The sequence below is a fragment of the Mogibacterium kristiansenii genome (assembly GCF_029224645.1).
Lineage (GTDB): Bacteria > Bacillota > Clostridia > Peptostreptococcales > Anaerovoracaceae > Mogibacterium_A > Mogibacterium_A kristiansenii.
The window spans coordinates 1-57,671 of sequence record NZ_JAQXUZ010000021.1 but is presented as its reverse complement, the minus strand read 5'-3'; the positions used below and the strand labels follow the sequence as shown (position 1 = coordinate 57,671).

General features: G+C 49.9%; 49 protein-coding genes, 2 tRNA genes and 2 other RNA genes (2 of these 53 only partly in view). 2 read left to right on the top strand and 51 right to left on the bottom strand.

All coding sequences use genetic code 11. The features are described 5' to 3' along the window. Positions 1 to 4: the beginning of a polyprenyl synthetase family protein gene (locus PUE40_RS06185; RefSeq protein WP_277672219.1), read on the bottom strand. Its footprint begins 887 nt before the window's first position; the window shows 4 of its 891 coding nt (coding positions 1-4); it begins with the start codon at positions 2 to 4; its stop codon lies off the left edge, out of view. Continuing rightward, positions 1 to 200, bottom strand: partial view of an exodeoxyribonuclease VII small subunit gene (xseB, locus tag PUE40_RS06180; protein ID WP_277672218.1) — the 5' portion only. 4 nt of this gene lie to the left of the window's left edge; only the first 200 of its 204 coding nucleotides appear in the window; the start codon lies at positions 198 to 200; the stop codon falls past the left edge of the window. The genes PUE40_RS06185 and xseB overlap by 8 nt, the downstream gene beginning before the upstream one ends. Continuing rightward, positions 193 to 1,347 carry an exodeoxyribonuclease VII large subunit gene (gene xseA / locus PUE40_RS06175; protein ID WP_154553576.1) on the bottom strand — a complete coding sequence of 385 codons (1,155 nt, stop codon included), beginning with the start codon at positions 1,345 to 1,347 and terminating at the stop codon, positions 193 to 195. Before xseA ends, xseB begins: the two co-directional genes overlap by 8 nt. Continuing rightward, positions 1,344 to 2,291 carry a tRNA (adenosine(37)-N6)-threonylcarbamoyltransferase complex transferase subunit TsaD gene (locus PUE40_RS06170; protein WP_277672217.1) on the bottom strand — a complete coding sequence of 316 codons (948 nt, stop codon included), beginning with the start codon at positions 2,289 to 2,291 and terminating at the stop codon, positions 1,344 to 1,346. Before PUE40_RS06170 ends, xseA begins: the two co-directional genes overlap by 4 nt. A gap of 1 nt (position 2,292) precedes the next feature. Beyond that, positions 2,293 to 2,685 (bottom strand): transcription antitermination factor NusB, encoded by a 393-nt coding sequence (nusB, locus tag PUE40_RS06165; protein WP_277672216.1) that lies wholly within the window; start codon positions 2,683 to 2,685, stop codon positions 2,293 to 2,295. A gap of 8 nt (positions 2,686 to 2,693) precedes the next feature. Beyond that, positions 2,694 to 3,047 (bottom strand): Asp23/Gls24 family envelope stress response protein, encoded by a 354-nt coding sequence (locus tag PUE40_RS06160; RefSeq protein ID WP_277672215.1) that lies wholly within the window; start codon positions 3,045 to 3,047, stop codon positions 2,694 to 2,696. 9 nt (positions 3,048 to 3,056) lie between these two features. Further along, entirely contained in the window at positions 3,057 to 4,367 is a 1,311-nt protein-coding gene (locus PUE40_RS06155; RefSeq protein ID WP_277672214.1) for a hemolysin family protein, read from the bottom strand. 4 nt (positions 4,368 to 4,371) lie between these two features. After that, positions 4,372 to 5,595 carry a peptidase U32 family protein gene (locus tag PUE40_RS06150; protein ID WP_277672213.1) on the bottom strand — a complete coding sequence of 408 codons (1,224 nt, stop codon included), beginning with the start codon at positions 5,593 to 5,595 and terminating at the stop codon, positions 4,372 to 4,374. A 5-nt stretch (positions 5,596 to 5,600) separates the two neighbouring features. Further along, positions 5,601 to 6,272 (bottom strand): O-methyltransferase, encoded by a 672-nt coding sequence (locus PUE40_RS06145; protein ID WP_277672212.1) that lies wholly within the window; start codon positions 6,270 to 6,272, stop codon positions 5,601 to 5,603. Positions 6,273 to 6,290: 18 nt separating this feature from the next. Continuing rightward, positions 6,291 to 7,337: an endolytic transglycosylase MltG gene (gene mltG / locus PUE40_RS06140; protein WP_277672211.1), complete on the bottom strand. Its 1,047-nt coding sequence runs from the start codon at positions 7,335 to 7,337 to the stop codon at positions 6,291 to 6,293. A gap of 40 nt (positions 7,338 to 7,377) precedes the next feature. Beyond that, positions 7,378 to 7,938 carry an elongation factor P gene (gene efp, locus PUE40_RS06135; RefSeq protein WP_154553568.1) on the bottom strand — a complete coding sequence of 187 codons (561 nt, stop codon included), beginning with the start codon at positions 7,936 to 7,938 and terminating at the stop codon, positions 7,378 to 7,380. Positions 7,939 to 7,977: 39 nt separating this feature from the next. Continuing rightward, complete coding sequence (locus PUE40_RS06130) at positions 7,978 to 8,316, bottom strand: YlbF/YmcA family competence regulator (RefSeq protein WP_277672210.1); 339 nt, start codon at positions 8,314 to 8,316, stop codon at positions 7,978 to 7,980. A 12-nt stretch (positions 8,317 to 8,328) separates the two neighbouring features. Continuing rightward, entirely contained in the window at positions 8,329 to 10,263 is a 1,935-nt protein-coding gene (locus PUE40_RS06125) for a ribonuclease J (protein WP_277672209.1), read from the bottom strand. An 8-nt stretch (positions 10,264 to 10,271) separates the two neighbouring features. Then, positions 10,272 to 12,749, bottom strand: coding sequence for a leucine--tRNA ligase (leuS, locus tag PUE40_RS06120; RefSeq protein WP_154553565.1), 2,478 nt, complete (start codon positions 12,747 to 12,749; stop codon positions 10,272 to 10,274). A gap of 5 nt (positions 12,750 to 12,754) precedes the next feature. Beyond that, a complete protein-coding gene (gene rsfS / locus PUE40_RS06115) occupies positions 12,755 to 13,099 on the bottom strand; it encodes a ribosome silencing factor (RefSeq protein ID WP_154553564.1) in 345 nt (114 codons plus the stop codon). Next, complete coding sequence (gene yqeK, locus PUE40_RS06110) at positions 13,100 to 13,657, bottom strand: bis(5'-nucleosyl)-tetraphosphatase (symmetrical) YqeK (RefSeq protein WP_277672208.1); 558 nt, start codon at positions 13,655 to 13,657, stop codon at positions 13,100 to 13,102. After that, positions 13,650 to 14,267: a nicotinate (nicotinamide) nucleotide adenylyltransferase gene (gene nadD / locus PUE40_RS06105; protein ID WP_277672207.1), complete on the bottom strand. Its 618-nt coding sequence runs from the start codon at positions 14,265 to 14,267 to the stop codon at positions 13,650 to 13,652. Before nadD ends, yqeK begins: the two co-directional genes overlap by 8 nt. After that, a complete protein-coding gene (gene aspS, locus PUE40_RS06100; RefSeq protein ID WP_277672206.1) occupies positions 14,260 to 16,035 on the bottom strand; it encodes an aspartate--tRNA ligase in 1,776 nt (591 codons plus the stop codon). Before aspS ends, nadD begins: the two co-directional genes overlap by 8 nt. Further along, positions 16,035 to 17,291, bottom strand: coding sequence for a histidine--tRNA ligase (gene hisS, locus PUE40_RS06095; RefSeq protein WP_277672205.1), 1,257 nt, complete (start codon positions 17,289 to 17,291; stop codon positions 16,035 to 16,037). Before hisS ends, aspS begins: the two co-directional genes overlap by 1 nt. Then, on the bottom strand, positions 17,281 to 18,675 hold the full coding sequence (hemZ, locus tag PUE40_RS06090; RefSeq protein ID WP_277672204.1) for a coproporphyrinogen dehydrogenase HemZ: 1,395 nt from the start codon (positions 18,673 to 18,675) through the stop codon (positions 17,281 to 17,283). Before hemZ ends, hisS begins: the two co-directional genes overlap by 11 nt. Continuing rightward, the gene (locus tag PUE40_RS06085; protein ID WP_154553558.1) at positions 18,668 to 19,285 is read right to left on the bottom strand and encodes an MBL fold metallo-hydrolase; all 618 of its coding nucleotides are present in this window, start codon (positions 19,283 to 19,285) and stop codon (positions 18,668 to 18,670) included. Before PUE40_RS06085 ends, hemZ begins: the two co-directional genes overlap by 8 nt. Beyond that, positions 19,282 to 21,462 (bottom strand): RelA/SpoT family protein, encoded by a 2,181-nt coding sequence (locus tag PUE40_RS06080; protein WP_154553557.1) that lies wholly within the window; start codon positions 21,460 to 21,462, stop codon positions 19,282 to 19,284. The genes PUE40_RS06085 and PUE40_RS06080 overlap by 4 nt, the downstream gene beginning before the upstream one ends. A 43-nt stretch (positions 21,463 to 21,505) precedes the next feature. Beyond that, complete coding sequence (gene secF, locus PUE40_RS06075; RefSeq protein ID WP_277672203.1) at positions 21,506 to 23,752, bottom strand: protein translocase subunit SecF; 2,247 nt, start codon at positions 23,750 to 23,752, stop codon at positions 21,506 to 21,508. A 172-nt stretch (positions 23,753 to 23,924) separates the two neighbouring features. Then, the gene (yajC, locus tag PUE40_RS06070; protein WP_235898156.1) at positions 23,925 to 24,341 is read right to left on the bottom strand and encodes a preprotein translocase subunit YajC; all 417 of its coding nucleotides are present in this window, start codon (positions 24,339 to 24,341) and stop codon (positions 23,925 to 23,927) included. Positions 24,342 to 24,367: 26 nt separating this feature from the next. After that, positions 24,368 to 24,454: transfer RNA gene (locus PUE40_RS06065), tRNA-Leu, on the bottom strand. A gap of 101 nt (positions 24,455 to 24,555) precedes the next feature. Further along, positions 24,556 to 24,637 (bottom strand) — tRNA-Leu (locus PUE40_RS06060). A 46-nt stretch (positions 24,638 to 24,683) separates the two neighbouring features. Next, entirely contained in the window at positions 24,684 to 25,286 is a 603-nt protein-coding gene (coaE, locus tag PUE40_RS06055) for a dephospho-CoA kinase (RefSeq protein ID WP_277672202.1), read from the bottom strand. Positions 25,287 to 25,314: 28 nt separating this feature from the next. Next, on the bottom strand, positions 25,315 to 27,906 hold the full coding sequence (gene polA / locus PUE40_RS06050; protein ID WP_277672201.1) for a DNA polymerase I: 2,592 nt from the start codon (positions 27,904 to 27,906) through the stop codon (positions 25,315 to 25,317). 26 nt (positions 27,907 to 27,932) lie between these two features. Next, positions 27,933 to 29,027, bottom strand: coding sequence for a P1 family peptidase (locus PUE40_RS06045; RefSeq protein WP_277672200.1), 1,095 nt, complete (start codon positions 29,025 to 29,027; stop codon positions 27,933 to 27,935). Between the two features lie 139 nt (positions 29,028 to 29,166). Beyond that, a non-coding RNA gene (gene ssrS / locus PUE40_RS06040) (6S RNA) lies at positions 29,167 to 29,346 on the bottom strand. Positions 29,347 to 29,354: 8 nt separating this feature from the next. After that, complete coding sequence (locus PUE40_RS06035; protein WP_154553552.1) at positions 29,355 to 30,074, bottom strand: YebC/PmpR family DNA-binding transcriptional regulator; 720 nt, start codon at positions 30,072 to 30,074, stop codon at positions 29,355 to 29,357. Positions 30,075 to 30,172: 98 nt separating this feature from the next. Next, positions 30,173 to 34,495, bottom strand: coding sequence for a 2-hydroxyacyl-CoA dehydratase (locus tag PUE40_RS06030; RefSeq protein WP_277672199.1), 4,323 nt, complete (start codon positions 34,493 to 34,495; stop codon positions 30,173 to 30,175). Between the two features lie 63 nt (positions 34,496 to 34,558). Next, an RNA gene (gene rnpB / locus PUE40_RS06025) (RNase P RNA component class A) lies at positions 34,559 to 34,903 on the bottom strand. A 32-nt stretch (positions 34,904 to 34,935) separates the two neighbouring features. After that, complete coding sequence (locus PUE40_RS06020; RefSeq protein WP_277672198.1) at positions 34,936 to 36,003, bottom strand: YkvI family membrane protein; 1,068 nt, start codon at positions 36,001 to 36,003, stop codon at positions 34,936 to 34,938. Beyond that, positions 35,978 to 36,730, bottom strand: a complete 753-nt coding sequence (locus PUE40_RS06015) for a tRNA (adenine(22)-N(1))-methyltransferase (protein WP_154553549.1) — start codon at positions 36,728 to 36,730, stop codon at positions 35,978 to 35,980. The genes PUE40_RS06020 and PUE40_RS06015 overlap by 26 nt, the downstream gene beginning before the upstream one ends. A 3-nt stretch (positions 36,731 to 36,733) precedes the next feature. Further along, positions 36,734 to 37,858, bottom strand: coding sequence for an RNA polymerase sigma factor RpoD (rpoD, locus tag PUE40_RS06010; protein WP_277672197.1), 1,125 nt, complete (start codon positions 37,856 to 37,858; stop codon positions 36,734 to 36,736). Further along, the gene (dnaG, locus tag PUE40_RS06005; protein ID WP_277672196.1) at positions 37,858 to 39,630 is read right to left on the bottom strand and encodes a DNA primase; all 1,773 of its coding nucleotides are present in this window, start codon (positions 39,628 to 39,630) and stop codon (positions 37,858 to 37,860) included. Before dnaG ends, rpoD begins: the two co-directional genes overlap by 1 nt. Positions 39,631 to 39,652: 22 nt before the next feature. Beyond that, the gene (locus PUE40_RS06000) at positions 39,653 to 40,675 is read right to left on the bottom strand and encodes a deoxyguanosinetriphosphate triphosphohydrolase (protein ID WP_154553546.1); all 1,023 of its coding nucleotides are present in this window, start codon (positions 40,673 to 40,675) and stop codon (positions 39,653 to 39,655) included. Between the two features lie 7 nt (positions 40,676 to 40,682). After that, the gene (dut, locus tag PUE40_RS05995) at positions 40,683 to 41,117 is read right to left on the bottom strand and encodes a dUTP diphosphatase (protein ID WP_154553545.1); all 435 of its coding nucleotides are present in this window, start codon (positions 41,115 to 41,117) and stop codon (positions 40,683 to 40,685) included. Between the two features lie 14 nt (positions 41,118 to 41,131). After that, positions 41,132 to 41,632, bottom strand: coding sequence for a hypothetical protein (locus PUE40_RS05990; protein ID WP_277672195.1), 501 nt, complete (start codon positions 41,630 to 41,632; stop codon positions 41,132 to 41,134). 167 nt (positions 41,633 to 41,799) lie between these two features. Further along, positions 41,800 to 43,125, bottom strand: a complete 1,326-nt coding sequence (locus PUE40_RS05985; RefSeq protein ID WP_277672194.1) for a uracil-xanthine permease family protein — start codon at positions 43,123 to 43,125, stop codon at positions 41,800 to 41,802. A 90-nt stretch (positions 43,126 to 43,215) separates the two neighbouring features. Continuing rightward, positions 43,216 to 44,232, bottom strand: a complete 1,017-nt coding sequence (locus PUE40_RS05980) for a serine O-acetyltransferase (protein ID WP_235898155.1) — start codon at positions 44,230 to 44,232, stop codon at positions 43,216 to 43,218. Between the two features lie 168 nt (positions 44,233 to 44,400). Continuing rightward, a complete protein-coding gene (locus PUE40_RS05975) occupies positions 44,401 to 46,170 on the bottom strand; it encodes a Na/Pi cotransporter family protein (RefSeq protein ID WP_277672193.1) in 1,770 nt (589 codons plus the stop codon). 166 nt (positions 46,171 to 46,336) lie between these two features. Here PUE40_RS05975 and PUE40_RS05970 point away from each other — a divergent pair, with 166 nt between their 5' ends. Next, positions 46,337 to 46,888, top strand: coding sequence for a transcription repressor NadR (locus tag PUE40_RS05970; RefSeq protein WP_154553541.1), 552 nt, complete (start codon positions 46,337 to 46,339; stop codon positions 46,886 to 46,888). 81 nt (positions 46,889 to 46,969) lie between these two features. Here PUE40_RS05970 and PUE40_RS05965 read toward each other — a convergent pair whose 3' ends face one another. From PUE40_RS05965 to thiC, 7 genes are all read right to left on the bottom strand, one after another. Beyond that, complete coding sequence (locus tag PUE40_RS05965) at positions 46,970 to 48,925, bottom strand: RyR domain-containing protein (RefSeq protein WP_277672192.1); 1,956 nt, start codon at positions 48,923 to 48,925, stop codon at positions 46,970 to 46,972. Between the two features lie 5 nt (positions 48,926 to 48,930). Beyond that, positions 48,931 to 49,692 carry a HesA/MoeB/ThiF family protein gene (locus PUE40_RS05960; protein ID WP_277672191.1) on the bottom strand — a complete coding sequence of 254 codons (762 nt, stop codon included), beginning with the start codon at positions 49,690 to 49,692 and terminating at the stop codon, positions 48,931 to 48,933. Positions 49,693 to 49,724: 32 nt separating this feature from the next. After that, positions 49,725 to 50,372, bottom strand: a complete 648-nt coding sequence (locus PUE40_RS05955) for a thiamine phosphate synthase (protein WP_277672190.1) — start codon at positions 50,370 to 50,372, stop codon at positions 49,725 to 49,727. Then, on the bottom strand, positions 50,356 to 51,609 hold the full coding sequence (thiH, locus tag PUE40_RS05950) for a 2-iminoacetate synthase ThiH (RefSeq protein ID WP_154553537.1): 1,254 nt from the start codon (positions 51,607 to 51,609) through the stop codon (positions 50,356 to 50,358). Before thiH ends, PUE40_RS05955 begins: the two co-directional genes overlap by 17 nt. Before the next feature lie 10 nt (positions 51,610 to 51,619). Then, positions 51,620 to 52,390, bottom strand: coding sequence for a thiazole synthase (locus tag PUE40_RS05945; protein WP_154553536.1), 771 nt, complete (start codon positions 52,388 to 52,390; stop codon positions 51,620 to 51,622). A gap of 109 nt (positions 52,391 to 52,499) precedes the next feature. Further along, entirely contained in the window at positions 52,500 to 52,694 is a 195-nt protein-coding gene (gene thiS / locus PUE40_RS05940) for a sulfur carrier protein ThiS (protein ID WP_154553535.1), read from the bottom strand. A gap of 142 nt (positions 52,695 to 52,836) precedes the next feature. Beyond that, the gene (gene thiC / locus PUE40_RS05935; protein ID WP_334298697.1) at positions 52,837 to 54,126 is read right to left on the bottom strand and encodes a phosphomethylpyrimidine synthase ThiC; all 1,290 of its coding nucleotides are present in this window, start codon (positions 54,124 to 54,126) and stop codon (positions 52,837 to 52,839) included. A gap of 420 nt (positions 54,127 to 54,546) precedes the next feature. On the opposite strand from thiC, the gene PUE40_RS05930 reads away from it, so the two are divergent. Further along, the gene (locus PUE40_RS05930; RefSeq protein WP_277672188.1) at positions 54,547 to 55,911 is read left to right on the top strand and encodes a YjiH family protein; all 1,365 of its coding nucleotides are present in this window, start codon (positions 54,547 to 54,549) and stop codon (positions 55,909 to 55,911) included. Positions 55,912 to 56,242: 331 nt separating this feature from the next. Here the strand turns inward: PUE40_RS05930 and PUE40_RS05925 are convergent, their stop codons facing one another. Continuing rightward, positions 56,243 to 57,535 (bottom strand): IS30 family transposase, encoded by a 1,293-nt coding sequence (locus tag PUE40_RS05925; RefSeq protein ID WP_277672187.1) that lies wholly within the window; start codon positions 57,533 to 57,535, stop codon positions 56,243 to 56,245. Positions 57,536 to 57,671 lie beyond the last annotated feature (136 nt).

The following is a 57,671-nucleotide window of genomic DNA, read 5'->3' as shown; positions in this document are numbered from 1 at the left end:
TCATGGGAAGAACCCTCCTGCTCATCAAAGATTTCGATTTTCTGTTCGGCTTTTTCCAGCACGGAATTCAGATATTCCGACTCCTTCATTCCGGCATCAAACAGTGCCAGAGCTTCTTCCAACGAAGTAGCCGGTCCGCCGATTCGATCTGCGGCACTCCGGAGATTTTTCATGGATTCGGAAAAACTCTTATCACTCATCGTGTCCCTCCTTGTTCTTACCGGTAACCTGCGCCTTGAAGCGGCCGTTTCGCAGGAGTACCGTATACTCTTCGCCCTCCGATACATTATCGATATCGGAGACGATAGTTCCCGCTTCATTCAGAACTGCGGCGAACCCCCTCTCCAGCACTCGTTTCGGATTTCCCTCCCGAAGCTTAATCAATGCCTGCTCCATCTCATTTCGGGCCTTTTGTACCCGGTTTCTCATATTGGAACAAAGCAGTTGGGTTAGTGATTCAACCATTCTCTTTTCGTTCAGCAATTTAAAACGCAAAGATTCGCTCAGCGCACTGCGGCACTCAGCGATGCGCTTCTGAATTTCATGAACATCCGGCACCGCCATATCCGCCGCCTCGCTGGGCGTTGCCCCCCGGGCATCCGCCACATAATCGGAAATGGATACATCCGGTTCATGACCCACGGCGGAAATAATCGGAATATCCGATTGAAAAATGGCTCTGGCAACGGATTCCTCGTTAAAGGCCGCCAGATCCTCCGGGGATCCGCCCCCTCGCCCTACAATCAATAGGTCAATATGGCGCTTTCCCGATTCGTTCACCCGATTTGCCAAATGAATTCCCTGACAGATGCTGGCCGGCGCATTCACGCCTTGCACATAAGTCGGAAAAATCAAAAGGTTCACGTAATTGTTTTTCTTTAAAATAATTTTCTGTATATCCCGAAGGGCATCTCCCTCCGTGGAGGTGACGACCCCCACGCATTCCGGGAATTCCGGAAGTGGCTTCTTGTATTCCGGTCGGAACAGTCCTTCCGCTTCCAGTTTCTTTTTCAAGGCTTCAAAAGCCGTCTTCGCTTTTCCAACCCCGGCATCTTCCATATAGTGAATTTGGAAAGAATAGGTGCCGCCTTTTGCATACAGCCGAACGGATCCCACCGCAACCACGTTGCGTCCGTCTTCCAGAAGTTCCGGATTAATCTTTGGAAGCTGACTTTTCCAGACCACACTGCGGATGACGCATTGTTCATCCTTCAAGGAGAAATACGCATGTCCTTTCCGAGTTAATCCGGAGATTTCCCCTTCAATGGCCACATTTCGGAGATTGAAATCGCTGTCAATTTTGTTGGCCAGATATTCATTTACCTGTGTCACGCTAACCGGCTTCATTCTTGACTCCTCCGTCCTCCCAGCAGGGAAATTCCTACGGCATTATCTCCGGAAAGCACCGGGTCTCCGAACAGAATGCGGCAGCCATCCCGCTGTTCCTGCCAGAGGACCGCATATTTCCGAAGTGTCTCGCTGGCGGAAACGCCTCCGGCCATTACCACCGTATCCACTTTGTACTTTTGGCTCAGCTGTACTGCGGTGTCGTGAAGCAGCTGCTGAATCCGGTAGAAGATTCCCGGGACAATTTCATCGCCCTTCTCTTCAATGCTCTTCATCACCTGAGTCTCCGTTCCGGACAAGTTAAAGAACCCCTCCTGAATCCGAATTTTCCCCGGAAAGACTGTATACGACCGGCCCATGGCAATTCGGTCTAAATATTTTCCCGCCGGGAAATCGTAACCCAACTGCACACCGGTCCGATCCAAAAGCTGACCCACGCTGATGTCCTTAGTTCCGCCCACAATTTCAACCGCATATCCTTCCCAGGTCCGTTCGCACAGAAGGCACTCCGTCGTTCCTCCGCTGAGATGGAACAGCAGAAAGGGTTTCTGCGGTATTGGCGGCAGCGTGGACAGGATGGCTTCAATATGCCCTTCCTGATGAGAAAAACAGTTCATCGGAACCTGCAGTGCAGAAGAAATCACCGTTCCGGTCTGAACGCCGGATAGGAATACCGGCATATAGGATCCCTCCACATTCCGTGGGCGAGACGATACCGCCACCGATATGATTTCCTTTGGATCTACCGTCTGAAAAGCTTCCTCAATAAAGGAAGGTAGAACCTGGCAATGGTGAAAAAAGGCAACGGATTGCCTCAGACCTCTTTTTCCTTGTTCTACCTTTAGAAATTCGGAGCGCTGATATCGGATGTTTCCATTCTCATCCGTCAGCGCTACCGACGTCTTATAATTAGATGTATCGATTCCCAATACTACTTTAGCCATACTATTTATCCTTGGCAATCTTCCCTAAAACAGAATTGATAAATGCATACGAACGGTCTTCCCCGTATTTTTTCGCCATCTTCACCGCTTCGTCAATGGAAACGCTGTCCGGAATGGCATCCATATAGCAAATTTCTGCAACGGCAATACGGAAAATTGCCAAATCCGTCTTTCCCATTCGGTTCGTTTTCCAACGATCGGAATGAGAATCAATCATCTCATCAATTTCATCCCGGTGATCGCGGATAACGTCCAGGGTCTGAAGAGCCTGCTTTTCTTTCTGAATATGCTCATTCTCGGTAATCAAGGAGATGTTCCGGTAGTCGAAATCGCCCATCACATCCATCTGATATACCACTTGCATCGTCATTTCTCTAATTTCTTCTCTTTTCATAGTACTCGTTACCTGCTCTTTTCAACTCCCTCAATACAGATATTAACTGCTTCGACGGAAATTCCCGTCTCCTTCTCGATGATTTTCTTCACCCGGTTCTGGATGTCGTACGAAAGCTGTGGTATGTTCACCCCATACGCTGCGATGATGTGAATATCCACAGTAACCTTTCCATCCTCATCGTTTACGTGAACACCTTGTGTTTCCGTAATCCTGCCCAGAATGTTCCGGGAGAAGCTTTCCGCAATTCCGGGCGCCATTCGGATAACTCCGGGCAGCTTCATGGTTTCCTGTGCAGCATACCCGGCAATCACGGAATCCTCAATTGTATTCTTTTCTTTGAATTCTTTTGATTTACTCATGAGTTATTTTTATGCATCCTCTGTCGGTTCTTCCGGCAGAATTTCAATTTTCATCTTCTCGATTCGACGATCCTTCACTTCCAGAATGGTGAAGGAGAGGTTTCCGTATTGAATCGGTTTGTATTTCACTTCTTCCTTCGGAATTTCTCCCATCAAATCGATGATAAAACCGCCTACGGTCTCGCTGTTCTCCGATTCCAAATCCACATGAAGTTCATCCGTCAAATCGTCCAAATACACATTGCCATCAACGATAAACTCTGAATCGCTGATTTTCTCGATGACCCGGTCGTCCTCGTCGAACTCATCCGCAATATCGCCCACAATCTGCTCAATAATATCCTCGATGGAAACGATACCGCTGAATCCACCGTACTCATCAATCAGAATGGCCACGTGGTTGGTGCTTTTCTGAAGTTCGATGAACAGTGCATCGATGTTCTTCGTTTCGGGAACGAAATACGGCTCTCGAAGGATTTCCTCAAAATTAACGTTATCGAATCCGTGCTGACTGGCTTGGAACAGATAGTCCTTAATATGCAGGATTCCGATGATGTTGTCCGGATCGTCCCGATAAACCGGAATTCTGGAATAACGCAGTTCCATCAGTTCATCGAAGTACTCTTCTCGGTCGTCGTCAATATCAATCATGAACACATCTGTTCGAGGCGTCATAATCTCATATGCCAGCAAGTCGTCGAATTCGAAAATGCTGTCAATCATCCGATGGGCTTCCTCCTTGATATCTCCGGATTCCTGTCCTCGGTCCAGCATGGACATAACCTTATCTTCCGAGAAGTAGATGTTGTCCACATCCGTGTTCTTCCGAAGTATCAACAGAAATACGTTGGCCAAACACACACATATCTTTACAAACGGCCAGGTGATGTAATACACCAACCGCTGAAAGCCCGCAAATCCAATTCCTGAAGCATTCTGAGACTGAGATGCCAGCTTTTTGGGCAGGATGTCCGCCACGCCGATAAAAGCCACAAAATACAGAATATCCCACAAAATCATCCAATGGTTATCCCCCATTTCCCGTTTCATCAGCGAATGGAAGAGGAAAAAGGACATAATCAGCGTCAGGTAACTCAGAAACAAGTCCGCATAATGGTATTCCGATGGTTTCTGAATGAAACGCATCACCGCCTGAACTCTGCTGTCCTCCGGATCCGATTCGCTCAATTCTTTAATGGTGTTTCGGTCCGTATTATCCAATGAACGTTTTGCCGCTGCCACCAATGCATACACGATGCACAGCAAAGCAATGGTTATAATATATGCATATATAGGTATTTCACTCGTGTCAGATGTCATATCTCTACTTCCTTTTTCTTAAGATCGAATACTTTGCGGGAACTTTCCGGAACGGGATTCTCACTTCCTGCTTCGGATGCGGTGCGCTTTCTATCGCATTCCCGTCTTCATCCTTCATGGAAGGAACCGCTTCCGTATAGAATGGTTCTCCCGGACTCATAATTTCAATCTCATCTCCAACGCAGAACTTGTTCCGCTGCTGTACGATGGTCTCGCCGGTCGCCTCATCTACGCCCAACACCACGCCGATAAAACTGTACTCCCGAACGTAATCGCTGGTAAGGTAATTCTGATCCCGGTTGCTTGGCTTCTGATAAAAGAAGCCGTGGGTGAATTCCCGGTGGCTGGCCTTGCACAGTTCATCGTACCATTCCTGTTTGAACTCGTAATTCTCCGGATCCTTCATATAGCTGTCCAATGCTGCCCGGTATGCGGAAACCACCGTTGCTACATAGTAAGCCGATTTCATCCGTCCTTCAATTTTCAGAGACGTAACGCCGGCATTAATCATATCCGGTAAGCAATCCAGCATGCAAAGGTCCCGGGAGTTCATAATATAACTTCCCCGATCATCCTCTTCAATCGGGAAATATTCTCCCGGTCTTTTTTCTTCCATCAAGTGGTATTTCCACCGGCACGGATGAGTGCACTGTCCCCGGTTCGCATCCCTGCCCACCATATAATTGCTCAGCAGGCATCGGCCGGAGTACGAGATGCACATAGCACCGTGAAGAAAAGCTTCGATTTCGATATCCTCCGGGAGGTGTTCCCGCATCTCTCGGATTTCTTTCAGGCTCATTTCCCGAGCCGCAACGATTCTCTTCACTCCCTGAGATACCCAAAAATTCGCACTCAAGTAGTTTGTGGTATTGGCCTGAGTACTGAGATGAATCTCGGCATTCGGGATTCCATCCTTCACCAGCTGCATGACCCCCGGATCGGATACCAGGAACGCATCGATGGGAATATCCCGTATCTGCTGAATATATTCTTGAAGCGGCAGAATATCCTCGTTGTGAGGATAGATGTTGATGGTCAGATACCCCTTCGCCCCGTGAGTGTGAAGAAATTCCATGGCGTCCTTCATTTCGTCCACAGTCAGGTTTCCGGCCCCGGCACGAAGGCTGAACACCTCTCCGCCGAAGTACACCGCATCGGCTCCGTACCGTACCGCTGTTTTTAACTTTTCCATATCTCCCGCAGGAGCTAACAATTCAATTTTCTGCATAAATTCTATTTTTTATTCTCTTTAATAAGCAACAATCCATCACCACAGCTCAGCAAGGATACCTCTAAATCCTTCCGGCTGTGAACGTATTCCAAAAACTCATTCATTCTTTTTACGCTGGTTCGATGACGGCGCTTTCGGTCTAAAGACAAGTCCACCAGAAAAGCCTTCATCAAAATATTGTCGCAGACAATCAGTGCATTCTTGCTGCACAGCTTCTCTGCTTTTTTGAAGAATTCCATATAATGACTCTTCGCTGCGTCGATAAAAATAAGATCGAAGGGTTCCGTATTTCCGGCTTCGGCATTTTGAATCAGTTCGTCCAGCACAACCGAGCCATCGCCGTGAATCACCTGAATTCGATCGGTCAGCCCCTGCTCCCATATATTATCCACCGCCACTTGATAATTAGTATCCGAAAGCTCCACCGTGGTGATATGGCTCTCCGGAAGGAGGTGTGCAAAAAATATGGAAGAATACCCATACGCGGTGCCGATTTCCAGCACTCGATGGGCGGGCCTCAGGGGTAAAAGCGTGCGAAACAACATCTCCGTTTCTTTTAGAATCAATGGAATCTGATCTGCTTCGCTTTGCTCCCGCAACTTCCCCATCGTGTCATTCCACGGTTGGTAGAATGACACGATGTAGTCTGTCACTTTCTCATTGGTAATGTTCATATGAAAATTCGGCTCCTTCTATTTCTTGTTTTTCTTTGCCAGAGCCTTCTCATATGCCCGGGTATCTTTCTCGAATTTCGAGTAGGATTTGCTGAAATTATGGGAACCGTCCAACTTTTCGCTTACCACGAAATACATGTAGTCTGTTTTTGCCGGGTATAGAGCCGCCTTAATAGATGCCTCCCCCGGAGAACAAATCGGTCCCTTCGGCAAGCCGGAGTGAATATAAGTGTTGTACGGAGAATCAATCTTCGTGTCCGCCACGGACAGAACCGGTTTCGCTTTTCCCAGAATATACTGCACCGTGGAGCACATCTGCAGATTCATGCTGTCGTCTAATCGATTGTAGATGACGCTGGCAATCTTCGGGCGATCCTCATCCACCTGCGCTTCCTTTTCAATGATGGAAGCGATAATGATAATCTGATTCTCGGTATACCCCAGCTTTTTTGCCCTGGCTTTGTATTCGTCTGTAAAAACAGTATCGAATTGATTCAGCATAGTTGTAATAATCTGCTCTTCATCCGCTTTTGGTGCAACCTGATAGGTACTTGGGAAAAGATATCCTTCCAGATGATTCTTCCCCTTCTGGGCATCTTTCAAGAAACCAAAATCACTGTAGGCGTCGGAATTCTGCGCAGCCTCCAGGAACTTCTTTTTATCTACCAGTCCATCTTTGGCCAGAGTCTCCGCCACCGTCTCGATAGTGGATCCCTCCGGAACTGTAAAGGAATTGGTGGTTTCTTTTCCGGATACGATGACCTTTGCAATATCGCTGCACGTCATGCTCGGCGAAACGGAATATACCCCTGCCTTGTAGTTGGAATCGTAGTGCCAGATTTTGGAGCAAATCTTATATCTGGTAGTACTGCGAATGACACCTGCGTCTTTCAGTGCGTTGGCGATATCATCGGTCGTCGCACCTTCTTCAACTGTGACGTCAATCAGCGTTGCGTTGCTTCGGTCCAGCGGCTTGTTCAATGTGGACAAGAGCACGCTGGATCCGATAATCAGCGCAAATATAATCGCCAGTATTACCATTGCTTTTTTGATTGCTTTTTTCATAACAGCCCTTTGCTAATACCCGATATTTGGAAAAAATAAACTATTTGGAACGTCCCAGATAATCACCGGTTCTGGTGTCAATCTGAATCTTTTCTCCTTCGTTGATGAAGATCGGAACCTGGATTACGGCACCGGTTTCAACGGTTGCAGCCTTTGTAACGTTGGTTGCGGTATCACCCTTCACGCCCGGCTCGGTTTCGGTTACTTCCAGGTCAACGAAGTTCGGAGCTTCTACGGTGAATGCGTTGTCTTTGTAAAACTTAACGGTAGCGGTATCGTTCTCACGGATGTATTTGATGGCATCCTCTACCAGGTCGTAGGTCAGCGGAATCTGATCGTAGGTTTCCTGATCCATGAAGTAGTACAGTTCACCGTCATTGTACAGATACTGCATCTGCTTCGTCTCAATGTGAGCCTTCGGGAACTTGTCGTTCGGGTTGAACGCTTCTTCTCTGGTCGCTCCGGTCAGAATGTTCTTATACTTTGTACGAACAAATGCGGCACCCTTTCCCGGCTTAACGTGCTGGAAATCCACTACAACATGTGGTTCGCCATTCATTTCAAAAGTAACACCTTTTCTGAATTCACCTGCGCTGATCATAATTGTTTCTCTCTTTCTTTAAAAATCTTTAAAAATAACTTATAACATTGACTTAATATTGATGGCATCTGCCAGGATTTCACTCACATCCTTCATCATGATGGAGAATCTCGCTTCCGCCTGCAGATACTGTGCTGCCTGAGGCTTTGCCGTAAGCATGGTGACCATAGACTGAATCTGTCCCATCAGTTCCGAATCCAGTTTTCCTTCTGCCATCTGCTTCGTCTGCAGTTGAATTTGTTTCATCTGCAAATCCTTCAGCATCGCGCTGAGCTGCGGATCTTGGTCCACTTCCTTCTTTAAACGGTCGAATTCCTTGAATTCGTTGCTTTCCTTAATTGCCTGGGCAAGATCGTGGGCTTCTTCGTAAACGTTCATCGAAACTCCTTTCTACACGTATAGGATGACCGGAAGAATCACCGGACTCCGCCGCGTCTTTCTATAAATGTAACCCCGAAGGTCGTCACGAATCGCCGACTTCAATGAACTCAAGTCCATAGAGTCCCGATTGCGGCAACGCTCGATGGTTTCATAGACCACCTCGGTGGCATCGTTGATTAACGGACCGTTCTCCTTGACGTAGATAAAACCACGTGTAATCAGTTCCGGGTTTGCCGCCAGCTGCTTGGAATAGGTATCGATGGCCACCGATACCACAATCAATCCCGCTTCCGACAGTTGCTTTCGATCCCGGAGTACCACGTTTCCAACATCTCCGACGCCGTAGCCATCCACCAGAACATCGTCCGCCGTGGCGTATCCATTCTCCTGTTTTGCACGACCGCCCTTGACCACCAGCGAATCACCATTGGTCATGACAAAGATATTGCTACGGCTCATTCCCAGGCTCTCTGCCAATTTTGCGTGCTCGTTCAAGTGACGGTATTCGCCGTGAGCCGGAATGAAATATCTCGGCCGCACCAGGGTGTGAATCAATTTCAGCTCTTCCTGGCAGGCGTGACCGGATACGTGGATGTCCACGAAATCCGACAGGTACACCCGAACTTTCTTCTCATACAGCTTATTGACCACATTGGTGATGGTCTTCTCGTTTCCCGGAATCGGCGAGGAGGAGAAGACGACGACATCGCCCTTCTTCAGCTTCACCGCCCGGTGATTATCGTTGGCCATTCGAGTCAATGCGGACATCGGTTCGCCCTGGCTTCCCGTTGTAACGATGGTCAGGTTGCTGTCCGGGATATTATTGATATTCCGGATGTCCACAAAAGCAGATTCCGGCAGGTCGATATATCCCAAATCCTTTGCAATCTGCATCACGTTCTCCATGGAACGACCGGAAACCGCAATTTTACGGCCATGATGAATGGACGCTTCCATAAAGTGCTTAATTCGATGAATATTCGAAGAGAACGTAGCGATGATAATTCGTTTATCCGTTTCCTCAAAAATTCGGTTCATGGACTCCGCTACGATTCGTTCCGACGGTGTGAACCCCGGACGGAGCACGTTGGTACTGTCACAAAGAAGTACATCCACGCCCTCATCGCCCAGTTTCGCAAAGCGAGCCAAATCAATCTGCTTTCCTTCCAGCGGAGTGTAATCCACCTTGAAATCTCCCGTATGAACGATGTGTCCTGCCGGGCACTTGATGGAGAACGCAAAAGAATCCGCAATGCTGTGGGTGGTGTGAATTGCCTCCACGATGAAGCTTCCTATATGAATTATATCACCTGAAGATATCACATGCACGTCAGCGGTAAGATTCTTTTCCTTTAATTTATGCTGAATCAATCCCGCCGCAAGACCGGAAGCATACACCGGAACGTTGATTTCTTTTACCAGATACGGCACACCGCCGATGTGGTCCTCATGTCCGTGAGTGATGATTAATCCCTTGATTTTCTCCATGTTTTCCTTCAGATAGGTGAAATCCGGAATAACCACGTCGATTCCGAACATCTCATCTTCCGGGAAGGACATTCCGCAGTCCACAATCAGAATTTCGTCCCGATACTCGATTACCGTGATGTTCTTTCCGATTTCCTTCATACCCCCCAACGGGATGATGCGGAAGGACTCTTTCGGGCGAACCTGTTTCTGATTCTTTCCGTTGGACTTGTTCCGATTCTTTCCCTGATGGAACGGGATTGCCGGAAGGGACTTCTTTGATTTCTCCGGCTTTGCTGCCCCCTTTTGTTTATGGGACTTCGAATTCTGAGGAGTGTTGTTTCCCTTCTTTTTCGCCTTTCCGTCAGAAGGTTTCAACGCTTTTCTTACTTTTCCGGAAGCTGCCCCGGAATTCTTCTTCCGGGGTGCCGGATTTTTTTTCTTGTTATTCAGTTGTAAATCTTTTTCTTGTTTCATAGGCATTTCTATTTTACTACAAAGTTAATCAGTTTGTTTGGAACCACGATGGTTTTTACAACAGATTTACCTGCAATCGCATCCTGCACGCGTTCGCTTGCCAGTGCTGTTTCTTCAATTGCACTCTTCTCTGCGTTCTTCCCGAAAGCCATCTTGTCCTTCAGTTTTCCGTTTACCTGAACGATAATCTCAACGGTTTCCAGTTCCAGTGCAGCCGGGTCGAATTCCGGCCAATTCTGCTGATATACCCGATCTTCATGACCCAGGTCGTTCCACAGTTCTTCGGTAATATGCGGAACAAACGGGTTCAGAATCAGAATCAGCTTTTCAATGGCATCGTTCATCAGCGGAACGTTCACTTCGCCCTGCTTGTACTTATACAGCGCATTCACCAATTCCATGATGGAACTGATCGCAGTGTTGAAGCTGAATCTTCCGCCGGCATCTTCCGTTACCTTCTTCACGGTAGCATTCAACTGGAAATTCAAAGCCTTATCTTCTGCACTCTGAATAGTGATGGTTTCACTTCCACGGAAATCGCCGCGGATTTCGTTCACATATTCCTGTACCAGACGATATACACGGTTCAGGAAACGGTAGCTTCCCTCCACACCGGCATCGCTCCAGTCCAGTTCTTTTTCCGGCGGTGCTGCAAAGAGGATGAACAGTCTGGCGGTATCCGCACCGTACTTTGCCTGAATTTCTTCCGGGCTGACGATGTTGCCCAGAGATTTACTCATCTTCGCACCGTCTTTGATAACCATGCCCTGAGTCAGCAGATTATCAAACGGTTCTTCCGCATCCACCAAGCCCAAATCATGCATTACCATCTGGAAGAAACGAGCGTACAACAGGTGCAGGATGGCGTGTTCTACGCCGCCGATGTACTGATCCACGTTCATCCAGTAGTCCGCCTTTTTCTTGTCAAAAGGTTTCTCGGAATTGTGGGCATCGCAGTATCTTAAGAAATACCAGGAAGAATCTACAAAGGTATCCATGGTATCGAATTCGCGAACCGCCTTCTTGCCGCAACATGGGCAGGTAGTCTCTCCAAAGGTCTTGGAAGTCTTCAGTGGAGAATCTCCCTTGCCGGTGAATTCCACATCGGTCGGAAGCTTTACCGGAAGATTCTCTTCCTTCTCCGGAACCCATCCGCACTCTTCACAATAAACCATCGGAATCGGGCATCCCCAATAACGCTGGCGGGAAATCAGCCAATCTCTCAGCTTGTAGTTCACCTGAGCTTTGCCCAGTCCGTCCGCTTCCAGATCCTTGGTAATCTCTTCAATCGCTTCCTTGTTGTTCATTCCGGTGTACTTTCCGGAGTTAATCATGGTGCCTTCCGCAACGAAAGCTTCTGTGAGGTTATTGATGTCGATTTCCGGATTCTGGCTGTCCACAACCGGAACGATGTCCAGGTCAAATTTCTTCGCAAACTCGAAGTCGCGCTGGTCATGCGCCGGAACCGCCATGATGGCACCGGTTCCGTAATCCATCATAACGTAATCGGAGATGAAAATTGGAACCTTCTTTCCGTTTACAGGATTGATTCCATAGCATCCGGTGAATACGCCGGTCTTCTCCTTTGTCAGAGAAGTTCTCTCGATTTCGGACTTGTGCTGACATTCTTCTTGATATGCTTTTACTGCATCTTCATACTCCGTACCGTTGGTGAGTTCCGGTACAAATGGATGCTCCGGTGCCAGAACCATATAGGTTACGCCGAACAGCGTGTCCGGACGAGTGGTATAAATCTGAAGCTTCTTGCTGAAGTTCTCAATCTCAAAGGTCACTTCCGCACCGGTGGAACGGCCAATCCAGTTCTTCTGCATCAGCTTTACCTTTTCCGGCCAGCCCGGCATTTTGTCCAAATCCTTCAGCAGGCGATCCGCATAATCGGTAATCTTCAGATACCACTGGGACAGGCGCTTCTTTGTAACCGGCGTGTGGCAACGCTCACAGCAGCCGTCTACGACCTGCTCGTTCGCCAATACGGTCTGACAGCTTGGACACCAGTTCACCGGATTGTCCTTCTTGTATGCCAGTCCCTTGTTGTAAAACTGAATGAAAATCCACTGCATCCACTTGTAATATTCTTCCTTACAGGTAGCAACCTCTCGATCCCAATCGTAGCTGAAGCCCAGGCCCTGCAGCTGACGGTGCATTTCCGCAATGTTGCTGTCCGTCCAAATTGCCGGGTGAATATCATTTTTAATGGCCGCGTTTTCTGCCGGCAGTCCAAAAGAGTCCCATCCCATCGGATGCAGAACATTGTATCCCTTCAGTCTCTTGAAACGTGCAATTACGTCTCCGATGGAGTAGTTCCGCACATGCCCCATGTGCAGCTTGCCGGAAGGATATGGAAACATTTCCAAAACATAATACTTTTCTTTGTCGTAATCCTCTACGGTCTTGAACGCATCTTCTTTTTCCCATACGTCCTGCCACTTCTTTTCAATTTCTGTGAAATTGTACTTTTCCTTCATTGTCCTTAGTCCTCAATTCTTTCGATTTTGCAATCGCCCCAGATTTTATCCAGTGCATAACGCTCCCGCATTTCTGCAGTAAAAATATTTACTATAATGTCACCGTAGTCCACGAGGATCCAGCTGTTTCCGGACTTTCCCTCTAAGCCCTTCTGCTCCAGCCCCAGTTCGTAGGCTTTCTCGTCTACGCTTTCCTGCAGTGCGCCCAGCTGACGTTCCGAGCTTGCAGTGCAATTGATAAAGTAGTCTGCAAAAGAAGATTTCTCTGCAATATCAATCAGCACTACATCCGAAGCTTTGCGCTGGGACAATACTTCTGCCAATTCTTTGGCTACTTTGTAATTATCCATTTATTTCTCCTTGTTTCCAATGATTTGACGTAAATAAGTATATGCTTTCAATGTGTCGGAATCAATTTCTCTGTGCGAAGATTTCAAGTCCCGGATACTGAATTCCAGAACTTCCAGGCATGCGGCATGCAAATCTTTCTCGGCCAAAGCACGAAGTCTTGGAGCATCTTCATAATCCCGTCCCGGTTCAATGGCATCGGCCACGTAAATAATTTCTTCCAGAAGAGACATTTCCGCTTTTCCCGTCGTATGATAGGAAACCGCAGACAGCACTTCTTCATCGGTGACGCCGAATTCATCCCGCAAGAGCGCCACGCCCAATTTGGAATGGGCCAACGGCTGATTATTCCGGTACTTCCATGGGAGCCCGTAGAATCGTACCAACCGGTTGCTCTCCTCCTGTGTCAAGCACTTCGCAATATCGTGCACCAGCGCTGCCAGATGAGCCTTTTCTCGATCTGCTCCGTAGATTTCCGCAAGCCTAGTCGCTGTTTCTACCACTCCCAGTGAATGAGTGTATCGCCGTGGCTTCAGATTGCGCTTTAAATATTCACTCATCAATTCCATCGAGATAGATTCCATTGTTTCTTATATACTCTTCCACTTCCGGAACCACCAGTCCCGAAATATCCTTTCCTTTCCGCACATATTCTCGGATTTCCGTAGAGGAAGCATCGAAGGGGTTTAGATTTAATACGTGAAACCGGCTGTGATATTTCTTCCGAAAATATTCAATTTTCTCCAGCCCTTCCTCCGTAGAAACATGGGGCCGAACCCCCGTAATCAGCGGAAATTCCCGAAGGAGATCCGGACCCCGATACCACTTTTCGATGGTCAGCACCGAATCGAACCCGATGATAAAAGAAATCTCCGCATCCGGCATCCGTTCCCGAAAATAGCGTAATGTATCATAAGAATAGGAAGGTTCTTGTCGCTCCAATTCGTATTCCGAAATGGAAAATGCCGAATTTAAAGGAAGAATTCGCCGAATCATTTCCGCCCGCATCTCTCCCGGTGTCACATTGCTGTCCTTTTTGAAGGGAGAGATGTAGTTGGGCAGAAAAATCAGTTGATTTAATTCACATTCCCGAACCGCTTCTGTCGCCAGATTAATATGACCTCGATGAATCGGGTCAAAGGTCCCTCCGAATAATGCTGTCTTATTCATTTTCGGAAGCAACGACCTGAATGCCCAATTCTTCCAGTTGTTTCTCGTCAACCAGTCCCGGCGCTTCACTTACCAGACACTCTGCATTCTGGTTCTTCGGGAACGCAATAACTTCACGGATGCTCTTTTCACCCAGCAGCAGCATTACCATTCTGTCCAAACCATATGCCAGGCCGGCATGCGGTGGTGCACCGTATTTGAACGCATCAATCAGGAAGCCAAACTTTTCTCTGCACTCCTCATCACTGAGGCCCAAAACGTGGAACATCTTCGCCTGAAGTTCCTTATCGTGAATACGGACGCTTCCGCCGCCCAGCTCCACGCCGTTCAATACGATGTCATACGCATCGGCCTTGAGATCCAGGATATTTCCGTCCAGCTTATCCAGTTCGTCCAGCTTCGGCTGAGTAAACGGATGGTGCATTGCTTTGATGTTTCCTTCATCATCTTCCTCGAACATCGGGAAGTCCACCACCCACAGGAACTTAAACTGATTATCATCCAACATTCCCATCTGATCGGCAATCTTCCGTCTCAGCCAGCCTAAGGTGTCGAACACGACCTTCTTCCGGTCGCTGACGATAAATGCAACATCCCCGTCTTCCGCACCCAGTCGGTCCATGATTTCGGCCAGTTGCTCTTCGGTAAAGAATTTTTTCACGGAAGAATTGTATTCCCCGTTTTCCTTCTTAATCCATACGAGGCCTTTCGCACCGTAATGCTTTGCCTCCTCGGTCAGCTTGTCAATCTTCTTTCTGGAATACTGAGCTGCACCACCCGGCACGCAGATACCCCGAACATCACCGCCATTTTCCAGTGCACCGGTAAATACGGCGAAGTCGCAATTCTGTACCAAATCGTTCAGAAGAACCAGTTCGATTCCGAATCGGGTGTCCGGCTTATCGGAACCGTAGCGTTCCATGGCTTCCGTCCAGGTCAGTCTCGGGAACGGAGTCTCGATATCCATTCCCTTCAGGTCCTTCATCAGTTTCTTCAGGAAACCTTCCTGCATCGCGATGACATCTTCCTGATCCACATAGGACATTTCCAAGTCGATCTGAGTAAATTCCGGCTGACGGTCCGCTCTCAAATCCTCATCACGGAAACACTTTACAATCTGGAAGTACCGATCCGTACCGGCAACCATCAGCAGCTGCTTGAACATCTGCGGAGACTGCGGCAGCGCATAGAATGCACCGTTCTTCACCCGGCTCGGCACCAGATAGTCCCGTGCACCTTCCGGTGTGGACTTGATCAGCATTGGGGTTTCCACCTCAACAAATCCGTTTTCATCGAAATAGTCTCGTGCACATTTGGTGACCTTGTGACGGAACAGCAGATTTCTCTGCATCTTATTCTTTCTCAGATCCAAGTAACGGTATTTGAGACGAAGAGATTCATCTACATTATCATCGTCTCGGATGTAAATCGGCGGAGTCTCTGCACTGGAATAAATTACCATGTCCGTTGCAAACACTTCAATTTCACCGGTTGGAATGTGGTCGTTCTTAGCACTGCGCTCATGAACGATACCCTTGATGCCAACAGAAAACTCACTCCGCAGAGATTTTGCCGCCTCCATCAGTTCTTCCGGAATATCTTCGTTGAAAGTAATCTGGGTAATTCCCGTCTTATCCCGAAGGTCCACGAACACCAGACTTCCCAAGCTCCTCTGCTTGGCCACCCAGCCGTTTAGAATGACTTCTTTTCCCTCATCTGCAAGCCGCAGCTCGCCGCACATATGTGTGCGCTTGTAAATTTCTGACATTATCCTCTCCTGATTTTATCCAAAATTTCTTCCTTAACAATTTTTGTCTGTTCGCCGGTTTCCATATTCTTCAGGGTCAGCTCTCCGCTTTCGATCTCATCGTCCCCGATAACGATGGAATACTTCACACCCACCTTGTTGGAATACTTCATCTGGCCCTTCAAATTTCGCTCCTGGGTATCCACAATCGCACGAACGTGGTTATGCCGCAGATACTGTACCAGATTCAACGCGTAGTGTTTCGCACGATCGCCGATGAATGCAATCATGATTTCCGGCTGTACCGGTTTGCCGAAATCCGATCCGCACATTTCCATCAACATCAGCAGTCGTTCCTTACCAAGACCGAATCCTACACCCGGCATAGACGGTCCGCCGATTTCCTCAATCAAATGATCGTATCGGCCGCCGCCGCAGACCGTACCCTGTGCACCAATCTTTGTGGTGACAAATTCAAAAGCGGTCTTGGTGTAATAATCCAATCCCCGAACGATTTTCGGATCCACCTTGAACTGAATGTCCATGGCCTTCAGGTTTTCCTGAAGTTCCTCGAATGCGTCTCGGCAGTCATCACAGAGATAATCTACCATCTGCGGTGCGTCCTTTACGATTTCCTGATCGTCCTTGGATTTGCAGTCCAGAATGCGCATTGGGTTCGTTTCAAAGCGAGACTGACAGGTACTGCACAGTTCATCGTAATGCGGCCGCAGGAAATCCTGCAGCGCTTTCCGATACTTTGTACGGCATTCCCGGCATCCGACGCTGTTGATGTGCAGTTCGATTTCATCGATACCCATGCGCTTCAGAAAATCATCCGCCATTGCGATGATTTCCGCATCCGCCATCATGGACGATGCCCCAAAGTTCTCAATGCCGAACTGATGGAACTGACGAAGCCGGCCTGCCTGTGGCTTCTCATATCGGAAGCACGGGGTGTTGTAGCAATACTTGCTCGGCTGCATATCCGCAAAATGTTTGCTTTCAATAAAAGCACGAACCGCCGGAGATGTCCCTTCCGGTTTCAGCGTAATGCTGCGGTGACCGAGATCTTCGAAGGTGTACATTTCCTTCTGGACGATGTCCGTGGTCTCCCCAACGCCTCGGTTGAACAGGTTCGTATCCTCAAAAATCGGTGTACGAAGTTCACCAAAGCCGTATTCGTCACAAATCTTAAAAAAGGCATCTTCAATATAGTGCCACTTGTAGGCATCCTCCGGCATCATGTCCTTCGTACCCTTAGGTGCTTTAATTGCCATCTCTATCCTCCCAGTAATTATTCTTTCGTAAAAGCATTTCATCGAAACGCTCTTTATAAATCGCACTGTTCCCCACATTCGGAATTCGTTCTAAACGGTCCGACTCCGGGTAATATCTCTTGCCAATTGCACCGGCCCCCAGGCCGATGATGGTCTGTTTTTCTTCCATTATTCGCACGTTATACACCGAATGGGCTTCCGGCTTGCAGTACCCCACGTTCTCAAAAGAACCCATCTGATGTTTTTGCCGGTATATATAATACGGTTCAAAACCATACGCAGTAAGAAATTCTTCCGAAAATTTCAGCATAGTCCGCACATTTTCTGTATCTCTTCGGTAATACTCCGGATCCTGTTCTTTCAGCTTCGATCCTCTTTTTACCGATAGGGTGTGCACCGTAATATTGTTGGCTCCCAGTGACACCAATTCTTCCAAAGTGTTCTTGAAATCGTCCGGAGTTTCTCCCGGCAATCCCGCAATCACATCGGAATTAATGATTCGAAAACCCATCGCTGCAGCGGTCCGGAATGCCTCTCGGATATCCTCCGGGCTGTGCTCCCGTCCAATTTCCCGCAAAGTCTGCGGATTCATGGATTGCGGATTGATACTGATACGATTAACCCCTTTTTCATGAATCTGTTCCAGCTTATCTCGAGTGATGGTGTCCGGTCTCCCCGCTTCGATGGTGAATTCAATACGGGATAAATCCAGCTGAAAAGCCGATTGAATCGCATCTACCAAGCGGCTCAACTGATCCGCTTCCAAAGTAGTCGGAGTCCCGCCGCCGATGTACACGCTTTCCACCAACTGGCCCATCTTTTGGAATTTTGCCCCGGTATATTCCACTTCCCGCAAAAGAAATTCCAGATACTCTGCAATCTCTTCCGATGTCGCAACACTGCTGGCAAATGAACAGTACGAACATCTCGTCGGGCAAAACGGAATATGGATGTACAAGCTAAGGCTGTCCGTTCCCGGGCGCTCCATATAAGACAGCTGATAATTGAGGATCCTACGCAGGAGTTCGATTTTTTCCGGATGAAGCAGGTACTTCCGCGCCACCGTTTCCATGGTCTGTGCGATGTCGCCGCACCGATCGTAAACGGAAAAGGCCAATTTCAGCGGCCGTACCCCGGTAAGTGTCCCCCACTCGGGGGTAATTCCGGTTAAATTCGACAGGATGCGGTACAATTCTCTTTTCACACCGTCCAAATCCGCATCTTTTTCGCCATTCAACAGATAACTTTTATCCGTTAATCGTGGCGAAAAGCCTTCGTGAAAGTCCACCGGGATGATTTCGAACTCATCATTTGCCAAAAACTCCCGCGCCAACTCCTCCAGGTGATATTCATTTTTGATTCCGTTTAGATAGAATCTATACAAATGGATTTCCTTTCTTCTCTGCGCCGATAGAGGTGCCCGGTCCGTGTCCCGGCAGCACCTGAATTTCATCCGGCAGTCTCATCAGTTTCTGCAGTGACTTCCGCATCTGTTCAATATTTCCGGAATACAAATCCGTCCGTCCGATGCTTCGGAAAAACAGGGTGTCTCCGGTGAAAATTTTACCGTCACCGCAGATGCAGATTCCGCCTTGCGTATGTCCCGGTGTTTCCATAAAAGTAAATTCTATACTTCCTAAAGTTACCGAATCACCTTCCGAAACATATCGGTCTGCCTCCGTGCTCACCGGCTCCGGCGAAAATTCCATAGAGCCGTTATTCTCGGCATCCAGCAGTAGTTCCTTTTCCTTGACCCCGGCAATCAATACCGCATCCGGATAATCCTTGCGAATGGCATTCAGCGCACCCATATGGTCTCCGTGAGCGTGGGTCAATATGATGTACTTCAGTTCGTTCAAGTTCCGAAGCTCCTTTTTCATAGCCGGGGTATAGCATCCCGGATCGATTACCATTCCCTGATTTGTTTCGGAATCCGTGAGAATATAAGTATTTTCTTGAAGCATATTTTCGTTGTATCGTTTTACCGTAATCATGATCTCGTCCTGTATACCTTATCAATCCCCGGGACATTCCTCAGCGCAATCAGCAGTCTTTGAATCTGATGTGTTCCGGTAATGGCCACGGTAATCGTCACGTTAACGTACTCCATATCTGCCGGTTTCATGTTCACCCCTACCAAGCGAACATCCATGTCTTCACACACCTTAGAAATATCGCTGAACATTCCCCGGCGGTCCTTGCAGCAGATATTGATATCCGTGTAATAGGTCTGTCCTTCCTTTGGAGTTTCCCATTCCACCTGAATCAATCGTCCTTTTTCCTGCTCCGGCAGGCTCACGATATTGCTGCAGTCTTTCCGATGCACCGTAATGCCACGGCCCTTTGTGATGAATCCGATAATATCATCTCCCGGAACCGGAGTGCAGCATCTGGCGATACGAATTAACAGGTTATCCGAGCCTTTTACGATAATCCCGGTTCCATCAGAACTGTTTTCCCGATGAACCTGTTTCTTCTTCTTGATTTCTTCTTCTTTGCGGACTTCTTCCTTCTTATTGTCCTCGATGAAATAATCAATCAGCCGCTGTCCCAGTTTTGCCAGCGCACTTCCGCCGTTGGAAATCTGCAGATACAGCTCATTGACATTATTCAATTTCAGGTCCTTTACCGCTTTCAGAAGGTAGGCATTCTTCGCCACCAGATGTGGGTCGTAGCCCTTCTTCTTAATGTAATTCGCGATATTGGTTTTCCCCCGATCTAGGGAATCATTTTTGTTGGCTTTCCGAAGCCAGTTTCGGATTTTGTTCTTGGCCTGAGAGCTCTTAGCGATATTCAGCCAATCCATGCTCGGTCCGGCCGAATTCGCAGATGTGATGATATCCACGATATCCCCGGTCTTCAGTTCATGGTCGATGGTAACCATCTTGCCGTTCACCTTGGCCCCTACGCAACGGATGCCTACATCCGTATGAATCTTAAATGCAAAATCCAGTGGCGTCGACTCTGCCGGCAATTCGATAACGTCTCCCTTTGGGGTGAATACGAACACCTGATTATCAAACAAATCCATCTTCAGAGTTTCCAAGAACTCCATGGAGTCATCGGTTTCCTTCTGCCACTCCAATGCCTGCCTCAGCCAGGCCAGCTTCTGTTCCGACGAGTCTCCGCCGGAACCGCCCTTTCCTTCTTTATATTTCCAATGTGCCGCAATACCGTATTCAGCGATTCGATGCATCTCGTAGGTTCGAATCTGAATCTCGAAGGGATCCCCGTTTTCATCCAACACAGTGGTGTGCAGGGATTGATACATGTTTGGCTTCGGCATTGCAATATAGTCTTTAAACCGTCCCGGAATCGGCGTCCATTTGGTGTGAACCAGTCCCAGCACGGCATAACAGTCTTTCACTGTATTTACGATGACACGAATGGCAATCAAATCAAAGATTTCATCCAGTTGCTTGTGCTGAAGTGTCATCTTCTTGTAGATGCTGTACAGATGCTTCGAACGTCCCATTACATCGTAATGGAAGTTTGCTTTGTCCAGCTCATCGCTGATTTCATCAATCAGCTGATCGACGACTTTCTCTCGCTCTTCCTTCCGTTTGCTTACCTGAACCGACAGCGATTCGTAATCTTCCGGATGAAGATACTTAAATGCTAAATCCTCCAGTTCGAATTTAATGCTGTAGATTCCCAGACGTCCGGCAAGGGGCGCATAAATCTCCAGCGTTTCTGCGGATTTCTCCTTCCGCTTATGAGGCGGCATGAACTCCATCGTTCGCATATTGTGGAGACGGTCCGCCAGTTTAATAATCAGGACGCGAATATCCTTAGACATGGCAAGGAACATTTTTCTGAAATTCTCCGCCTGAAGTTCTTCTTTGGAGTCATACTTGATGTTTCCCAGTTTGGTTACGCCGTCCACCAGCAGAGCAATCTCTTCGTTGAAATCCTCTACCAGCTCTTCTCGAGTGTACTCCGTATCCTCCACCACGTCGTGAAGGAGTCCGGCGACGACCGTTTCATTATCCATGCCAAAACTGGCCAGAATCTTGGAGACCGCAATTGGATGAATGATATACGGTTCTCCACTCTTTCTCATCTGGCCGTTATGAAGTCTGTTGGCGATTTCAAAGGCTTTGATAATCATCGGATCATCATATCTCTCATTCATCGTCTTGAGATCTTCAATATATTGTTCTGTTGTCATACTAAAATCAGTCGTCACCCGTGAACACCCCTTTATTTGAAATTTATTTTACAATTCCGGAATTGTTTGCCTTTGCTTTTTTCTCTTTCTGCAGTTCATACCGGGACATGCTTTCCTTTCTCTTCATCTCGTAAAGCAGCGGGCTGCAGATGAAGATGGAGGAATAGGTTCCGCAAATGACACCGATAATCAGCGGAATCAGGAATTCCCGAATCTCCGAAGATACCATAAAGTACAGCGGCACCATAACAATCAGCGTTGTAATGGACGTCATAATCGAACGGGACAGCGTCTCGTTGATGCTGTCGTTAATCTGCGGAATAAGTTCCTTTCTCTTGTAGAACCGCTTGTTCTCCCGAATACGATCGAAGATTACGATCGTATCGTTAATGGAGTAACCCACAACCGTCAGAATGCCGGCGATGAATGGGTTGTTGATGGTAAATCCGAAAATCGCGTACATGGAAAGAGTCACCAGCACATCGTGCAGCAGACCGCCTACCGCAGCGACTCCATACTTCCAGGTCTTGAACCGGAATCGGATGTATACCAGCATGCACAGTGCTGCGATAATAATGGATTTAATCGCATTTTGTCTCAGCTCTTTACCGACGGTCGGTCCGAATTCCTCGGAAGCCAGTACCGACTTCTTATTCAGGTTATACTTCTTGGACAGCGTGGAAACAACCTGCCCTCTCTGATCCGCATTCAGTGCTTTCTTGGTACGGATCACCACCTGGCTGTGGTTATCCGAAGCGTATACGATGGTCGGATTCAAATCGTATTTTTCGATGGTCTTCGCCACTTCATCGGAATCCACCTTCTGACCCATCTCCAGCTGAATCATCGTACCGCCGGTGAAATCGATTCCGTAATTGAAGCCCTTGAATGCCGCGCATCCCACACCCAGCAGAATAACAATCAAGCTCAGTGCGAAATACTTCTTTCGGTTTTCGATAAAGTGAACGTGTTTGGTCCACTTCATTCTCGGAGTGCCGTCTTCGTGCATTCCGAAGTGTCTCATCTTGCACAGTGCCGGAATGTCTGTCAATGCAGTTACAAACAGCTGTGTGATGAATACTGCGGTGAAGATACTGCAGATTGTACCGATCATCAATGTCAGCGCAAATCCCTTAACCGATGTGGTACCGATCAGATACAGCACGATAGCTGCAATCAGTGTAGTGGTCTGAGAGTCCACTACCGTCGTCAGCGCGGACTTAAATCCGGTATCCACCGCAACACGAATGGATTTTCCCTTTTCGATTTCTTCCCGAATTCGGGTAAAAATAATTACGTTGGAGTCTACCGCCATACCGATGGACAAGATGATACCCGCAATTCCCGGCAAGGTGAGAACCGATCCCAATCCTGCCATAATCCACAGGGTTACCTCTACGTACAGCAGCAGTGCCAGGTCCGCAATGATTCCAAGTGCGCCGTATGCCATCAGCATAATCAGCATAACGATTCCAAGACCGATGGCGCCGGCCACAATACTCTTATGAAGCGCATTTGCACCGATGGTCGCCGTCTCTACAGAGGAACTGATTTCCTTCAGGGTTGCCGGCAGTGCACCGCCTCGGATCAGCGCAGAGGTAGAAGAAGCCTCATCTTCACTGAATCCGCCCGGACGGGTAATTTCACAGCTTCTGGATGCGATCTTTTCGCTTACGCTCGGTGCCGATACCACTTCGTCATCCAGCTTGATGACAATTGCGGTGTTGGAAACCGCTTGACCGTTTTCGTCTTTCATGGTGGACTTCATCGTTCCGGATGCCGCTTTTTCAGTTGCACTTGCGAATGCATCGGACCCCTTGGACGAGAAGTCAATGGTAATCTTATATCCGCCGTTCTTGGAGTCGGTGGTAAAAGAAGAATCGGTAATCTCATTACCGCTCATGACTTCCGTACCGTCTGCCAGGAACAGTTTCAGCTGAGCCGTCTTACCAATCTGATCGATAGCCGCCTGTGCATCTTCCACACCCGGCATCTCTACACGAACTCGATTGTTTCCCTCAATGGAAACGGAGGCTTCGGAAATACCCATGGCGTTGACACGGTTTTCCAGGACGGACTTCGTCTGATCCATCAGTTTAGACAGCTGCGTACCCTTTTCGTTGGTCTCAGCTTCCATCAAAACATAGACACCGCCGTTGATATCCAGTCCGTACTTCATCTTATCCGCAAGTCTCGGAACCGGCCCGATACCCTTAAACGAAACAAATGCCCCCACTGCGATAACCAATACCACGACAATTGATAGAAATTTACGTGTACCTTTTTTCATTTGACCTTAAGTGCCTTTCTAAGAATTTGTAATAATGTACATAGCAATACATTGCATTTTACGTACCATTTTACATCATAGCCATTGGAAATTCAAGTTTTTCACCATTCCAATTTCGTGTATAGCAAAACAAGGATACCATTTGGCATCCTTGTTCTCGTAATCAGAAATCTTATTCCGCATCCTTATTCTCGGATTCATCCTTCTTCGGAGTCAGCTTCTTCGGAGTAACCTTCTTCGTGGTGGAAGTCTTTACATCCCGTTCCTTTGTCTCTTCCGCTGCTTCCTTCTTCTCCTGACGAGCTGCGGTGTTCGGTGTCTTCACGCTGCCGATTGCAGTCTTCAGAAGTTCTACGTTAGTGCTGCCCTTTCCGGCATTCAGATTAATCACAACGGTATCGGAATTGATGGCAACGACCTTTCCGATGAATCCGCCGATGGTGATAATTTCATCACCGCGGGTCAAACCGTCTCTCATTTCCTTCGCCTCTTTATCGCGCTTGCGCTGCGGGCGAATCATCATGAAATAGATAATACCGATAAAGAACACCAGAAGAATCAGGTTCATCATTGTCGCATTTGTTTTCATGTAATTATCCTCCATAAAAAAATAGATGGTGCCGGCGATGGGGGTCGAACCCATACGATATCACTATCACGGGATTTTGAATCCCGCGCGTCTGCCAATTCCGCCACGCCGGCCCAACAAGGAGTATTATATCATACTATGACTAATATTTAAATATTTTATTTTCAAAAAAGTGAATCTTGAGAAAAAAAGTTCCTGACAGAGTCAGGAACTTTGGTGTGGCTGACTGGACTCGAACCAGCACGGTCTCCCACATGCCCCTCAAGCATGCGCGTCTGCCATTCCGCCACAGCCACATGACTCATTTATAATATCATCTTTTACTATTAAATGCAAGTCTTTTCATGAGATTAAATGATTTTTTCGCAAAAGAAAATCCACCCTACTCCGGAGTTCCGCCAGCGTCCCGGAGTTATCGATAAGCTCCGATGCCTTCTCTCGGCGCACTTCGTCGGAAACCTGCTTCTTCAGAATCCGCCGAACCATCTCTTCCGTCAGTCCGTCTCGCGCCATCACCCGCTTCACGCGCACCTCTTCCGAAGCCGTTACCGCCCACACGCCGTCGTATTCCGACCCATCGGATCCGCTTTCGAAAAGCAGGGGAATCGCCACGAAAGTCACCGGAGCGCCCAGTGTTCTCATCCGTTCAATCTCCGCTTTTGTATCTCGTACTATCACTTCCGTCGTTCCCTTTTCCAAGACCTTCATCATCTCCGGATTGCGATATACCACATTGCGTATGGCTTCCCGATCCATGGAACCATCCGGAAGAATGAAGTCCTCTCCAAAATACTTCCGAATGTACGGGATGGCTTTGCCGCCCGGTGCTGTCATGGCATGAGCCATGCAATCCGTGTCGATTACCGGAAACCCCTTTTCTTCCAGATAATCCGTCACTGCTGTTTTTCCCGACCCGATTCCGCCGGTAATTGCAATTGTTCGCATGGCTCGCCTCATTTCGATATAAAAGTCCTTATTTCAAATCAAACCAGGTCTTCCCGGAATGCATGTCGCAGTCCAGCGGAACGGACAGTTCCACCGCATTTTCCATATTTCTCCGAAGGAGTTCTTCCACCTGCTCCAACTCCTCCGGCACCGCTTCCACAATCAGTTCATCGTGAATCTGCAGGACCAGCTTGGATTTCATCTCCCGCTCTCTCAGCTCGGCATCCACCTTGTTCATGGCCACCTTGATGATATCCGCTGCACTTCCCTGAATCGGACTGTTCATCGCCAGCCGCGCCGCCAGCTGCTGATCCATGTACCGGCGAGACTTGAATTCCGGGATCTGACGGATTCTGCCCATAATCGTTTTTACCTCGAAGTTTTCCTTTCCGATTTCCACCTGACGGTCCAGATAGTCCTTTACCGCCTGATGCTTTTCGAAATAGTCATCGATGTAGCGCTGGGCATCCTTCCGGGTAATTCCCAGATTCTCGCTCAGCCCGAATCCGCTCATGCCGTAGATGACGCCGAAGTTCACCGCTTTTGCCCTGGAACGATCCAGCGGGGTCACGTTCTCCATCGGGATATCGAATACCCGGGATGCGGTAAGCCGGTGAATATCCTCTCCGGTACGGAACGCCTCCAGCAACACCGGATCCCCGGAAAGCGCCGCCATCAGGCGAAGTTCAATCTGGGAATAATCCGAACCCACGAACACGTTCTCCGGTTCCGACACCATAAAGGCCTTTCGGATATTTCGTCCGTTCTCATCGCGAATCGGAATATTTTGAAGGTTCGGTTCCGTGCAGCTGAGCCTTCCGGTGGCCGCCACCGTCTGATTAAAATGAGGATGAATCCGTCCATCGCTTCCGATTAAGCCCAGCAGCCCGTCCACATAGGTACTCTTCAGCTTCGATGCTTTTCGGAACATCAGCACCTTGGACACCACCGGATAATCTTCCTCCAACTTCTCCAGCACATCCGCCGCCGTGGAATACTTGTTCTTTCCCTTGGTTTTCTTCGGATACGGAATACCCATCGTCTCGAACAGAACCTCACCCAACTGCTTTGGCGAATTGATATTGAAAGTGGTTCCCGCCTCTTCGAACACTTCCGCTTCCAGCTTTGCAATCTGGGTGTCCAGCTCCTCCCCGGCAGACTTCAGCATCTCCGGATTGATTTTCATTCCCTGAGACTCCATGCCTGCAATGGTGCGGATCAGCGGCATTTCACAATCTCGGAACAGGGACAGCATCCCCTTCTCTTCCAGTGCCGGAAGCTGCTTCCGATAAATGCAATCTAAAGCCATCAGCCGCTTCTGGGCATCCTCCCCGTCCAGCGTCTCGTTCGCATAGTGTAAAAACATATTGGTGAGGTTATACTTGCTCCGATTCGGATCCAAAAGGTACTCGGCCACTTCCACATCATGATGCAGCGTAAAACGGTCCATTCCGTACTGAAGCAAGGTATAGGCCATCGGTTTCAAACCAAGCCCCACCAGTTCCGGTTCCTTGTCCAAAAGGCTGCCCATGCGGATTTCAAAATCCAGAGGCGTCACTGTACATTCCGCATAGTGCATCTGCTCCGGATTGTACAGGCGAACACCTTTCACCTCCGGAAGCTGTTTATGATTATCGTCCGTATCCATCTCGATAATCAGCGTCCGGTTATTCTTCAAAGAATCCAACAAATCCTCATAGGAAACTTCCTTCACACCTTCCAGAAGGTCTTTCTCCGGTTCGACCGTAACATCATCCGGCGTTTGTCTTTCCAGATTCTGAAGGAATTTTTTGAACTCCAATTTCTTGTACAGCGCAATCAGCCGATCGTAATCCGGTTCTCCGTACGCCAGCTCCGGCCAAGAAACCGGAAGCTCCACATCCCGCTTGATGGTCGCCAGCCATTTGGAAAGTTCGGCTTCCTCCAAGTTCGCCCGAACGTTTTCGCCCAGCTTTCCCTTGATTTCATCCGCATGCGCCACCACGCCTTCCACGGAGCCGTACTCCTTCAGCAAGGTGATTCCCTTCTTTTCTCCCACGCCGGGAATCCCCGGGATATTATCGGATTTATCCCCCATCAGGCCCTTTAAATCAATAAACTCCTGTGGGGTCAGTCCGTACCGTTCCTGCATTTTTTCGAGATCGTACAGGTCAAAATCCGTCATCCCCTTTCGATTCAGAACGACGTAGGTGTTCTCGCCCACCAGCTGGAGCGCATCCTTATCGCCGGTGATAATCAGGGATTCCAGACCTGCATCCGCCGCCTTTGCGGTCATGGTGCCGATCAAATCATCTGCCTCAAAGCCTTCTTTTTCCAGAACCGTAATGTTCATCGCTTGAAGAACTTCCTGCATCAGCGGAATCTGGGACAAAAGTTCCATCGGCGTCTTCAGCCGGCCCGCCTTGTATTCCGGATACGCCGTATGCCGGAACGTCGGCGCCTTCATATCAAAAGCCACCGCAATGTAATCCGGATGGTAGTCCTCCAGGATTTTATTCAGCATATTGATAAAAGCAAAAACACCCTGCGTGTAGATTCCGTCCCGCGTCACCATTTCCCGCATGGCGAAAAAAGCACGGAAAAGCAGGCTGTTTCCGTCAATTATGACAAATCGTTTCATGAAAAATGTCTCCTCTTGAATCTCAGTTATTTCCGGAGAAATTCCCGCGCCGCCGGAAGTCCGTACGCACTCTCCGCAGAAATAGCTCCGTCGATTACGCTGTACTGAACGATATCCGTTGCCAAAGCTGCAAATGCATCGAAATTCACGTCCTTTTCTCCAGTCGCCATCACAAAAATCGTATCTCCGTCCATGATGCTGTGCACCGGCTTAATCGCCCGGGCATACCCATCGTGGAGAATAGATGCCAGCTTGTTGCACTGGGCCTTGGTCAGCTTGGCATTTGTAACCAGGCAGGAAATTGTGGTATTAAAAGTAATATCATATCCCATGTCTTTCGATTGTTCGTTTACAGCCGGAGTTTCTTCCGTCGTTTCCGGTTCCTCTAACTCTTCCTCTTCTCTGCGCTTATTGAAGAAAGGCTCCATCTTGCTCTTCATATTATAGCTGGATTCCGCCGCAACGCAATTCTTCAGCGGACGGATTGTTCCGTCAATGCGCTTTCCGTCGGCACTGAGCAGGCCGGCAATCACTTGATTCCTTCCATCGTATACATCGGCAAACGCATTGACCGCCGTAATGGCACCCACCTCAATCTCGCCGTCGGAGCAAGCAAACGTTCCCAGGCCGGTCTTCATTGCTCGATTCATGCCATAGAATTTACCGACGGACGCACCGGTGCCGGCACCGTAATTTCCGTGATGAAACTCTCCGCCGCAGAAAGCGTTGTGCACCGCCTTCACGCCCATAGTGCGATCCGGGCGAACATCGGACTGTCCCACATTCAAATCAAAAAGTGATGCCTGGCAAACGATCGGAACAATGCAATTACAGACCCGATGTCCGATTTTCATATTCTCCAGTTCTCGCATGACGCCGGAACCCGCTTCCAATCCATATGCGCTGCCGCCGCTGATTACCACAGCGTGAATCTTATCAATTGTATTCTCCGAGCGAAGCACGTCCGTTTCCCGCGTAGCCGGTCCGCCGCCCCGCACATCCACTCCGGCAGTCGCGCCTTTTTCCGCAACGATCACCGTGCAGCCGGTGGCCGCATCTGTGTTCTCCGCATTTCCCAGTTTAAACCCCTTGATGTCGGTTATGTCTACTCGTCCAAACATAAATCGCTCCTTTAATTCTGTCGACAGCATCCAGTTATTTTATTATATCGGAAAAACAGAACACTCTCCACAAAAAACTAAAAATTTCTCTCCGCGTATAAAAAAACCTATCTCGCAAAAGGAGATAGGTTTAATTTCAAAGTCTCCCAGCACACCGTCAGCACTGAAATTGACGCCCTATCGTTTACGATAAGGTGGGTACTTCCTGTCATGACTTCAGACATCCTCCACCGAGGCTCGTCCTCCGCTTCTGAACCCGGAATCCCGAATGAGAAGTGTAGGTTCAATTTACACGAACCAACGCATGCTCCAGGAGATTGTAATTGATTACTCTTCGTCTAATTCGCAGTTATAGTGAACCTTCTGAACGTCGTCATTGTCCTCCAAAGAGTTAATCAGCTTGTTCAGCGGCTTCATTACCGAAGGGTCTACCGTTGCTTCCATCGACGGAATATATTCCAGGTCGGAATCCGCAACCTCGTATCCTGCCTTCTGAATGCCTTCCAGAACTGCGTGGAAGTCCGTCGGTTCGGTACGAATCTCAAAATTGTCTTCATTCACAATCATATCTTCCGCACCGGCATCCAAAGCATCCATCATTACCGCATCTTCGTCCATGCCATCCTGCTTCTCGATGTAAATCACGCCTTTCCGTGCGAACATATAGGATACGCAACCCGGTGTTCCCAGGTTTCCGCCGTTCTTATCGAATACGGAACGAACAAATGCAGCGGTACGATTCTTGTTATCGGTCAGAGCCTCTACGATAATTGCGACACCGGATGGACCGTAACCTTCGAAAGTCAGTTCCTCATAGGACTCCCCTTCCAGCTCGCCGGTACCCTTCTTAATGGCCCGGTTGATATTATCATTCGGCATGCCAATTGCCTTTGCCTTATCAATCGCAACTCGGAGAGAGGAGTTAAAATCCGGATCTCCACCTTCCTTCGCTGCTACGATAATCTGTCTAGTATATTTTGTGAACATTGCCGCTCTGCGAGCGTCCTGTGCCGACTTTCTGCCGGCGATTGTACCATGTCTACCCAATGGTGGACCTCCTATCTTCCTTTATTTCAGTTGCTATTATACACCACTCTCGCTTCGAATACAACACAAGAGACTTCTCTGCCAGAATAAAAACAAAATTAATTGTCTTCTTCCTCTTCCGCCATGTTCTTGAACGCCGTCGCCATCATCATCTTGATTCGATTCAACTGGTTGACGTTGCTGGCGCCCGGATCGTAGTCAATGGCCACGATATTCGCCTTTTCATCGTAGCTTCGAAGTGCTTTAATCATGCCCTTTCCCGCAACGTGGTTCGGCAAGCAGGCAAACGGCTGCAGGCAGAGGATGTTCTTTACCCCGGAGTCGATCAAATCCACCATTTCACCGGTGAGAAGCCATCCTTCACCGCACTGATTGCCCACGGACAGAATTTCTTCTGCGTTCTTTGCCGTTTCTTCTATGTAGGCATCTGCTCTGAATCGCTTGCTGTTCCGGCAAGCCTTTCGAACGTTGTCCCGATAGAACTCAATGGCCTTCAGCAATATTTTATTCACAATCATTTCCTTGCGGCTTCCGGAGAGATGTTTGTGATTAAACATCTTGTTCACGAAACCGTATTCGAAGAAATCGATAAAACTCGGGACAACCGCTTCGCCGCCTTCGGATTCAATCAGATCCACCAGGTTGTTGTTGGCATTCGGATGATATTTAACCAGAATCTCTCCGACGATGCCCACCCGAGGTTTTTTCAAATCTTCGTGAATTGGCAGCTCATCGAATTCCTTTACTATCTGTGCGATATTGCGTTTGAATTCGCTCAGTTTCATATTCTCCGTGTTTGCAATGATCCGATCGAACCAGGATGCCATCAGCGCTTCCGCACTTCCCGGCACTTTTTCGTACGGGCGAGTGCGGTACAGGCATTTCATCATCAAATCTCCGTAAGAAACGGCATATACCAGCATGATGCCCATCTTTGGAGTAATCTTGAATCCCGGATTCTTCTCCAGTCCCACCATATTAAAGGAAATGACCGGAACTTGTTCCATTCCCAGATCCTTCAAAGCTTTCCGAAGGAGTGCTACGTAGTTGCTGGCACGGCATCCGCCTCCGGTCTGGGACATGAATACGCCCACCTTATCCAGATCGTACTCTCCGGATTTCAGCGCAGAAATAATCTGCCCCAATGTCACGATGGTCGGATAGCACGCATCATTGTTGATGTACCGAAGTCCTTCTTCCTCCGCGTTCTGGGTAACCCGCGGCAAGAGCACCGCATTGTATCCGGACCGCTTCAGAATTGCCTCGAAGTATTGGAAGTGAATCGGCGACATCTGCGGAACCAAGAGCGTATACCCTTCATCCTTCATCTCTTTCGTAAAGAGTTTCCGCTGATACGGCAAAGCCACCTTACGGGTGTGTACGCCGGTTTTCTTTCTCTCTTCTAACGCCGCTTTCAGAGAGCGGATTCGAATCTTCGCGGAACCCAGGTTGGATCCTTCATCGATTTTCAAAACCGTGTACAGCTTGTTGTTCTGCCCCAGCAGTTCATCCACCTCATCGGTGGTTACCGCATCCAGACCGCATCCGAAAGAGTTCAGCTGCACCACATCCAGATTGTCTCGCTGTCCGGCAAAGACCGCCGCCTTGTACAGGCGGGAGTGGTACACCCACTGGTCCAGTATCCGAATCGGTCTCGGAAATTCTGCCATGCCGCTGACGGAATCCTCGGTCAGCACCACCATACCCTGCTGATTGATGACATTATCGATTCCGTGATTGACCTCCGGATCCAGATGATACGGTCTTCCTGTCAGTACGATGCCGTGGAGCTTGTGCTCCTCCATATATTTCAATGCCTTTCGGCCTTCTAGTTGAACATTTTTCTTGAATTCCCGGTATGCTTCCCGGCCGGCATGCATCGCCTGAGAAATCTCTCTTCTAGAGAAGTTCATGGCAAAGAGCTTATAGATCCTGGTGTCATCCAGCTTATAGTGCTTCGCCACGTTTTCCATGCCCTTCTGGTCAATATCCCGTTTCCCGGAGAAAAATTTGGTCATCTCCGTTACGAAGCGCCGATCGTTATCGTACGGAACAAACGGATGATAGAATTCCACCCCGTTTTCACAGAAGTACTCTGCCATGTTTTTGTCGATAACCTCCGGATAGGTGGCCACAATCGGGCAGTTGTAATGGTTCGGAGCAGTGAAATCTTCTTTTACCTCGTAATTGATGCACGGATAGAAAATCCGTTTGATGTCGTTTTCTACTAGCCATTTAATATGTCCGTGCACCAGCTTCGCCGGGTAGCACGCCGTATCCGAGGAGATGGTGTCCATTCCCTTCTCGTACATTTCCTTGTTGCTCGGCGGGCTCAGAATTACCCGGAATCCCAGCTCGGTAAAGAACGCATGCCAGAACGGATAGTCTTCATACATGTTCAGCACACGCGGAATTCCGATCACGCCCTTTGGCGCCCGATCCGGTTCCACTGCCGGACGGTCGAAGAGCAACTCCAGCTTCGTCTTGTACAGGTTCGGAATATCGTTTTTGGCACTCGCCAATCCCGCACCCCGCTCACAGCGGTTACCGGTAATATATCGGCTGCCGTCGGAAAAACGAGAAATCGTGAGAATGCAGTTGTTGCCACAGCCCCCGCATCGGCCGTTGCTTGTTTTTACCTCAAAAGAATCGATTTGATCCGGCGTCAGAACCGTGGAGTGTTCACCCTCCGTGTAGTTGTCGCACGCGACGATTGCCGCACCGAAGGCACCCATCAGTCCCGCGATATCCGACCGAACCACGTTCTTTCCCAGAATCAGCTCAATGCTTCGAAGCACCGCCTCATTCATAAAGGTGCCGCCCTGCACTACCACTTTGTCGCCGGTCTCCTTTGGGTTCCGAAGTTTAATAACCTTGTACAGCGCGTTTTTGATGACGGAGAGGGACAGGCCGGCGGAAATATCCGCAATGGTGGCTCCCTCTTTCTGGGCCTGCTTTACCTTGGAGTTCATAAAAACAGTACAGCGCGTACCCAGGTCTACCGGGTTTTCCGCCTTTAGTGCACGGTGGGCAAATTCCGGTACCTGAAGGTCCACGGACTTGGCATAGGTCTCGATAAACGAGCCACAGCCGGCGGAGCATGCTTCGTTCAGCATGATATTGCTGATGGCCCCGTCCTTGATTTTCATGCACTTCATGTCCTGGCCGCCGATATCCAGAATAAACGTAACGCCCGGCAGGAACTGTTCCGCTCCTTTGTAGTGCGCCATGGTCTCGATTTCACCGGCATCAATTTTATATGCCGCCCGAATCAGGCCTTCTCCGTATCCGGTAACTACCGCCCGACCGATATATGCTTTTTCCGGGAGCGCCCGGTACATTTCCAGCAAAATATTCCGAACCACTGCCAGCGGGTCTCCCTCATTATTCTGGTAGTGTTCGAAAATCAATTCCTTGTCCCGATTGATGACCGCCGCCTTGGTAGTTGTAGAACCGGCATCGATACCCAGGAACACCGGACCCTCTGCCGCCTGAATATCACCTCTTTTTACCTTGGCTTTTGCATGGCGTGCCTGAAACTCCCGGTACTCCTCTTCATTCCGGAAAAGAGGTTCCAGTCGCTTTGTTCCGTCCATCTGCGTGGCATCCGCATGCTCAATCTTGTAAATCAAATCGGATAAGGTGACCCGATCCTTCTCCTTCGCCAGCAAGGCCGCGCCGATGGCCACGAAGTAATTGGCGTTTTCCGGAAAAATCACCTCGTCTTCCGTGAGATTCAGTGTTTCCACGAAGCGCTTCCGCAGCTCCGAAAGGAACTGCAGCGGGCCGCCCAAGAACGCCACGTTGCCCTTAATCGGATGACCGCAGGCCAAGCCGCTAATCATCTGATTCACCACCGCCTGGAAGATGGACGCCGCAATATCTGCGTTTTTGGCGCCATCGTTAATCAGCGGCTGAATGTCCGTCTTGGCGAAGACACCGCAGCGGGAAGCAATCGGATAGATGGTTTTGTAATCCTTCGCCGCCTCGTTCAATCCCGATGCATCCGTGTTCAGAAGCACCGCCATTTGGTCAATAAAAGCACCCGTGCCACCGGCACAGGTTCCGTTCATTCTCTGCTCTACGGTAGATCCGTAGAATGTAATCTTTGCATCTTCGCCGCCCAATTCGATGGCCACATCCGTCTCCGGAATCAGGGTCTGCACCGCTTCACTGCAGGCGATTACTTCCTGTTCAAAGCGAATGCCGAACAGCTTTGCCAGCGACAATCCGCCGGAACCGGTAATCACCGCCTCCACTTCCATATCGCCCTTTTCACCCAGAAGCTGCTGCAGCAATTCCCCCACTTTCTCGAACACGTTGGACATGTGCCGTTCGTATCGAGAATACATAATCTTGTTGTTCTCATCGAGAATCAACAGTTTTACCGTCGTTGAACCTACATCAATTCCTAGTCTCATACTTAAAAATAAGAACGATGCATTTCTGCATCGTGCCCCTCCTCCTATCTTACAGAAAAAACATACATGGGCAAACCGTAAGCCGGGTTCTGTATTAGACGATCATCCATCTTGTACTGCAATTGCTTGCAGCATCCAGCGACTTACCTTAGGGCGGCAGCGGGCAACTGCACTCTACGACCCGTTCTTAGTCTTGCTCCGGATGGGGTTTACATGGCCGTCCTGTCTCCAGAACGCCGGTGAGCTCTTACCTCACCATTTCAACCTTACCACGGCATTACCCGTTTCGGCGGAATGTTTCTGTTGCACTTTCCCTATAGTTACCTACGCCGGACGTTATCCGGCATCCTTGCCCTGCGGAGCCCGGACTTTCCTCACACCGAAGTGCGCGATCGTCAGGTTTACCCATGCATCATTTTATTTTTACATTTTTTCTGCTTTTAAATATGAAGTTTCTGTGAAGATTTGCTTTTTTCTTTAAAAAAGTTCATAACAATCATTCCAATGAAAATGATACCGATGTATCCCTGCGGCGGATACAGGTACGCCACCAGCGTTTTAAATCCGGACAATCCGATGCCGAATCCCGCAAAAGCGGCCGCCACCATAATCGGTTTCTTGAATCGATTGCGGGGAAGCTTTGTGCTGAAGCCGTAGAAGGTTCCCGCCGCGGTGGAATAGATGGACCCGTAGAGAATCAGGGCATACACAACATTCAGCACCTTGGAAATCCGCAGCGAATATCCCAGCATGGGAAGATCCAGTGTGGCGGAAAAGGCCATATCCTTTCGAAGGGCCACCAACAGCAAGATCGTCATCAGTCCCGGCAGAAAGGAGCCCAAGAAAGCCCCACGATAAGCGGTTTTGGAATCCTTTGCCTGAAGCGCACAGCCTCCCGCCATGGTAATAAATCCCAAGCTGTTGTACGCCGCAAAAACAATTCCGGAAATCCACCAATACGGTGCCATCTCACTGGCCGGAAATCCGGACACTGCGCCGCTCTGATGAAATTTTCCCGATACAATGATCGTTATAATCGTTACGATGCCGATGACGAACACTCCGGGCACCAGAAACCCGAAAGCTCGAGTCAGCCGCTCAAAATCGCCGAACACCGTCAGCAACACCAGCACTACCAATAGAATTCCGCCGATTCGCCGGTCGATTCCCAGCTCCTGATGCAGGAGCGCCCCCCCTGCCGCGCTCATGGATATGATTAACGTATAATAGATTCCCGCAAGAATGTATCCGATGGCCGATTCCAACGCATAATTATCAAAAGGCGAAATCAGCTTTCCCAGGTCCATGGTATTTTTGCTTCGCGCAATGTAGGTGAGCATCAGAGCCAGTACCACGAAAACCACCGTGGTAAAAACAGCACCGAAATATCCCTTTCTCCCGAACACTCCAAAAAACTGCCAGCACTCCCGCCCGGAGGCAAATCCTGCGCCCAGAATCGCCCCCAGATACATCATTGCGATATTAATTGCACTGAGTTTTCTCTCCATAATGTTCCTCGTGATATTTCTTGTTTCTTTTTTCTAATTCCAATATGTAGTCCCGCTGTTCCAGCAGTTTCCGGATTCGCTCCTGCGGAACATCCTTGCTCTTCCGCAGGCTCTCCACCTGCTCCAAAAGCCGCCCCGACAGCCAGCCGATGCGCTGCCCCAGCAGTTCCGGATTACAGGAAATCATACTCTCCGGATACTTCCATCGAATGTCCTGCGCATCGTACGGCGGCGTTCTCTTCTCCTCGGTTGTTTTTACCGCTACGATAACCTCACATACGAATTTCCCCTCCGGCGCCAGAATCTCCCGCCGGATATCATAGCCCTGCTGATACAAATAGTATCGCAATTCGCCGCTGTTGTTTCGGGGTTGTAAAATCAGTTTGCGATAAGTCGCCGTTTTCTCCGGGTCATCCGCCAAAATTTGACGGATGGTTCGTCCGCCCAGGCCGCCGATAATCAACGCATCCACTTCTCCGGGCTCGATGGAGGAAAGACCGTCCCCGATACGGAAGCAGGTCTCCGGAATCTCAATTCCCATCTGCCGAAAATTCTCCTCTGCCTTTGCCAGGGAGCCGGTGCTGATATCGCTCAAAATCACCTTTTCCGAGATGCCGTTTTGAAGCAAAAGAATCGGGACGTAACCGTGGTCCGTCCCGATATCTGCCACCGACTCTCCCGGATTCACTGCCTCATACAGTGCCTCAAGTCTTTTACTGATTCGCATCGCTTACTCCAGATAATCCTTCAGCTTTTTGCTGCGGCTCGGGTGTCTCAGCTTGCGAAGAGCCTTCGCCTCAATCTGACGAATTCTCTCTCGAGTAACGTTGAATTCTTTTCCGACTTCTTCTAGCGTTCGAGGTCTGCCGTCTTCCAGTCCGAACCGAAGCATCAATACCTTCTTTTCTCGATCCGAAAGGGTGTCCAGCACTTCCATCAGCTGTTCCTTCAGCATGGAGTATGCCGCTGCATCTACCGGTGCCGGTACATCATCATCCGGAATAAAGTCTCCCAGATGGCTGTCTTCCTCCTCGCCGATTGGGGTTTCCAGAGATACCGGATCCTGAGAAATCTTCTTGATCTCCCGGACCTTCTCTACGGTGATTCCCATTTCCTTTGCGATTTCTTCCGAAGTCGGTTCACGGCCGTACTCCTGAAGCAGCTGACGAGAAATTCGAATCAGCTTGTTAATGGTTTCCACCATGTGCACCGGAATACGAATGGTTCTCGCCTGATCCGCGATGGATCGGGTGATCGCCTGACGAATCCACCAGGTTGCATAGGTGGAGAATTTATATCCCTTTGTGTAATCGAACTTGTCGACCGCCTTAATCAGACCCAGGTTTCCTTCCTGAATCAGATCCAGGAACGACAGTCCACGATTCAGATATCTCTTTGCGATGCTGACTACCAGACGCAGGTTGCTTTCACATAGCTTTTTCTTCGCTTCTTCATCGCCCTGCTCCATACGAATCGCCAATTCCCGCTCTTCATCTGCCGTCAACAGGGATACCTTTCCGATTTCCTTCAAATACATACGAACCGGATCGTCCGTCGGAAGGGTTTTCGGAACGGTGGCTTCCACGTCGATTTCACCGGTTTTGGTAAGAACGACGCCGTCATCATCGCCTTCTTCGTCTACCAGCTCTTCGGAATTCGGTTCACGGGAATCCACCAGAGAAATCCCATTCTTTTCTACTCGATCGTAGATTTCATCGATTTCCTCCTTGCTGATGTTTAATTTCGAAAGGTAGTCCCCCACTTCAGTAAGAGAAAGCACGTTTCCGTTCGTCTTTCCCTGAGTAATCATTGCATTCACGTGTTCTTCAATTGTGCGTGCGGATACTTTTGCCATTAATTACCCCTCATCTTTCTGCTCTGCATTTGTGCATCCAGCTCCATCAGTTCCTTCGCTATTCGGGTCATATCTTCTTCATTACCCATCTTCTGAGCCGTCGCCAGCTCGTTCTGAAGTTCGGCCCTTCGCTCCCGAAAGTAAATCATCTGATAGGATGCCAGACATTCGTTATAAAATATTTCATCATCCGGCCCAAGCCGAATGTTCTTGACTGCATTTCGGAGAAGCACTTCATCCTCCGGATCCAAGGCGTTGTACACTCTCTGCATATCCACGCCCATCACTCCCGGTGGGTACTCTTCCCCGGCCAGATTCTTCACCGCTTGGAAAATCCTACTTCCCACTGCGGTGCGGAAGCGTACGCCGTCCGCTTCCATTCTTTTTACATAATACCGATTCGCCATGGCCAATACCAGAAAGGTAAAGTCCATCCGTATTTCGGTACTGCTTCCCTGACTGTGCTCTCGCCGGTTGCGGTACTGCGGTACCCGGGCGGCCTGTTTTCCGCTGTCCGCTCGAATTTCGCCGGCAATCGCATACTCGGAAATCCCGAACTCCTCGGAAAGCTTTCGAATGTAGATATCTTGCTCCACCGGGCTCAGCTGTTCCAGCACCGGAACGCAGCGTCGTATGTATTCCAGCACCTGGTTGTCCGATTTGAAATCGAATCCCCGTCTCAAGACGGAAAGCCGGAAATCCGTTGCGGGAACCGCATTTCGAATCAGTTCCAGAAACGCTTCCTTCCCATTCTTTCGGACAAACTCATCCGGATCCTTACCATCGTTGATCTGCAAAACTCGGACATCGCACTCCGCTTTGCGGATGATATCGATTCCTCGCATCGCCGCGTTTATTCCGGCATTGTCCGCATCGTAGGACAGCACCACGTTTTTCGTGTACCGGCTAATTAACCGTCCCTGGTTCTCCGTCAGTGCGGTCCCCAGCGAAGCGGTCACGTTGTGAATCCCATTCTGATACAGGGAAATCACATCCATATATCCTTCCACCATCAGCACCTGATCTTCCGAAGAGATATCCTTCTTCGTGATGTTCAGGGCATAAAGGTTGTTTTTCTTTAAGAAAATATCGCTTTCGGAGGAGTTAAGGTACTTCGGCTGCACGTCTCCCAGCGCTCTGCCGCCAAACCCGATAACCTTTCCCGCCGTGTTGATAATTGGGAAAATCACCCGATTTCGGAATTTGTCGTAATACCCCTTCTGACCTTGCTGGATCAACCCCAGCTTCAGCATATCCTGCGTGGTCACACCTTCTTTTTCCAAGTGGTTCATCAGGGCATTCCAGCTGTCCGGCGCATATCCCAGTCCGAATTTCCGGATGGTATTGTCCTTCAGTCCCCGTTTCCGAAGATATGCATACCCCGGATTGGGCCCTTCCGTCAATTTCCGGAAGAAGAATCGAGCCGCTTTCCGGTTGATTTCATAATACTTGTTGTAATCCGTGCGATGCCCCCGCTTCTGCTCCGGCATCCGAATTCCGTAATCCTCGCACAGCTTCTCCACCGACTCCACGAAAGACAGGTTATAGTAGCGCTCCACAAAATGGATTACATCCCCTTTCTCTCCGCATCCGAAGCAGTGGTAGAACTGCCGCTCCTCATTCACGTTAAAGGAAGGCGTTTTCTCACTGTGGAACGGGCACAGGCCCTTATAGCTGCTTCCCGCTTTTTTCAGCGAGACTTCTCGGCCGATGACATCCACAATGTTGACCCTGGTTTTCAATTCGTCAATAAAATTATTGTCAAATGCCATCCTTTCCTCCTACATTCTCCGGCTACCCCTTGTAATCCGTCCAGGCTTTCGGTACGAACAGATCCGAATACAGAGAAATCGCGTATCGATCCGTCATCCCGGAAATGTAATCCTTTACCGCTTCTGATCTCCCGTCTTCTCCGGCAATTTCCCGGTACAGGTCCGGCATGCGGTCCGGATTACTGCAGAAATAATCATACAGCTGACGAATCACCATCTCCACCTTGTTCATGTCCTCCGCTCTTTTTACCCGAGCGCTGTCATAGACATTTCGAAACATGAATTCCCGAAGTTCATCCAACGCCTCCTGAAAAGACGGGCTGAGCTGAATGCGGTCTTGATCGGCACTGGCGTGTACCAGGTTGTCGATCAGATTGTTGATTCGATTCGAATGGGTTCGCCCCAGCACCCGGATGTTCTTCTCCGGAAGGTCCTTCTCGGAAATGACACCGCTTCGAATGGCATCGTCAATATCGTGATTGATATAAGCGATTCGATCGCTGAAGCGCACAATCTGACCCTCCATGGTAAAAGGAAGATTCGGTCCGCTGTGATTCAGGATGCCGTCCCGAACCTCTGTGGTAAGATTCAGCCCCCGACGCTTGGCAGAGGATTCCAATCGGTCCACCACCCGAAGGCTTTGCTCGCGGTGCTTGAACCCGCCGGGATAGACTCGGTCCAGAATCGCCTCTCCGTTGTGACCGAAGGGCGTATGTCCCAGGTCATGCCCCAGGGCAATGGCCTCCGTCAGGTCCTCATTATAGTTCAGAATCCGAGCAATCGTTCGAGATACCTGCGCAACTTCCAACGTGTGAGTCAGCCGCGTTCGATAGTGATCTCCCTCCGGCGCCAAAAAAACCTGTGTCTTGTGCACCAGTCTCCGGAACGCTTTGGAATGAATGATTCGATCCCGGTCCCGCTGAAAATCCGTCCGGTAACGGCAAGGCGCTTCCGCCATCTGCCGCCCTCGAGATTCCGCCGCTTTCGCCGCCCGTGCATCCAATATTTCATATTCCCGTTTCTCGATATCTTCCCGGTAATTCATTGTAATCCTAGCCCTTGATTCCTGTGTGACCGAAACCGCCTTCGCCGCGAACGGTATCCTGAAGCTCGGTGGTCACTTCCACTTCCACTCGCTCGTATTTTGCGATTACCAGCTGAGCAATTCGGTCTCCGTTCTGAATTTCAAACGGTTCCGATCCCCAGTTAATCAGCGGCACCTTCAGTTCTCCCCGGTAGTCGGAATCGATGGTGCCGATTCCGTTCACCAGACCGATGCCCTTCTTGATAGCCAACCCGGATCTGGCCCGGACCTGGCCTTCATAACCCTGCGGAATTTCCACATAGATTCCGGTGGGTACCAGGCGACGTTCCATCGGCTGAAGCACCATGGGTTCCTGAAGATAGGCTTTTAGGTCCATCCCGGAAGCACCCTCTGTGGCATAAGCCGGAACGTTTCCGCTCTCAGAAATTATTCTTAATTTCATCAGATGATTCCTTTCTATATCTCTGTTCCCTCTACCATATCCTGCACGGAGACATCATAGCCGTCAATCTCGTAGTTGTAGGCCTTGTGGAAATCATATTCCGGTTTCTCTCCCAGGAACGCTGCCGCACTGATATTGTACCGCGCATCCCGAACGCAGATTTCCTCCCCGGTATTTCGATCGATGACCGAAGGTTCTACGATGTACCACTTTCGGAAGCGGTAAATGGCATCCGCCAGGCTTTTCGGATCTTCGCACCCTACCACCGAACGGCGCATGGTGTCCGCTAGGAAGTAGAGGTCCGTCTCCTCGTCCGGTACTCGGTTGAGGAATTCTTCAAAATAGGATTTCGCCAAATCCCGAAAGCGGGTGAAATCCACCTCCCGAAGCAAGTCGTCAATCAGGTTCTCTTCTATGGTCTGATCCTCCTCCAGCAAGGAGGCCATGTTCTCGTAATAGGTAAACTCTTCCGGATCTGAAATATCCAGAACGTTGTAAAATTCCGTCTTATCCATCCTTTTTCCTTACTCTTTTTTCCGTTTACGGAAAATATGCACCTAAAATTTCTCAGTTTTACATTATAGCACTAATACATCGGAAAAAGCAAGAGAATTAATGAAAAAAATTCTGTGCAGACACCTCGAGAGATGCTTGCACAGAATTTTTGTTTTTCGTATTCGAACTATTCCTCCTTCGCCGCTTCGCTGTCCTTCGGCAGAATCAGGTTTGCCACTATCGCCACGATGAATACGACCGCAACGCAGTTTTCCGCAAATACGGTGTAGATGATTGGCGGGAATACGCTGAAGATTTCCGGAACCTGGGTGAAACCGATTCCGATTCCCAGAGACAGTGCCGCAATGGTGATGTTCCGCTGTTCGAAACCGCATGCCGCAATCATTTTCATTCCGCTTACGACGATGCTGCCAAACATCATGATGGTGCAGCCGCCTAGTACCGCATCCGGAAGGGTCGCCAGCACAGCCCCGAAGAACGGAAATATTCCTGCCAGGATCATAATGCAGGCGCCTACTCCGATGACCATTCGGTTCACGACTTTGGTCATGGCAATCAGTCCCACGTTCTGGCTGAAGGAAGTGACCGGAAGGCATCCCAGAATACCGGACAGCATGCTGGCATATCCGTCACAGGCGATAGAGCCTTCGGTTTCCTTTACCGTTACCGGCCGGTTCAATCCGGAGATTGTAAGCGCAGAGGTATCGCCGATGGTCTCCGTGGCGGATACCAGGAAAATCAATGTCATGGACACGATGGCACTGGCTTTGAACACCGGCTTGAACGGCATGATGGACGGAAGGCTTACCGCTGCGGTGTCATGCAGTGCGGAGAAATCCACCGCCCCCATGAATACAGCGAGGATATAACCCACGATCAATCCGAAAAGTACGGACAGCTGTTTCCAGTAGGATTTCGCCAGCATATCAAAGAGCAGGCAGCTCAGCAGTGTTGCCGTTCCCAGAATCCAGTTCTGAGCCGAACCGAACCGCTCGTTTCCGCTGCCGCCGCCGAAGGAAGAGGCACCGACAGACAACAAAGAAAATCCGATGGCTGTTACGACGCTAGCCGAAACAATCGGCGTGATGAGTTTGGTCCAGTATTTCGCGAAGAGACCGATGGTCCCCTCGATAAAGCCGCCGATGATTACCGCGCCGACGATAGCGTTGTAGCCATACTGGGCGCCGACGGTGCAGGCTACGGACACGAACGTAAAGCTGATGCCCATTACAATCGGCAATCCCGAACCCACCTTCCATATCGGAAACAGCTGAATCAACGTACCGATTCCGGCAATCACCATAGTGGTCTGAATCAGCTTGGCCGTTTCACCGGACCCCAGGTGGCAGGCGTTTGCCACGATGATCAGCGGTGCGATATTCGCGACGAACATCGCCAGGATGTGCTGCAATCCGAACGGAACCGCTTTTCCCAGCGGAACTCTTCCGTTCAGGTTGTAAATATTGGAAATATCAGCTTTTGAATTGTTCATTAATTCCCCTTTCTTCTCTTAGCGACAATATATAACAGCCATTATACTTCAATTTCAAGCAAATCTGTTGTATATATTTTCATGCACGCTCTAAATTAAGCTGTCATCCTGTTCCAATTCTTTCTCGTCGGTCTTCTTGTGGCTCTTTCGGTCCACCACCAGCTCATGGGTTTTAATGGTAACGGTGGTGTGCGGATCCACGGACTTCGTCACGAATGCGTTGCCGCCGATGACCGCCCCCTCGCCGATTACGGTACGGCCGCCCAGCACCGAAGCGCCGGAGTACAGGGTGACATAATCCTCGATTGTTGGATGTCGTTTGGTTCCGTGCATCTTCTGACCATCCTTCGTGGACAGAGCGCCGATGGTCACGCCCTGATAGACCTTCACGTGTTCCCCGATCACCGAAGTGGATCCCACAACAACGCCGGTGGCATGGTCGATGCAGAAATACTTTCCGATTTTTGCTCCCGGATGGATATCCACCCCCGTCTGGGTATGGGAGTATTCCGTCATCATACGAGGAATCAGCGGTACATTCAAGCGCTGCAGGCCGTGGGCCAATCGATAGATTGCCGTCGCCAGAATTCCAGGGTACGATAAAACAATTTCGTGTTTGCTGTTGGCTGCCGGGTCGCCTTCAAAGGTCGCCTCGATATCCGTATCCAGATATTCCCGGATTTCCGGAAGCCGCCGGAAGAACTCCAGCGTGATTTTTTTGGCCGCCTTTTTCCGCTGCGCCCGGTCCACATCCGCATACCGTTCATCGTACAGAAGTGCCAGCTCAATCTGTTTCCGCAAACGATACATCACGTCTTCAATAATCACGGAAATCTTGGTCTCCGTGTGCACCGTATGGTATACCTTCTCCCGATAATATCCCGGAAACAGCACTGCCAGAAGCTCATCCAGAATCACCACAATCTGATCTCGGTCCGGCTGTTCGAAGAACTTGAGATTGTCGATATCCCGGCCCTTTTGGTAATCCTTCAGAATTCCGTCCACGACCTGCTCCACTTCCAGATTCATCTCCTCATCGCTGCAATCATCCAGCATCGGAATGTAAGTCTCCGCGCCCTCATATGCCCTTGCTATCTTCCCCGCCATGGGTCGTTTTCCCCTTTCTTTCATTAAATCATACACATTTTGTTCTATAGTAACATATTTTATTCATAAAAAAAAGGAAATGCCACAAAATTGTGCATTTCCTCTACGAATGTATTAAACTATCGGTTCAGCTTACAGGATAGAACTACAGGAACCGAATCCGATAATTTACCCGTTTACACTGCTGAAATCTGCGCCTGCCGGTCCATCCGGCAACCCTTCTTCCGATTCCACCGTATCCGGCAGAATGACGCCGACCTCGGAACGCTGTACGAAATGCACATTATCCTGCGCTTCGGTGGCAATTTCCACGCAATCGTCCACCAAACGTTCCATATTGTAAATAATATCGTTGAAATCATCCGTCAATCCCGCATCGCATTCTCCGTTCTGCACTCTCTTCAGGTGCGCCTTTCGGAAGCTCTTCTGCGAGTGGCGGAGCTGTGCCTTCGATTTGTTAATCTGCTCCATGGAAATCGGCGTGTCATATGCTACCGCATCCATGGCCAGTATAAAGAATTGCTGAATCTCCTCAAAGCATTCCACCAATTCCCCTCTGGCGATGCCGGAAAGGTTTCGGCCGCTGTTCATGATACTGTGAATCTGCGACAGAATTTCGTTGCTTCGAATCGCCATTCTCTTCAGCGTGGTGACAACTCCCAGAAGTCCGGCCGCCTGCTCGGACTGCGTGTCATTCATTTTACTCTCTTCATAGAGTTGTACGATGTATTCGGAAACCTTCTGATGAAGTTCGCGAATGCCGGCAGACAAATCCTGCAGCTGGGTCTGTTCTTCCGTGGACGTCGATTTCTTCACGATATCCTTTGCGGACTGCAGCATGTCCACCACCAGGTTGGCAACGTTTCCGATTTCCCGGGACACCAGATACAGTGCAGCGGACGGCTGTGTCAGCACGTGGCGGTCCAGAAATTTCGGCTCTCCCAGACTCTCTGCCGGTTTCCGATCTCCCTTAATCAGCCAGCTGACCCAACGAACCATCAGCGGGATCAGCGGCAGCCAGATCAGAGTTACCGTTACGTTGAACAGCGTGTGGGCATTGGCAATCTGTCTGGATATGACGGACACCTCCGGACCTTTGGTGGAAATGTACTGTACGATTTTTGCAAAGTACGGAAGGATGCAGAACGCCACTGCCGCTCCCGTTATGTTAAAGGTACAGTGCGCCGCCGCAACTCTCTTGGCGGCACGGGACTGTCCGATAGATGCCAGGACTGCGGTGATGGTGGTGCCGATATTATCTCCCAAGAGAATCGGAATTGCACCGGCCAATCCGATGATGCTGGTGACACCGTCCGGTCCTGCCTGGCTAGCAAAGTTCTGAAGCACCGCGATGGTAGCGGAACTACTCTGTACCACCAGGGTCATCACGGTTCCCAGGGCGACGCCCAGAATCGGCATATCTTTTACCTGACCCATCAGCTGGATGAACACATCGCTGGTTGCCAGCGGCTTCATCACGCTGCCCATGATTTCAATTCCTTCGAACAGCAGCCCGAAGGAGAAGATCACCATGCCGATTTGTTTGATTTTGTCTTTCTTCGAGATGAAGTACATGATAAAACCGATAAAAATGATCGGGTAGATGTAGTCGCTGAGCTTAAACGCCAGCAACTGTGCCGTCATTGTGGTACCGATGTTGGCACCGAAGATCACTGAAATCGCCTGGGGCATGCTGATCAGCCCGGCGCTGACGAATCCGATAATCATAACGGTGGTGGCGGAACTGCTCTGGAGCACTGTCGTTACCAGTGCGCCGGCCAAAACACCCATTACCGGGTTTTTGGTCAGGAATCCCAGAATCCGCTTCATCTTATCTCCGGCCGCCTTCTGAAGGGCATCGCTCATTTTATTCATTCCGTAAAGGAAAATCGCCAGTCCTCCCAGCAGACCGAATAACGTCTGTAAAGTCTCGTTCATTTTTCTATCCTCCTGTTCTTCTACGGTTATTGTAGCGGAGAATGGATTTTACAACTATCAGCGAGATGTAAATCAAACATCAAATCTTTGTAAAGTCCCACGAACAAGCCTCGATGGTGTATAATAGAAACAAAGAACCCGACAGAACTTGAAAAGGAGGCGCCTCATGAACGGCGAAATTCGACGATCCGAAATACTTCAGAAATTACAGAACAGCGGCCGTGCCATCTCCGGCAGCGCCCTGGCCAAAACCTTCGGAGTCAGCCGGCAGGTCATTGTGCAGGACATCGCCCTGCTTCGGGCTCAAGGCATTCACATCACTCCCACCAACCGGGGCTACCTATTGGAGCGAAGCACCGGCCGGGCGACTCGCGTCTTTAAGGTCATCCACACGGAAGATGAAGTGGAAGACGAACTCACCCGAATTGTGGATCTGGGCGGCACCATCAAAGATGTTTTTATCTACCACCGGGTGTACGGCGTGGTTCGCGGTGAACTGAACATCCGCTCCCGCCTGGACGTCTCCCATTACATGGCGGAGATGCACGGGGGTAAAAGCAGATTGCTTTCCCGCTCCACCTCCGGCTACCACTACCATACCGTAATGGCAGACAGCGAGGAGATTTTGGATGTCATCCAGGAGGAACTTCAGAAAAACAATTATCTGGCGCCGCTGCAGCCGGAAGAACCGGTGCATTTCGGACCACCGGAAGAATAGGATAGAATAGAATTGAATTGAACAGAATAGGAAAAAGACGCCATACCCAAGGATTCGGCATGGCATCTTTTTTTATGAGATTTAATAGGATTTTCGGTAAAGCTCGTATCCCACGGATTTTAGTAGTTTTGGGACTTCACGGATTTCTTTTCGGATGAAGGCTTTGGTGCTTTCCGGCAGTTCGTCGTACGGAACCAGCTCCGGCGAATGCTTCAGCTCGGAATCCTTCACCCCGGCGGTCCAGCCGTCCTCCAGCTTGTCCTTTACCCAGCGGCGATGTTCGATTTCCGACAGCAGCTCCAGGTCCGGACCGTACAGTTCCCGAATGGTGTCCACAGCATTCGGCACAATCGGCCGGATGCCCAGCACCGCATCGAACTGCACCAGATGCTCTCCCAGAAAGCGAATGCGGGAACGGTAACCTTCCTTGAAGAACTCGTCCAGGTCCTCCCAGTCCGCCATTTCCTCTTCTTCCCAGATGCGATCCAGTGCTTTCGGATTCAGGTTATCGCTTTCATTTGCCAGTTTCATGGACACCTCCCGAAGTCGGCGCTTCCGATATTCTTCGTGGGAAATAAAGGCGTATTTCTCCACCATGCTCCCAAGGATCTGCTCGAAGGTGAGCTTTCGTTCGAAATCCGCCACGTTCAGATGGATATCCAGCTGGGTGTTCATGGGCAAGTTGGACGGCGTGAATCGGCTCACGTGAGACAGCCGGCACATGGCCAGGATGAATTCCAAAGAGCGGGCTCCGTGACGGTATTCCGACACCCGAAGGAGTGCGGAAAGAAGTCCGTTGGAGATGTTTACCTTACCGGTCTCCTCATCGTACACTGAAGGAATCCGGCGAATAATCTGCTGGCGAAGGAGCATCGCCCGGCGGATGATATGGCTGCGGTCCGTCTTACAATCCGGATTCAGGCCTCGGATATTCAGAATGCCCTTCAGGCGGCTGACGAAATCCGGGCCCTTTACCCGCTGGAACTCCGCAATTCGCTCTTCATCATCCCCCGGCAGAAAATCATTGAAGGAATGCGCGGTTCCGCCGGCGAAGACGAATACCGCCTTGTTGATTTTCTTGGTTTTGCCCCACAGGGAGTATTCTCCGTCCTGCATCGGTGCCAGGAAGTACCGGAGCCAGCCGCGGTTGATTCCCTCCCGGTCGGAATCAAATTCGTCGAAGAACACCAGCGGGATGCTGCCCTCCGCGTTGGACAGCGCCTCGTCCAGCGCCTCAAAGAGGGCGGCCGGCTTTTCAATCTGAGACAGGTTGATGGCATACACCGCAAAATTTCCGCTGGTTTCCGCAATCTGCTTCACGCCGAAGGATTTGCCGGAGCCCGGATAGCCGAAAACGGCGATGGACAAAGGCTGGATACACTCGCCCAGATCTGCCGCCTCGCACTGTTCCGCATAATCGTCCAGCAGCATCTTGACGGTGTTGTAATTCTCGATTTCCCGCACATCCACGGTGGTGAGGTTTTTGTACCGGCATACCGGAACGCGGTGCAGCAGCTCATCCGGTCCGTCGGTGACAATCTGTTTCGCCACCGCCAGATACTGTCCCGGCTGGGATTTGCAGTATTCATCCAGAATGGAGAACGGCGCGGTGTTGGCCACCAGGGTTTTCAAACTGCGATTCGGAATCCGGCAGCGTGCCAGCTTTCCGGAGGCCCATTTTTCTTCCAGAATCGCCAGAACCGGAATCAAGGAGTCCTCATCCGACAGAGTCGAACGTTCGAATTCGTCCGGCGTAAAATACAGGGTCCACTGTCCGTCCTCCCGAATCAAGGCCCCCTGTTCGTTCAGCAGGACCACCATATCCTGCCGATTCCGAAGGGAACGCATGGAATCGTTTACGTTCAGCACCAACAGAAAGTCGTTCACCGTCCGCTCATAAGAAATCTTCCGAGTAATCCGGTAATCCATACCCCGAAGCCGGTGCATGGACAGAAGGGGAATTCGGTCGTTGGCAAAAGCCTCCTTAAAGCTCTTCCCAGGAACGTATTCCACATAACATTTAGGGTCTTTAAACATAATCTCTATCCTTTCCGTCGGCTTCCGCAAGCCGTGCATTCCGGATTGGCATCCGGCAAAGGAACTTCCCGAATGCGTCCGGTCAAAAGATCAAAGGTGAGCATTTTCCCGGTGAGGAGTCGTCCCACTCCGGTGATGTATTTCATCGCTTCGGCCGCCTGAAAAGATCCCACGATTCCGGCAATGGGTCCGATGACGCCCCCTTCTTTCGCCGTCGGCGCTTCTCCCGGTTTCGGTTCTTCCCCAAAAATACACCGGTAGCAAGGTCCTTTTCCCGGTACGTAAGTCATCAGTTGTCCGTTCAGTCCCAGAATTCCCGCATGGCTGTAGGGTTTTCCCTTCTCCACACAGCCGTCGTTAATCAGGAATTTGGTATGGTAATTGTCCGTGGCATCCAGAATAAAATCATAGTCTTCAATCAACTCTCCGATGTTCTCCCGGGTGACCATCCGGTGAATGGGAATAATCTCCACATTGGGATTCAAATCCCGAAGGGTCTCTGCGGCGGATTCCACCTTGGGCTGTCCAAGATTCCCCGTCCCGTGGAGAATCTGACGCTGAAGGTTGGAGCGGTCCACTGCATCTCCATCCACGATTCCGATGGTTCCCACTCCTCCTGCTGTCAAATACAGGGAGGCCGGGGACCCCAGGCCCCCGGCTCCGATTATCAGCACTTTTGCCGCTTTTAATTTTTCCTGGGCTTCCTCTCCCCATTCCGGGATCAGAAGCTGACGGGAATACCGTTCTTTTTCTTCCGCTGTTATCATCTCTAGCTCCCCTTTTGCGTTCTATGATTTCATTATATCATTCCTTGTTCGGAAAAGGAATCGGATTCCGAGTACTTTCGGAACAGTTCCGCCGGGTTCTCCGCATCCATGGCGGAGCTCATCATGGCGAAGCCCGCGGCTCCGGCCCGCCGCACCTCCGGTGCGCGGGCCGGGGTCAGGCCGCCCAGGGCAAACACCGGCATGGGGGCGGCCGGACCGCAGACTTCCGCCAGGAAGTCTGCGCCGCGAGGCGGCAGGCCCGGTTTGCAGTCCGTTGCATACACATGCCCGGCCGTCACATAATCGCATCCAAAAGCTTTTGCCCGAAGCACATCCTCCACGGAGTGGCAGGACGCACCCAGCACCTCGAATTCCTTCCGTTCCTCCGAACTCATCTTTTCCAAGGCATCCAGCGGCATGTGCAGCGCCGGGATGCCCAGCTCCCGCGCCACCGCCGGGTGACTGTGAACAATCAGCGAAGTATCGGCACTCCGGCAGATGTCCCGGACCTGCCGAGCCAGCTCCGAATATTCTTTTACCGGCAGATCCTTCTCCCGAAGCACGATCCCGAATGGCTTCGCCGCAGCAATTTTCTCAATCTGTTTCAAGAAGTCCGCTTCCCCCTCAAACCGCTTCCGGCTGGTGATTACCAAAATTTTCGGATTACTGCACGTACACATAATCGTTCATCACCGGCTGAAGGCCGGCCGCCTCCTGATCTCGGTACATCTCCTCCAGGCTCCGATCGTCGTCGATATCGAACTGCTCGTCGCCCTCCGCTTCTCCCTTCTTTCCGGTATACTTCTCTTCATGGTCGCCGATTCCGGTAGATACCCCGGCGGAAACCTTGGTAGCCGCAATCCGGGTAATCCCGTCTCGGAAAGAGCGGCTCTCTCGGGAGGATACCACAATCTGCGCAAACGGCAGGAAAATCCGGTATGCGCACAGAATCTGGCAAAGCTGGGTCTCGTGCACATCCTTCGGATTGATTTTGTCGTTGTTTACGATTGGACGCAGTCTCGGGCAGGAGATGGAAATATCCGCATGGGGATATTTTCTCTGCAGCAGACAGGCGTGCAGCGCCGTGGCAAAGGCATCCTTTCGGAAATCCGACAGCCCCAGCAATGCAGACATTCCAACGCCTCTCATGCCGCCCATAAGCGCACGCTCCTGGGCTTCAAAGCGGTACGGCCAGATTCTCTTGTTGCCGGCCAGATGCAGCTGCTCGTAGCGATCGGAATCGTAGGTCTCCTGGAATACGGTGACGTAATCCACCCCGCATTCGTGCAAATACCGATAATCGTCCACGTTCACCGGATATATTTCGATGCCCACGTTCCGGAAATACTTCTTCGCCAGCTTGCAGGCCTCGCCGATGTACTTCACATCGCTTTTTACCGGAGACTCGCCGGTCAGCAGCAAAATCTCCTCAATTCCGGTATCTGCGATGACCTTCATCTCGTGCTCAATCTGTTCCGAATCCAGTTTCAGTCTCCGAATGTGGTTGTAGCAGTTGAATCCGCAGTACACGCAGTAGTTCTCGCAGTAGTTGGCGATGTACAGCGGCGTGAAGATGTTCACGGAATTTCCGAAGTGACGGGAAGTCACCCGGTTGGCCCGGCGAGCCATTTGCTCCAGGAACGGCTCCGCTGCCGGCGACAGCAGTGCCTTCAGATCCTCAACGGAACAGGTCTCCTGCTCCAAAGCCCTTTGCACGTCCCGTACCGTGTACTCAGACGGGTCGTATTCCGCCATTTCCTTCATCACCCGAAGGCGGAGGGACGGATCAATCTGATCCATTCCCTCCAGATACTTCATGTGATCGATTCGAGAGGACGGGTCGTTCTCCAGACGATGTTTCTTCTCCAGAGCGGCGGGAGACAGATGCTCGGAATCCACCAAAAAATCATTTTCCATAAAGCACCCCTTAGTTCCGCAGGAATCCGGTCAGCGGATCGGAAGCGGATGCGCCTCTGGTAAGGACTCTTCCCAGACCGGCCAGGTATGCTTCTCTTCCGGCCTCTACGGCTTTACCGAATGCACTGGCCATCTGCGGAACATCGCCGGCGGTTGCCAAAGCGGTGTTGGCCATGATTGCCGCCGCACCCATCTCCATGGCTTCACATGCCTGAGACGGTCTGCCGATTCCCGCATCCACGATAATCGGAAGTTCAATCTCATCAATCAGAATCTGGATAAATTCCTTCGTTGCCAGACCCTTGTTGGATCCGATCGGGGAAGCCAGCGGCATTACCGCAGCGGCACCGGCATTCACCAGATCTCTTGCGGTATTCAGATCCGGATACATGTACGGCATGACGATGAACCCTTCCTTCGCCAGAATCTCCGTCGCTTCCACCGTCGCCTGGTTGTCCGGCAGCAGGTACTTGCTGTCCCGCATAATCTCCACCTTTACAAAATCTCCGCATCCCAGCTCTCTGCCCAGTCTGGCAATACGAACCGCTTCTTCCGCCGTCCGCGCACCGGAGGTATTCGGCAGCAGGGTGATGTTCTTCGGGATGTAGTCCAAAATATTCTCGCTGTCCTTCGTGTTGGCCCGGCGAACGGCCACGGTGATCAGCTCTGCACCGGCATTCTCCACCGCTGCCTTAATGAGATCCAGGCTGTACTTTCCGGAGCCCAGAATAAATCTCGAATTAAATTCTTTTCCGCCAATTACTAATTTATCGTCTTTCATTTGAATGCACCTTTCTCCTGCATCGGTCCGGAAGTGACTGGCACGTTCCGCATCATTGTTTTTAGGGATTATCTATAAAAAAAAGATTCGTTCGTCATCGGTGTCCGGCTTAGCCGCCACCCATGAATTTCACCACTTCGATGGCATCGTCTTCCTGAAGAACCCTTGTGTCGTAGGCCGTCTTCGGCACGATTTCCAGATTCACTTCCACCGCAACGGCGGTTCTCTTGTAGCCTTCCGCTTCCAGCATCTCCGCTACGGTCATGGGTCTGTCGAATTTCCGATCTTCCCCGTTGATTTTCATCCCTTTCACCTCCTTCACTTACAGAATCGGCGCATCCAGATTGCTTGTTTTCGTCTTCATTTGGCGATGCTCCGGGGCTCGGAAGCCGCCGCAGCACCGCACTTGTTTTTACCGAATAGTCGGCACTTCCTCTTATGAGAACTTAGAGAATATCGATGTATTCTCCGGACAGAGCCTTGTTCATGCTCCGTACCGCACAGAACTTACCGCACATGCTGCAGGTTTCGCTGTGATCTTCTTCCGGGGAACGGTCGTCCCGGATGGCTTTCGCCGTTTCCGGATCCAGGGCGCACTCGAACTGCGCATCCCAATCCAATTCTCTTCTGGCATCGGCCATCTTATCGTCGATATCCCGCGCATTCGGAATGCCTTTGGCGATATCCGCCGCGTGAGCGGCGATTTTGGAGGCGATGATGCCCTGCTTGGTGTCTTCCACGTTCGGCAGCGCCAGGTGCTCTGCCGGTGTTACGTAGCACAGGAATGCCGCGCCGTTCATGGCTGCTACGGCACCACCGATTGCAGCGGTGATGTGGTCGTATCCCGGTGCGATATCGGTCACCAGCGGTCCCAGTACGTAGAACGGAGCGCCCATGCAGATGCTCTGCTGCACCTTCATGTTGGCTGCAACCTGATCCAGCGGAACGTGTCCCGGACCTTCCACCATTACCTGTACGTTGTGATCCCACGCTCTCTTGGTGAGCTCGCCCAGACGAACCAGCTCCTCAATCTGGCATACGTCGGTTGCGTCGGCCAGACATCCTGGACGGCAAGCGTCTCCCAGGGATACGGTAACGTCGTACTCCTCACAAATGTCCAGGATTTCATCGTAGTATTCGTAGAACGGGTTCTCGTTTCCGGTCATGCACATCCATGCAAAAACAAGACTTCCGCCACGGCTGACGATGTTCATCTTTCTCTTGTGTTTCCGAATCTGCTCGATGGTTTTCCGAGTGATTCCGCAGTGCAGTGTGACGAAGTCTACACCGTCCTCTGCGTGAAGGCGGACAACATCCACGAAATCCTGTGCCGTCAGTGTGGCCAGGTCTCTCTGATAGTGAATGACACTGTCGTATACCGGGACGGTTCCGATCATTACCGGGCATTCCGATGTGAGCTTCTGGCGGAACGGCTGAGTGTTTCCGTGGCTGGACAGGTCCATAATCGCTTCGGCGCCCAAGTCCACTGCGCTCATCACCTTTTGCATCTCAATGTCGTAGTCTTTGCAGTCTCTGGATACGCCGAGGTTGACATTGATCTTGGTGCGAAGCATGCTTCCCACACCTTCTGCCGATAAGCACTCATGTCTCTTGTTCGCCGGAATAGCAACCTTTCCTTCTGCAACAAGTTTCATAAGCGCCTCGACATCCATGTTTTCCTTTGCCGCAACGGTACGGATCTGCTCCGTCACAATGCCTTTTCTTGCAGCATCCATCTGTGTCGTGTAATTGCTCAAAATAATCCTCCTTACTTTCTTCCGGCAATTTTTGCCGGATTCAAATGAACAATTTTTTCTACCGCGGCAGAAAGTGGTGCTCCCGGTCTGCCGCCTGCAATAAAACCCACGGATTACCAACTTTCGTTCCGGTAATCCGTGGGTTTCACGATCTTATCTTCCCTCCGTTGGCATTATCCAAATCAGGTTATGGGTCGAAGTATTCCTTCCTCTCAGCCGGTTGCTTCCAGCTCCCCGTATGTTTTTTTACTGCAGTTCCATTGTATCACGATTCCAAATTCTGTCAATTAATTTCCGTTTACGGATTGTAATGATATTCATGCTCATGTATAATTTCACATTGTACGGGTTATAATACATAACCGCTGCGAACAAAGAAAGAGAGAGGAAAATATTATTATGGAAAAGAACGTTAGCAAGGCGCGGTTCATTGTGCCTTCCGTCGTCGGAATCTTCCTGTTCATGATTCCAATCAAGGTGGACGGAAGCTGGACCATCGCCGTCAAAATCATCGCGGACTGGATTTCTGCAATCGCCGAAAGCATCCTGCCCGGTCTCTGCCTGTTCATCCTGACCGTTTCGGCCGTACTGTGCCTGATGGCTTTCGCCAAACCGAAATTCATCATGGAAAATACGCTCTTAAAGGAAGCGTTCTGCTGCACGCCGTTCTGGGCGGCCACCCGTGTGCTTGGATGCATCTTCTGCTGGCTGGCCTACTTCAATCTTGGAAATGAACAGGGGCGGGGATTTTCGAAATTCATCGGTGCCATTACCGGTCCGGATCAGGGCGGAATGGCTCTCGGCCTCATCGTGGGATTGGTCATCATCTTCCTGATTGCCTCCTTCCTGCTTCCGCTGCTGCTGGATTTCGGTCTTCTGGAATTCGTGGGTGCCCTGCTGACGAAGTTTATGCGTCCCCTGTTCCAGGTTCCGGGCCGTGCGGCGGTAGACTGCATCACCTCCTGGATCGGTGACGGCACGCTTGGAGTTATGCTCACCTGCAATCAGTACGAGGGCGGCTACTATTCCACAAAAGAAGCATCCATCATTTCCACCTGCTTTTCCGCCGTATCCATCACCTTCTCCATGGTGGTACTGGCTCAAGTGGATTTGACCCAGTATTTCGGCATCTACTACTTAATAATCTGCCTGATTGGAATCGTCTGCGCGGTAATCTGTCCGAGAATCTATCCATTGCGGAAAAAGCCGAACGATTATCTGATTCCGGGCAACGCCATGCCTGAAACGCTGCCGGAAGGTTTTACTTCTTCGAAAGAGTACGGCCTGCACTTGGCTATGAAAAGAGCCGCAGCCCACAAAGGTGTTGGCGAATTCTTCAGAAACGGCGCAAAAAACTGCCTGAACATGTGGTTCGGCGTCCTGCCAACCGTTATGTGCATCGGTACCGCAGCCCTTGTGGTGGCCAACTACACTCCGGTCTTCGACTGGCTGGGCATGCCGTTCCGTCCGCTTCTCAGCGCCCTGCAGGTGCCGGATGTCGCTGCGGCGGCTTCCACCATGGTGGTCGGCTTCACCGATATGTTCACCCCATCGGTAATCATCGCCGGCACCAATGCGGTTCCGATGACTCGGTTCATCGTTGCGGTGGTTTCCGTAACCCAGGTACTTTTCTTGGACGAAGTAGGCGGACTGATTCTCAGCTCCAAGCTGCCGATCAACCTGTTCGAACTGTTCCTCATCTTCCTGGAGCGAACCATTATTTCCCTGGCAATCGTCTGCCCGATTGCCCATCTGTTGTTCTAATTTCAGAGATTTTGAATTAGAAAACGCATCCGAAGGATATTCGATATTTCCTCCGGATGCGTTTTTCTTTTTCTGCGTGGTGAATTGAAAAAGTAAGTTCCAGTTCAGCAAAAAACTTTCAGCTTTGCAAAAGTAAATTCTGGTATGGGGGGTAAAATTAGAGTAAATAGTGAAAATACCGTGCAAATATGGCGAATACGGAAGGATAGTTTGTAAATGGCGCACGCAAAGTGAGCGGGAGAAAATCGTATATCTAATTTGCAAAATTAACTTCCGCACAGAAATATATGAACTTTATCTTTTGAATGACGGAAAAATATCGCGACAGTACTTACCTTTTCAGCAACTTTGGGGTAAGATTAATGTCGTTAGGAGAGATCTGATTAATATGTAATAGGGATAATAGGTCTTCTCCGTAGAAGAAGCTGAACAACTGGTATGGAGACTGGTTGTTCAGCTTCTTTCTTGCATACGAGTTAATATGGCTCATCATAAGATCAATATCCGACTGAGTCAGATGATCGAAGCTGGTTCCTTTGGGAAGAATCCTGCGGATCATCTCATGTGTGACCTCACAGCCACCTTTCTGGTCTGGTCGCTGAGGGTCACAGTAGAAGACTCTTGTACGTATCTCGCCGTTCTCATCACACTCGATGGACAAGGGATCAGTGAACTCACTTCCTCGATCAGTGAGCATCACTTGAAAGAGTTTCTTGAAAGCTTCGCGCCCAAGTGTTTGATCGAGCCAGTTGAATATATCTGTTACAGAACGGGCTGTGTTGGCATCGCGTATGAATGCAAGCATGAGTTCACAGTTCCTGAAATAAATTGTGAGCAATACCTTACCACCTTTACGACCTTCAACAGAGTCCATTTCATTGACGGCAACATCCGGACATGCAGCAAGGAATGTCCGGATGTCTTCATAAGTACGGCCAACGTAGCACTGCTTGTCTACCTGGACGGCGCGCTTCTTCTTTCTGACTCTATACCGGACTTTCCTCGGGAGATCGAGGTTGCCAACCGAAAGGAGATTGGCATCAATATAATTGTAGATGGTCTTCTCATCACACATGATTAGATCCTTGTTGCTTTGGCATATGTGATGGATGGATTGGCCCTGACGGATAAGCGGTGATATTAAATCGTCTAAGCGCTTAAGCTCTTCATATGAAATGGCAAACCCTGTACGGCTTTCGCTAAGAGTTTTTTCATACGTTTTCTGTGCTTCGTACGCATCATACATGTAACGCTCGAGCTTGCACACGCGACGCTCGCTACAGCCATTGCAGACATATGGTGCGGATTTTACATGACGGCAAATCTGTTGCGAGAAATCCGGACAAATTTCATAGCATTTCGCAACCGGGCATCTACGGCAATATCCATGGTAATACCGACGACACGGAGAACAAATATCTCTGTCATGGTAACAATCCTTAGATTTACTGCATGGATTAAATGAAGCTGTTCGTCGTGCAATTCTGTGCTTTCGGATTTCTTTGGAAACTGTTGACGGATTTTTACCAATTTCGCGTGCGATTTCTTGAAAATTGCGTCCTTCTTGCAGACCCATCTGGATAGATTTACGATCATCGAGGGTGAGATGTTTACCTTTGGACATAGTGTAGTCCTCCTTTCTGGTTCCGTCATCCAAAAGGTATAAAAATTATACAAAACGGAGGTATTAAAAGGAACACTATGAGCTGTGGATTTATGGATAACCGGCGTAGGGTCATGGAAAAGCGTGTGGACAGACA

Excerpts from the sequence above, each read along its gene's own strand:
- coaE (WP_277672202.1), bottom strand. The coding sequence starts at position 25,286 with ATGCGAACAATTGCAATTACCGGCGGAATCGGGTCGGGAAAAACAGCA.
- leuS (WP_154553565.1), bottom strand. The coding sequence starts at position 12,749 with ATGAAGGAAAAGTACAATTTCACAGAAATTGAAAAGAAGTGGCAGGAC.
- rpoD (WP_277672197.1), bottom strand. The coding sequence starts at position 37,858 with ATGGCAAAAGTATCCGCACGCACAATTGAAGAACACGTGAATGCAATG.
- PUE40_RS06085 (WP_154553558.1), bottom strand. The coding sequence starts at position 19,285 with ATGATTACGGTAAAACGATACAACGAAAATATGCTTCAAGAAAATACT.
- efp (WP_154553568.1), bottom strand. The coding sequence starts at position 7,938 with ATGATCAGCGCAGGTGAATTCAGAAAAGGTGTTACTTTTGAAATGAAT.
- PUE40_RS05960 (WP_277672191.1), bottom strand. The coding sequence starts at position 49,692 with ATGATAACAGCGGAAGAAAAAGAACGGTATTCCCGTCAGCTTCTGATC.
- PUE40_RS06160 (WP_277672215.1), bottom strand. The coding sequence starts at position 3,047 with ATGAGTAAATCAAAAGAATTCAAAGAAAAGAATACAATTGAGGATTCC.
- PUE40_RS05930 (WP_277672188.1), top strand. The coding sequence starts at position 54,547 with ATGGAAAAGAACGTTAGCAAGGCGCGGTTCATTGTGCCTTCCGTCGTC.
- yqeK (WP_277672208.1), bottom strand. The coding sequence starts at position 13,657 with ATGAGTGAATATTTAAAGCGCAATCTGAAGCCACGGCGATACACTCAT.
- PUE40_RS06155 (WP_277672214.1), bottom strand. The coding sequence starts at position 4,367 with ATGACATCTGACACGAGTGAAATACCTATATATGCATATATTATAACC.
- mltG (WP_277672211.1), bottom strand. The coding sequence starts at position 7,337 with ATGAAAAAAGCAATCAAAAAAGCAATGGTAATACTGGCGATTATATTT.
- yajC (WP_235898156.1), bottom strand. The coding sequence starts at position 24,341 with ATGAAAACAAATGCGACAATGATGAACCTGATTCTTCTGGTGTTCTTT.
- polA (WP_277672201.1), bottom strand. The coding sequence starts at position 27,906 with ATGAAACGATTTGTCATAATTGACGGAAACAGCCTGCTTTTCCGTGCT.
- PUE40_RS06030 (WP_277672199.1), bottom strand. The coding sequence starts at position 34,495 with ATGAGACTAGGAATTGATGTAGGTTCAACGACGGTAAAACTGTTGATT.
- nusB (WP_277672216.1), bottom strand. The coding sequence starts at position 2,685 with ATGAAAAGAGAAGAAATTAGAGAAATGACGATGCAAGTGGTATATCAG.
- PUE40_RS06145 (WP_277672212.1), bottom strand. The coding sequence starts at position 6,272 with ATGAACATTACCAATGAGAAAGTGACAGACTACATCGTGTCATTCTAC.
- PUE40_RS05990 (WP_277672195.1), bottom strand. The coding sequence starts at position 41,632 with ATGGATAAGACGGAATTTTACAACGTTCTGGATATTTCAGATCCGGAA.
- PUE40_RS06125 (WP_277672209.1), bottom strand. The coding sequence starts at position 10,263 with ATGAAACAAGAAAAAGATTTACAACTGAATAACAAGAAAAAAAATCCG.
- xseA (WP_154553576.1), bottom strand. The coding sequence starts at position 1,347 with ATGAAGCCGGTTAGCGTGACACAGGTAAATGAATATCTGGCCAACAAA.
- PUE40_RS05925 (WP_277672187.1), bottom strand. The coding sequence starts at position 57,535 with ATGTCCAAAGGTAAACATCTCACCCTCGATGATCGTAAATCTATCCAG.
- secF (WP_277672203.1), bottom strand. The coding sequence starts at position 23,752 with ATGAAAAAAGGTACACGTAAATTTCTATCAATTGTCGTGGTATTGGTT.
- PUE40_RS05965 (WP_277672192.1), bottom strand. The coding sequence starts at position 48,925 with ATGTTTAAAGACCCTAAATGTTATGTGGAATACGTTCCTGGGAAGAGC.
- thiC (WP_334298697.1), bottom strand. The coding sequence starts at position 54,126 with ATGGATGCTGCAAGAAAAGGCATTGTGACGGAGCAGATCCGTACCGTT.
- PUE40_RS06130 (WP_277672210.1), bottom strand. The coding sequence starts at position 8,316 with ATGAACGTTTACGAAGAAGCCCACGATCTTGCCCAGGCAATTAAGGAA.
- hisS (WP_277672205.1), bottom strand. The coding sequence starts at position 17,291 with ATGGCAATTAAAGCACCTAAGGGTACGAAGGACATGATGCCGGAGGAT.
- rsfS (WP_154553564.1), bottom strand. The coding sequence starts at position 13,099 with ATGGATAATTACAAAGTAGCCAAAGAATTGGCAGAAGTATTGTCCCAG.
- dnaG (WP_277672196.1), bottom strand. The coding sequence starts at position 39,630 with ATGGCATTTGACAATAATTTTATTGACGAATTGAAAACCAGGGTCAAC.
- PUE40_RS06045 (WP_277672200.1), bottom strand. The coding sequence starts at position 29,027 with ATGTTTGGACGAGTAGACATAACCGACATCAAGGGGTTTAAACTGGGA.
- PUE40_RS05980 (WP_235898155.1), bottom strand. The coding sequence starts at position 44,232 with ATGGCGGGGAAGATAGCAAGGGCATATGAGGGCGCGGAGACTTACATT.
- thiS (WP_154553535.1), bottom strand. The coding sequence starts at position 52,694 with ATGAAAATCAACGGGGAAGATCGGAAATTCGACAGACCCATGACCGTA.
- PUE40_RS06150 (WP_277672213.1), bottom strand. The coding sequence starts at position 5,595 with ATGCAGAAAATTGAATTGTTAGCTCCTGCGGGAGATATGGAAAAGTTA.
- dut (WP_154553545.1), bottom strand. The coding sequence starts at position 41,117 with ATGAAATTAAGAATAATTTCTGAGAGCGGAAACGTTCCGGCTTATGCC.
- nadD (WP_277672207.1), bottom strand. The coding sequence starts at position 14,267 with ATGAATAAGACAGCATTATTCGGAGGGACCTTTGACCCGATTCATCGA.
- PUE40_RS06020 (WP_277672198.1), bottom strand. The coding sequence starts at position 36,003 with ATGGAGAGAAAACTCAGTGCAATTAATATCGCAATGATGTATCTGGGG.
- PUE40_RS06080 (WP_154553557.1), bottom strand. The coding sequence starts at position 21,462 with ATGACAACAGAACAATATATTGAAGATCTCAAGACGATGAATGAGAGA.
- PUE40_RS06170 (WP_277672217.1), bottom strand. The coding sequence starts at position 2,291 with ATGGCTAAAGTAGTATTGGGAATCGATACATCTAATTATAAGACGTCG.
- PUE40_RS05975 (WP_277672193.1), bottom strand. The coding sequence starts at position 46,170 with ATGAACGAGACTTTACAGACGTTATTCGGTCTGCTGGGAGGACTGGCG.
- PUE40_RS05970 (WP_154553541.1), top strand. The coding sequence starts at position 46,337 with ATGAACGGCGAAATTCGACGATCCGAAATACTTCAGAAATTACAGAAC.
- thiH (WP_154553537.1), bottom strand. The coding sequence starts at position 51,609 with ATGGAAAATGATTTTTTGGTGGATTCCGAGCATCTGTCTCCCGCCGCT.
- aspS (WP_277672206.1), bottom strand. The coding sequence starts at position 16,035 with ATGTCAGAAATTTACAAGCGCACACATATGTGCGGCGAGCTGCGGCTT.
- PUE40_RS05945 (WP_154553536.1), bottom strand. The coding sequence starts at position 52,390 with ATGAAAGACGATAAATTAGTAATTGGCGGAAAAGAATTTAATTCGAGA.
- PUE40_RS05955 (WP_277672190.1), bottom strand. The coding sequence starts at position 50,372 with ATGTGTACGTGCAGTAATCCGAAAATTTTGGTAATCACCAGCCGGAAG.
- PUE40_RS06015 (WP_154553549.1), bottom strand. The coding sequence starts at position 36,730 with ATGCGAATCAGTAAAAGACTTGAGGCACTGTATGAGGCAGTGAATCCG.
- PUE40_RS05985 (WP_277672194.1), bottom strand. The coding sequence starts at position 43,125 with ATGAACAATTCAAAAGCTGATATTTCCAATATTTACAACCTGAACGGA.
- PUE40_RS06000 (WP_154553546.1), bottom strand. The coding sequence starts at position 40,675 with ATGAATTACCGGGAAGATATCGAGAAACGGGAATATGAAATATTGGAT.